We start from the raw sequence: 57671 nt of genomic DNA on the forward strand, positions 1-57671 counted from the left end.
TCATTCAGGGTAAAGGCCCCTGTCTTCTTCTCAACCGTCACCCCTGACCAGTTACCCACCTGCTGATTGGCACCTGTGAGGGCGTTAAAGAGTGTTGACTTGCCCGCATTAGGGTTACCAACGGTCACACAATGAAATTGTTTAGCCATGAGCCAGCTCCACCTCGATTACTTCTGCCAGATCCTTACGCATGCATAACTTACTGCCACGAATGGCCAACTCTAATCCCGAGCCCAATGGTGCACGTCGTAATAGGGTCAGAGAGGTGTTTGGGGTGATCCCCATAGATAAAAGCTTGCGTTTCACTACCGCAGGCAGGCTAATCTGGCCCACCTCGGAGATCACAGCACTATCGCCAGGCTTTAATTCGCTTAATTTCATATTGCAACTCTACCTTTTCAGGTCTCGATAAATCTGAACTACACCAGATTCTAACGGAGCAAGGCTTCCAATAACTTTATCTAGATCAATATTTATGATTGGAAACGATAATAATTTTCAATTGTATTTTATATTATGTGACAGATATCTCAATCAGTAAACGAGATCATTAAATGAGAACCATTTTCATTAGCGGCCAATTTTACGTCCCAGCCCTGGCACTTAGCGTGATCTAGATCACATAAAGTGCTAATTCGCTCAAATACCTCATTTTTAACCGCGATTTATCGGCACAAAATTTACACATTCGTCACAAATCCCACCTATTATTTAGCTTTGGTAAATTAGTAATTCATAAAGATAACAACTAAAAACCTCACTGTGCTTGGATGGATGATGATGAAAAAGGAATCTAATTGGCAGTCAGCCCTCTGGCTAACGGCCCTGCTCGCGCTAACTCCCCTCTTTAGATTATTCGCTCAGGCGACTCCCTGGGACAAGATGCCTGGTGAAGAGGTAGAGAAGATCCTCGATAACAAATTTGCACAGGGGCAATACTCCCCCAAGGGCGCCGATAGCTGCCTCATGTGCCATCGCAAGAACCAAACCGTCATGGCACTATTTGACGGTGTACATGGCAATCCCCAGGTAAAAGGGTCTCCCATGGCCGACCTGCAGTGCGAAGCCTGCCACGGCCCCATGGGGAAACATAACCGCGGGGGTAAGGAACCTATGATCACCTTCGGCGCCAATTCCCCTGTTCCCGCCGAGAAACAAAACAGCGTCTGCACGAGCTGCCACAACGATGACCAGCGCATGGCCTGGAGTGGCAATCATCACGACAATGCCGATGTCGCCTGTAGCGACTGTCATCAGGTGCACACGGATCACGACCCCATTAGCGATAAGAGCCAGGAGGTCGCCGTCTGCACCAGCTGTCATGCCCAGCAAAAGGCCGACTTACATAAACGCAGCAGCCACCCAATGAAGTGGCAGCAGATGGTCTGCAGCGACTGTCACAATCCCCACGGCGGTTTGGGCGAGGCGAGCCTGAAGCAGATGAGCGTCAATGACAACTGTTATGCCTGTCACAGCGAGAAGCGTGGGCCTAAACTGTGGGAGCATGCGCCCGTCACCGACAACTGCGCCAACTGTCATAACCCCCACGGCAGCGTCAACGAGGCGATGTTGATCGCCAAGCCCCCTCAGCTTTGTCAGCAATGCCACGCCAGCGACGGTCACGCCGCCAATCCGGTATTTGCCAACAGCCCTAATGCCTTCAACGGCGGCCAAAGCTGCCTCAACTGCCACAACCAGGTGCATGGCTCTAACCATCCATCGGGCAAACTACTGCAACGTTAATGAGGGAGCATAGCGATGAACAGACTCAAAGGGACTCAAACACGCGCTTGGCCACTCAGCCTGCTGACCCTCTCTATCCTCAGCAGCCTTGCATCGGCTCAGGGGTACGATCTGGCGTCGGCCAACCGCAGTCAGGTGAAGATGGACGCCTGGAAATGCCAGCGCTGTGAGGTCAAAGATGCAACCACAGGTGAGGTAGGCGTCGGCGTCGCCTATAACGACGGCAGTGATAGCCGTTTTGGCAACACCACGGGCTCGGATACCGATGGCGCCGTGGCGAGCCTGGAGGCAGATCTAACCCACAAGAAGGCCTCTGGCTACCAGACCCAATTTAAGGCAGACCGCCTAGGCTATGACGCTGGCTCTGCTAGCTTAACGACCGGCCGCAAGGGCCAATACCAGATAGCCGCCAGCTATCGAGGTTTTGCCCACTTCGATAATAATGATGCGCTCAGCCCCTATCGGCTGAATGACAGCAGTTGGCAACTCCCCAGCCAATGGCAGAGCGCCGCCACAACCGATCAGATGAGCAGCCTAAACGATAGCCTGATGGCGAGTGAGCTTAAGATCACCCGTGACCGCTACCGTCTCGACGCCGCCTATACTGGCAGCTTCTACGAGGCTAGCCTCGGCTACCAACATGAGCAGCGTCAAGGCAATCGCCGTGCCAGCGCCAATCTGCTCACCAACAGCACCATGCTGGCGGAGCGTGTCGACGACAAGAGCGATCGCATCGAAGGCAAACTCTACTTTCGCGGCGATCAATGGCTGACCGGCATAGATGCCGAGCTAAGTCATTACAAGAACGATATCAATGCCCTGCACTGGCAATCGGCGTTCAGCCCCACCTTCGGCGCCGCCTATTATGGCCAGAGCGCTGTAGCGCCCGATAACAAGGCCTATCGCGTCGCGGCTCACAGCCAATTCTCCGCCCCGGGTCAGCAGGTGCTGATGCATCTAGGTTTTAGCCGCATGACCCAAGATCAAACCTATCTACCGGCCACCATCAACGGCCCTTCCCCCATGCTGCCGGCAAGTAATCTCGACGGTCAGGTAGATCTATTGGAGATGAAGCTTAAGTATCTCGGGCGTCTCACCCCAGAGCTCAGCCTCAGGGCCGGCTACGACTATCGCGATCGCGACAACAAGTCTGAGATCTTGAGTTACCCGCAGATCATTACCGACAGCTACTACAGCGGCGATAAGCTTAATCAGGCCTATGACCGAACCCGTCAACAGGCTAATCTGGGGGCCAAGTATCGCTTTACCCGCAGCCTCTATCTGGATCTGCAATACCAGTATGAACACAACAACTACAACGCCCTCGACCGCGACAGCCTGCAGACATCAGATGTTACGGCCAAGCTCCACTATCGGCTCTCCTCCCAATGGCAAGCCTGGCTCAAGGCCGAGTTTGAGGATCGCGGCGGCAGCGAATATCTGGGCTCGAGAGTCAGCAATCGCCCCAACAACCCGCTGTTAAGGCGCAGCTATCTGGCCGATCGTGAGCGCCAGCGTTATGGCCTCTACACCAGTTTTAGCGGCGAGGCACTCAGCGCCACGCTCAACCTGCATCTGATGCAGGATGACTACACAGACACCCAGATAGGCCTGACTCAGGTCGATAGCCAGGGTTATGATCTCTCCGCCAACTATGCCCTGAATGAGCAGATTAACCTGAGCGCCTTCGTCAATCAGGACTGGCGCGACAGCGATCAGGCGGGCAGTAACAACTTCGGTAGTGCCAACTGGTTTGCCACCACCAAGGATAAGGCGACCCTTATCGGTGCCGGGTTCAATTACGACGCCCTGATGGAGAACCGTCTGCGGCTCGGCCTCAACTACAGCTATAACGACGGCCAGAGTGACACAGAGATCAGCCAAGGCCTGCACAGCCCCTATGGCAGCTATTACGCCACCCGGCACAATCTCAACGCCTTCGCCGACTTTAATCTCAGCGAGAGCCTGGGGCTGCGGCTGGATTGGATCTTCGAGCAATACCAAGACGCCGACTGGGCCAACGACAAGCTGATGCCAGACAGCATCCCCAACGTCTTGACCTTCGGTGACCTCAGCCATGATTACAACGCCCACTACTTTGGAGTGACCCTGAGTTACCAGCTGTAACTCAGCCGCCCCCTATGCCAAGGAAGCGATGATGAAGATGAACAAAACTTTCCATTATGCCGCCCTGTTTGGGCTAGTTTCGTTACTCTCCGCCTGTGGCGGCGACGATGGTAAACCCGGTAATCCTGGCGAGCCCGGCGGCCCACCAGCCATGGTGATCGACTCCTTAGTGGTCAGCTTCGATCCCGTGCAGATGCAATCAGGCGTCGCCACGGTGAACTACCGTGTCACCAATCAGGATGACGAACCTGTAGTGGGGATCCCAAGCGCCACCTTTATTGCCGCTCAGCTGCTGCCTCAGGGTTACACCAATGCGGGCAACGCCTCCCAGTGGCAATACTTCACCTCGGAGAGCTGCAACGACAGCTGCCCAGGAGAGTATGTGGATCATAAGAATGGCCGCTACAGCTACACCTTTAGCGCAGGTTTCGATGGCTTAAACGATGTCGGCTATCAGGCCGGCGCCACCCAGCGCATAGTGGTTAAGCTGGGGGGCGACAGCCTGGCCGATGGCACTGCCTTGCCCGTCACCAACCAGCACTTCGACTGGCAGGCCGACAAAGACGGCACCAGCAGCGATCAGGTATACACCCGTAACCTGATCAAGATAGAGACCTGCAACAGCTGTCACAGCGATCTGGCCTTTCATCGCGGCAACTACAACCAAATTGAGACCTGTGTAACCTGTCACAATGCCGATCGCGTCAGCAATCCAGATAACATCTTTCCGCAGATGATCCACGGCAAACACCTGACCGGCTTCCCCGGCTCACTGGCCAACTGCCAGACCTGTCACGCCGAGGATGACACCCTGAGCGAGCAGATGAACTGGGCACGGGTGCCCACCATGGAAGCCTGTGGTGCCTGCCATACCTATATCGACTTCAAGAAGGGTGAAGGCCATCCGGCGCAGCTCAACAACGCCAACTGCGTCGCCTGTCACAACCCAGATTGGACAGCCAGCGTCCACAACGACGGCGGCAACGCCCAGGCATTGGCACAGTTCAAACCTGTGATCACCAAAGCCATGCGCAGCGGCGATACCGTCTCCTTCACCCTAACACTGGAAAATTCCGCGACGGGTCAGCCTTACACGGCCAGCGCCGACCAACTCGATTTCGTCTCGGATCTTCGCGTCTACGCCAACTGGGGCACCAGCTTCGACTACGCCACCCGCTCGGCGCGCTCCATACGAGTGCATGAAACCACGCCCGTCTCTGGCAGCAACGGCAGCTTCGACTATCAGATAGCCGGGCTGACCGTGCCTGCCGGTAGTGAGATGGATAAAGGCACCTTGGCGATTCAGGGCAAAGTCTGCGCCGCCAATGGCGTGCTGGGCGCCTGCAGTGATGAGGCCAACAGCGAAGTGGTGATCAAATCCAGCCATCGTTTCTTCGCCACAGACGCACTGAGCGATAGCGGCCGCCGCGTCGTGGTCAGCAACGACACCTGCGGCAGTTGCCATGGGGATCAGCAGCTGAACTTCCACGGTTCCCGCAACGATCTCGAAGGCCAGTGCCAATTGTGTCACAACCCCAACATGCAGGCCGATGCCGCGGATAACCCGTCCCTCACCACGGCGGACTTCAAGCACCTTATCCACGGCATTCACAGCGGCCAACGCGCCGGGTTCGAAGGGATCAACTACCCGGGCAACATAGGTAACTGCGCCCAGTGTCACGCCGACAGAGATGGCGTACTCTCGGTCGCCCTACCGCTGGATCCCGGCGTGCAACCGCTGACCATCGACGATGGCAGCTACACCAGCCCGACGGCGGCTATCTGTAGCGATTGTCACAGCAGCGAGACCAACAAGAACCATATGATCCAGCAAGGCGCGGTGTTCAGCGGCACGCTGTCCGATGCCACGGCGGGCACTGAAAGCTGCACCACCTGTCACCGACAAGGCGCCGATGCCGATGTGCTGAGCGTGCATCCCATCAAATAAACCGGACAAGGCGCCAGCTCACTGGCGCCGATTCGACAACGCATTGAGAGATTGACTGAAATGGAAGGCACTATGATGGAAATAAAGAAGAAGGTGAATCAATGGAGCCTCATCGCCCTGAGTTGCAGCGCGCTACTACTGGGCTGTGGTAGCGATGGCAAAGATGGTGAAGATGGCCCCGACGGCGTCATAGGCGTTAGCATCGCCGACACACCAACGGTAATGGCCCAGTTTACCCAGGCATCGATAGAAGATGGCGAGGTCAGTGCGACCTTTAAGCTTGAGAATGCCAACGGCGTGGCCGTTCTCGGCCTAACCAAAGACTTTGATCTCAGGTTCGGTATCGCCCAGCTGGCCCAGGTCACAGAGACCATAGATGGCCAACCTTTCGGTCGCGGCTACCAGTGGCAGGCCTACATCAATACCCTCAGGCAACCCGGTTCGCTGCCAGATGGTGCCGAAGGGCTTAACCCCTCCCCCCAATTTCAAGCCGGTGTCGAGGCGGCCAGCGCCTGCACAGACTGCCTGACGGATAATCTCGATGGCAGCTACACCTACAGGTTTCAGCAAAATGTTGCCAATGTCACCGAGCCTTTGGCCATCACCTACAATGGCGAAAACACCCACAGGGTCACCCTGGAATTGAAACTGCCTCAGGCGACCGCCAATGCCCACCATGACTGGCAGCCCTCATCGGGAGCGACAGACGGGATTCAAACCCGCAATGTGGTAAGCAAGCAGACCTGTCTCAACTGTCACCAGGAGGAGAGCCTGGCCCTGCACGGCGGCCGTCGTATCGCCCTGGAAAACTGCGCCAGCTGTCATACCGCGACCTCAGGCGATCCCGAGAGCGGCAACAGCATAGAGTTTCCCTATATGATCCATGCCATCCACAAGGGCCAGGACAGGGTCACCAGCACGCCCGAAGGTTATGTGCCAGCCCCCTATAAGATAGTGGGTTATGGTGGCAGCCTACATGACTATGGCAAGGTGATGTTCCCACAAAAACCGGCGGCCAACTGCGCGGCCTGCCACAAAGAGGGTGACGATGCGCCAAGTGATGCCGCCCTGTTTAAGGCCGATAACTCCAGCGTCGCCTGCATCGGCTGTCATACCGAGAAACCCTCGCAGAACCATTCCAACACCAACTGTATCGCCTGCCACAACGCAACAGGTACCTATCCGGGGACGGGCAACGGCGAGAAACGCCATGGCGACGTGCTTAAGGCCTATTCACTGGCCCAGGCGATGAGCGTCAGCTTTAGCAACATAGGCCTGGATGGCGACGGCAAGCTGAAATTTGATCTTCAGGTAACCGATACCGCCGGCAACCCGGTTGCCAGCGAATTTATCGAACTGAGCACCCGCGTAGTGGTGGCCTGGGATGTGGACAAGGACTACCCTGTCTACGGTGATGCCTCTTATAGCAATCGTCGATTCAGACTGTCACAAGGCAGCTATGACGAGGCCAGCAAGACCTTCACCATAGTGGCCAGCAGCTTCGATATGCCAATGGATGCAGCGGGCAAGACCTTCGAACTCTGGTCGGCCATCGAAGTCTGTTTCAACAACGGCGGCTATGGCGTGGCAGAGGTGGTGATGACCGCCTGTAGCGAGGATACCCGTTCGGTGGCGGTTAAAGAGGCGCCCTATCGCTTCGTCTGGTCCGGCACCGGAGTCGTCGAAGATGGCCAGGTCGCGATGCGCCGCGCCATCGTCGATACCAGCAAGTGTCAGACCTGCCACAATCAAGAAAATCACCATTACAACAATGGCTATAACTGCCAGACCTGTCATACCTCGGATAAGACCACCCGCGGCGATGACAACTACCCTGGCGGGCGGAAACCTACCAGCTTCGCCTTTAAGGCGCACGAGGCCGAGGGGCACTACCTCAAGTATGCCGGCGTACAGTCGGGCACAGTACTTAAGACCGACTGCCTCACCTGTCATACGCAAGACGGCTTTACCCTTGGCCGAGCCAGTGACCGTGTCTGGCGCTATGGTGATACCACCACGGGGGCCGACATCTGGGTCTCATCCGATGCAGGCGCCTGCCTGAGCTGTCACCAGAAGTACCTGAAAGACTCAGGCTCGGCCCATATTCAGGCCAACGGCGGCATTCTGGATGGTATGGACGCGGCAGATGTACGCACGCGGGCGGCAGAGACCTGCGCCACCTGTCATACGCCGGCTCAGCTGTTAGGCATTCATCAGCCCTAACCTGGCTCAGTTGAGCAGCCAACCAGTGACTCCCAAAGTGGAGCGCTAATAAAAAAAGGAGGCCCTGGCCTCCTTTTTTTATCGCGGTAACGTCATTTCACCGTTAGATTCACATTCGGCTAACTTCCCCCGTACATACAAGGGGAGCTAACAGGCGAAATAGTGTACTTCTCCAGCATCGACACTTGCGTTAGATCAAAGCTGAGATAAAAAAACTTAGCCGCCTTAAGCTTTATTTAAGAAATAAAGCATTTTTACGCCCCCCTTTTAAAACCCACACCAGGATTGAGCTTTAACCAATTGAAAATAATATTATTTAACAAGTTTATCAATTTGCTCCAGGCTTAATGGATCCGCTTCACGTTTGCGCCAAACGAGCCAATGCGCCTACCACCTTTTGAATAAGATGACGATTAAGGTGTCGCCAAGTCATTGAGGCAATAGCAATAACGAAGCCCACCTTATTCATACCAAAAAAGAAAAATTGAGATCACTCTCATTCTCATGCAGGGGAAAAATGATGAAACGGTATTCAATCAGTACCGCAGTCAAAGCAGCATTCGGTGTCGGAGCCTTGTCTCTGGCACTGGTCGGCTGTAATGGCAGCGATGGAAAAGATGGTGAAGATGGCAAGCCTGGTGAAATCGCAGTCGATATCAACAGTGCAACTGCGGTCCAAACCAAGATAGAAAGCGCCAGCTATGACGAGGCGGCGAAAACATTAAGCTTCGAGTTTAGCCTGACCAATCCTAATGGCGTCGCCGTCACCGGATTAGCGGCGCTCACCGACCCACTACGCATCGCCTTCGGTCGTATGGGCACACGTAGCGAGGCCTTCACACCCTACACCCTAGAAGATGGCACTCAGGTCACTAATCGCGCCGATGGCGACGAGGAGATCTGGCTCTCTTATCGCAACGCCAGCAAGAATGGCGTACCTATGACAGGCACCAACAACTGGCGCCCTAATCGTGACTGCCCTGAAGGCGAAACCTGCCTTACCTACCTGGGTGAAGGCCGTTACAAGGTGACGGCGCCAGAGATCATCGACACCAATGGCCTGGACTACGACTATGACGCCAATCAGATCAATGGCATCTACCTAATCACCTATGGCGTGGGTCAAAACAAGCTTAAGAATGTCGAAGCCTACTACTGGGATCCTTTGACACTGCAGTCGGTGGCCTCGCCTAAGAAGGTGTTAGAGATGGACACCTGTACCAACTGTCACGTGGGTCAGGATCATATCCGTCACGGCAATTATGGTAACACCGCCGATGGTTGTGGTTTCTGTCACACCGACTACACCCTATACAGCGGCTCGGGCATCGATGGTGAAGGCAATACCGTCGAGTTCCACTTCGACGGCTCCATCAAAGGGCTGGTTCATGGAGTGCATACAGGTATCACCGAAAAGGATCGCCGCGAACTGGCGAAATTCAACTCGGTTATCGCCAACGCCAACAACCCAGCCTTTGTCCATGAATTTGACGGCGCCGCGCTCGATAGCGAAGGCAAGCCAAAAGCCGAGCTTAACTTCCCAGCATCGACTGCCAACTGTCAGAGCTGTCACGTGAGCTATACCACCACAGAAGAGACCCTACCCGAAGGGCTGACGCCCCATGCCCTGGCCTGGTTTGGCGATAAAGACGTGACCAGCTGTCAAAGCTGTCACGGCGAATATCATAAGGGCAGCAGCCTGGTGGCACCGGGGGAAGAAGGCGCGACACTGGTGGGCTGTGTCACCTGTCACACCAGCCAGGACGGTAACACCCGCGGCGGAGCCTTCCGCCACTTCGCAGGCCATGAGCAACAAAGCTATGAAGCGGCATCACAGGCCGGTGTCTTGGTCGATGCCAGCTACAGCCAGATAGCTTGGGATGAAACCAGCGCGACCTTGAGTTTTACCCTAAACCTGACTAAGGGTGAAGAGGCTGTAACGGGCGCCCATGTGCCTCGAGTCAGCGTATATGTTAACGCCGTCGATGCGGTCAAGCCTGACGCCTTCCTGGCGGCGCGCACCAGCGGTAGCGCCAGCGCTAACCCCGATGGCAGCTTTACGGTGACCGTCGATGCCTCAACCCCTAACTATGGCTTACCTGCATTGGCAGAGGTTCTCGCCAATGGCGCCGATCTGGCGATCACCTCAAGCTTTAGCACCTGCTTTGCGAACAAATCATCGACCTTGGTTGAACTTGACGGCGAAGGTAACTGCAGCGGCGTGTTAAGTGCCAACGCGGCCAAGACAGAGTTCGTTAAACTTGACGGCACACCAGGCGCAGTTCGCACCAGCGCCGTGGATTATGACAACTGCGCAAGCTGTCACAACAACGACATGGTGGCCCGTAAAGGCGCGTCTCACTACCGTAACGCCGACCTACACACCTGTGCTCAGTGTCACGAAGCCGGTGACTACAACAGCTTGGTGGTGCGCGTTCACGGCACCTTCGGCAAGGCCCATGGTCGCGCCGATGTGCATCAACTGGTTAGCAGTGCAAACTGCTCGGCCTGTCACAGCGATCTCGACTTCGGCCTGGAGAATGCACGCTCAACCCCGATGCGCTGGAACAGAAAAGATGAGACCTATTCTAGCCCGCAGGCAGGTGTGTGTGCTTCTTGTCACGTCTCATCCAGCTATGAGATCGGCGGCGGAAAAGAGGCGGCTAAATCACACATAGAGAGTATGGGTGGCGTCGTCGCCGGCAGCTATGATGCCGCCATGCTACACAGCGAGTCTTGCCTCACCTGTCACAGCGCAGAGAAGGTGGCCGAGCTGCACAAGCAGAAGTAAAACAGACAAGACTGTTTTAGATATCGACAAGCGTGGCAGGCTAGCCTGCCACGCTATTTCCATCTCACCCCACATGCCAATGGCAAGAAGCGACTGGCAACGCAAGCCCCCGGACACGAGCTAGGTGCTTACCACCAAAGGAGTCGCCATATTCATCTACAACCGATTAACAAGAATCGATTTAACTGGCTGACTTTCTTGAATGAAATAAAAATTTCACCAAAAATGCACTTTTTCAACTACCCCTAAAGAAATAGTCAGATCTCAATCACATAAGCGGACTGAAACACCTGCTAAAAAGTTGCCATTTCGATAGCCTTAGAGTTGGAAATTAATTCCACACACTAAGCGGGTGCTCTCAACGATAAAAACAACTACTGTTCTCAATCTTGGTATTTGTTTCTGTTGAAGAACAATCAATTAGTGATGATTAAAACTATTGCAGGGAATAATCATGATGAAAAAGTTCAATGTTAATGCAGCGACTAAAGCTGTATTAGGTGCAGGGCTTCTCTCACTCGCCTTATCCGGTTGCGGCAGCGACGGTAAAGATGGCGAAGATGGCAAGCCAGGCCCCGTTGGTAACCCCATTGGCGAGGTCTCACACCTAAAATCACATATCCAGTCAGCCAGTGTAGATGACGCGGGTATCCTCACCATCAACTTCAACCTGACCGACGCCAACGGCGTTGCGGTATTCGGTCTTGGTTATGCCGATATCGGTGCCGTGTCTTTCGGGCGTGTGGGCAACGAAGATGAAGTTGGCAGCACAGATCTCGAGGGTAACCCACGTGATATCTGGTTAAGCTACTTTAATAAAGATAAAGGCGATGGCCATTACACAGGCTCTTCTTACTTCAAGGGTAAGGATTGTGAAACTTGCTTGACCGACAACGGCGACGGCAGCTACACCTTAGTACTTGATAAGCCTATCGACACCTTAGGTAAGTATGACTACAAGGCAGACGTCACTAACGGTATCTACCTCGGTGTGAAGGCAAGCAACAGTGTCGGCTCTACCATGGTCGACAACAGCTTCTTCTATTGGCAGCCAAGTTCAGACACAGTTCAAGACAAGCCTAAAGCACTGATTGCTAACGATACTTGTCAAAGCTGCCACCGTCCTGGCCAGGATGGCGCACTTTCCATGCATGGCAGTAAGCATGTCACGCTTGAGTCTTGTACCTTCTGTCATACCGACTACAACTCCTACATGAAGGATGAGAAGGATGACGATGGCAAGGTGGTACGTACCTATGAGTTTGATGGCTCAATCAAGGGTATGGCACACGCGATCCACAGCCACTCAACCTACAATGGCATCTACCCACAAAGCGCGGGTAACTGCCAGACCTGTCACCAGGCAGATGAAAAGCTGGCCATGGCCGACGCCTGGAAGGCAGACTTAGACACCGCAACCTGTATGAACTGTCACAACAGCCCATACGCGGTACCAAGCTGGCACTGGGATAATGACAACAACCAGATTGCCGAGAGCAAGCAAAACTGTGTGAGCTGTCATAACGATCCAAACGGCGGTGTACGCGGTGCCGAATCTGGCCACTACCTGAAGAATGACAACGCGCAATCAGCCGCAGCTAAAGTCACCTTCAATAGCATGAGCTATGACGCTGACACTAAGACGATTACAGCCAACATGACTGTGAGTCTGGGCGACACTAAGGTTACCCTGGCACAGATCGATCCTACGCCATACAAGTACGGCGGTTTCACCAGTGCCATAGTGTTCAACGGCGTGGTCGACGATGACTTCCTACTGAACTACCAGAAGGTAGGTTACGATAACTTCGCAGCCGGTGAAGATGGCTCGATCAATGTCACCATCGCAGATGGCGACTTTAAAGTTGCACAAATCATGGAAACGGCAGATGTCACTGTCGCACTAAGCAGCCAACTACACATCTGTTTCGACGGTAAAGGCGCCTTAGCCGACTGTACTGTTGAAGAAGGTGTAGCAACCAATGCTGGCCCTTACGTGCCTTCTGACACAGCCTATTTCGCCGTCGATGGTACACAGGCAGACAAGTCTCCGCGCGTACAACACGCCGACATGACAGCTTGTCAGCAGTGTCACACCACAGCGATCAAGCACCGTTTCAGCAACGATATGGATGGCTGTGCGAGCTGCCACAACGGTACTCGCGACAAGAAAGGCACAGGTTCTTCTAACCTAGCCTATATCGTTCACAGCAAGCACTATGTGTACGATTCTGAAGGCGGCTTGTTCTTCAAGAAGACTGAGTGTCAAGCCTGTCACGGTGACAACGGATTCTCACTTTCTAAGATAGATCCAACCGCCGCACCAGTGGCCTTCGGCACAACCGATGGACAACGTCTGAGCGACACTAACGAGCAGCTAGTGGTATCACCACAAGCCGCAGCCTGTGTCAGCTGTCACCAGGCACCTTATGGTCTGAGCGAAGCAACTGCTGCGCACATTCAGACTAACGGTGGTCTGCTCAAGCAAGAAGGCGCTCCGCTCACCACCTTAGGTGTACCGGCAAGCGACTATGACAGCCTCAACCCGGCAGAGACCTGCTCGACTTGTCACAAAGACAGCCAGATCCTGGAAGCTCACGCTAACTGGGGCAGCAGTCACTAGTGACTAGGGCTTCACCCTGACCACTTATCGGGGTGAATTCTAATACCCAAAGGGAGGCATTGCCTCCCTTTGTTTTATCTATAGAACAGCGATTACTAAAATAAGAACAAAAATCGCAAAACTGTTTCATTTTGCAACATTTTTTCCCACATTCAGCAGCGTTCCGCCCCCACTTTCATACCCCTTTAGAAATAGAAAGATCTGGGTCACACATTAGACTCAGTCTGGCAGATTTTAGCCGCCTGTTACGTTAGCATTTCCTTGGGGATTTCTATTTCCAGCATTGACTTAGGTCGCACAACTTATAACTGAGAATCGGCACATTCGATGGGCCATGCACTTAAGACGATGCCAAACCTATGCAGGGAAAAAATGATGAACGTACAAAATAATAAATTTAAGCTGCTTCTCGCAGCAGGTGCCGTCTCCATGGCTCTCACAGGTTGTGGTGGCAGCGACGGTAAAGACGGCAATCCGGGCAACCCCGGTGGCCCAGCGGCCGACGCCATCGAAGTACTTCACCTGGATGTCACCAAGGTGGAATACGACAACGGTACACCGACTATCACAGTCTTTGCGACCAACGAGGATGATCTTCCCGTGATCGGCCTGAAAGACCTGGAAGTGAAGAAGGTGGTTCAGCTGTTACCTCAGGGTGCAACCGGTGCTGGTAATGCCGCCGAGTGGCAATATATCGGCTCACAAAAAACCTTCACCGACCACAAGAATGGTAACTACAGCTTCACCATCGAAGTGGAAGGCTACAACCCTGAGCTGACCCAGCGATACAACATCATCGCCAAGGCCTCGACACTACTCGACGGCGTCACACTAGTGCCGCAAACCGAGATCGCCGAAGATTTCTCTGGCGAAGGTTATGCGCCGCTTTACACCAAGGACGTGGTCTCAACCGCCAGCTGTAAAAGCTGTCACGCAGAAGGTCAGAAGATCTACCACGGCTACACCAGCGTTGAGACTTGTGTCTCTTGTCACACCCAAGAGCTGGCAGATAGCAAAGGTAAGCCACAAGTTGCCTTCAACCATCTGATCCACAACGTCCATAACGACGCTAAGATGTATGGCCGCGAAATGGACAAGAGCGCCGAGACGGCACACCACATAGTTCAAGACAACTGTCAGACCTGTCACGTTCAGTCTGACGAACTCACCGAATGGGGCAACTGGTCACGCGTTCCAACCATGGAAACCTGTACCAGCTGTCACGTCAACATAGACTTCGAAGCGGGTAAGGGCCATTCACAGCAAAACGACAACAGCAACTGTGTTGCCTGTCATAACGCGACCTGGACCGCCGAGCTACACAGCCAGGCCAGCAATGACAAGAAAGCCCTTATCGATCAGTACGGCCTCAATGTTGAGTCGACTATCGATGCCGACACCCAGGCTGCCACCATCAGCGTTCAGGTGGTCGATGCCAGCGGCGCCGCCGTCGATCTTGCCACACTGCAGCCAATGATCCAGCGTATCGAGATCGTGACTAACGTAGGTCCGAACAACGTGACCCTAGGTTATCGTGGCAAAGACTCAATCAATGCCATCAAGAATGGCGTGCTCGACGCAGCCGCTAAGATTGAAGAAGGCAAGCTGGTTTACACCACAAGCAAAGATCTTCAACTGGGTGCTGAGGGTGTAGACAACGAAACTGCCTTCACCTTCGTTGGCTGGGCTATGTGCTCAGACAAGGGTGAGTTCGTTAACTGCGACGATCCAGACTTCGACGGTAGCGACACCGACAAGTACACTGGCATGAAAGCCGACCTTGCCTTCGCAACCTTATCAGGCAAGGCGCCAAGCATGCGTCACGTCGACTCAGTGAACTTCACCGCCTGTGCCTCTTGTCACACCACAGAGTTCGAAGTGCACAAGGGTAGTCACCACGCTGGTTTCGTCCTGTCTGAGCAACTCTCTCACACCAAAGATGCCAACGACATGCCTATCATAGGTGTCGATGCTTGTGTGGCTTGTCACACGCCTGACGGCACATACGCTGGCGGCGCGAACAAGGGTGCACTAGAGATGAAACTGCACGTGGTACACGGCAAGCAAGGCATCATCAAAGACTGTGCCCAGTGTCACAACGACTTCAACCTGGACGCCTTCAAGGCTAAAGGTGCCCTGGCAACGGCTGGCGGCCAATACAGCACGCCTATCGCCGCGACATGTACTTCTTGTCACACCAGCGATAGCGTCAAGGCCCACGTCGAGAGCCAAGGTGCCATCATCAATGGCGCTAAAGATGTCGCTAACGACGCGGCGCAGCTAGAAACCTGTTTCTACTGCCACGCACCCGTTATCGAAGATCACACTGCGGTGAAGATGTAATTTGCGCATCTCAAATTGAAAACCGGGGGAGTCTCCTCCCCCACTTTTCACTACTCATTTGTGCAAATTAGGATGCCTATTATGAAAATCACAAATCAATTCAAAAGCCTGATTCCGGCGGTGATGGCAGCGGCCCTGCTGTCGCTGGGCATAAGCCAGGGCGCGGTTGCGTCCAAGTGGGATGCCAACATGACCCCGGACGAGGTGGAAGCCACCCTGGACAAGAAGTTTGCCGAAGGCCAATACTCGCCTAAAGGCGCCGACTCTTGCCTCATGTGTCACGGCAAGTCTGAAAAGGTCATGGACCTGTTTAAGGGCGTACACGGCGCTGCAGACTCCAGCAAGAGCCCGATGGCCGGCCTACAATGTGAAGCCTGCCACGGCCCTATGGGTAAGCATAACCGCGGCGGTAAAGAGCCGATGATCGCCTTCGGTCCCGACTCTAGCCTGTCTGCCGAGAAGCAAAACAGCGTCTGTATGAGCTGTCACAAAGATGACAAGCGTATGGCCTGGAATGGTGGTCACCATGACAACGCCGATGTGGCCTGTGCCTCTTGTCACTCTGTGCACACAGATAAAGATCCAGTGCTCTCTAAGAACACCGAGATGGAAGTCTGTACCAGCTGTCACACCAAGCAAAAAGCCGACATGAACAAACGCTCTTCTCACCCAATGAAGTGGGCGCAGATGGTCTGTAGCGATTGCCACAATCCACACGGTACCCTGTCGGACTCGGACCTGGTCAAGCCCAGCGTTAACGATACCTGCTATTCGTGCCACGCAGAAAAACGCGGCCCAAAGCTATGGGAACATGCTCCCGTAACTGAAAACTGCGTCACCTGCCACAACCCGCACGGCAGTGTTAATGAGGGCATGTTGAAGACCCGCGCCCCACAACTTTGTCAGCAGTGCCACGCTAGCGATGGCCATGCCAGCAATGCTTACCTGGGCAACACTGACCAAGGTTCAAGCGTGGGTGGCAATGCCTTTACCGGTGGCCGCAGCTGCCTGAACTGTCATAACCAGATCCATGGTTCTAACCATCCATCTGGCAAATTGTTCCAGCGCTAAGGAGACGAGAAGATGAAATTCAAACTCAATGTAGTCACCCTCGCCCTTATCGCTAATGTCGGCATCGCAATTCCCGGCATGGCACTGGCCGAAGGCTATGGCATTCAAAACGCCAACACAGAAAAAGTGAAGTTCGACAAGTGGGCCTGTAAGCGCTGTAAGATTGAGACGGGCGTCAATGGCACTATCGGTGCCGGCGTCGGTTACAACGACAGCGATGACATCCGCTCGGCCAACGCCTTTGCCGCCGAAAATGAATTTGTCGGTAAGGTCGACGCCGATGTGAGCTACATCAGCGAATCGGGCTACCGTGCCAGCATAGAGGCGCAAAACCTCGGCATGGAAAACGGCCGCCTAGATCTCGAGTCCGGCAAGGTGGGACAGCACAAGCTAAGCCTCAACTACCGTCAGATAGCCACCTACAAGACAGACAAGGCGATGAGCCCTTATCAAGGCGTAGGCGGCGACCACCTGACCCTGCCCGACAACTGGCAGACGGCGGGTTCGAGCCAGGAGATGAGCGAGCTTTACAGCAGCCTCAACCCACTGGAGCTGTCGCTCAAGCGCAAGCGCGCTGGCATCGGCTTCGAGTATCAGGGTGAAGAGCTGTGGAGCACCTACGTCAACTACCAGCGTGAAGACAAAACCGGCCTCAAGCAGGCATCGGGCAGTTTCTTCAATCAGTCTATGATGCTGGCAGAGCCTGTGGACTACACCACAGACACGGTTGAGGCGGGTATCAAGCTCAAGGGCGACAACTGGTTTACCGCCCTGGCCTACTCAGGCTCGAGTTTTAAGAATGAGTACAGCCAACTCACCTTCGACAACGCCTTTAATCCAACCTTCGGCGCCCAGACTCAGGGCACCATGGCCTTAGACCCTGACAACGAGGCACACACAGTCTCGCTGATGGGCCAATACACGGCAGGCAGCACCATCATGAGCGGCCGCGTGCATTATGGCCAGATGAGCCAGGATCAGGCGCTGGTGACCTCAGGTTATGTTTACACCACGCCAGTCGAGGCTGTGGATGCCAAGGTCGACATGAAGGGCGCTAATCTTAAAGTCGTGTCTCGTCTCAACCGCACGGTTCGCCTTAACGCCAGCTATGACTATAGCGACCGCAATAACAAGACCAATGTGGACGAGTGGACCCAGATCAGCATCAACTCCACCACAGGCAAGGTCGCCTACAACACCCCTTATGACTTCACGTCACAGCGGGCTAAAGTGGGCGCAGACTTCCGCCTGAGTCGGGGCATGAAGCTGGATGCGGGTTATGACTTCCGCCGCGACGAGCGTAGCTATCAAGACCGCGAAACCACAGATGAAAACACGCTATGGGCCAAGTTCCACCTGAGCGCGTTGGACAACTGGGATATGTGGATCAAGGGTAGCTATGGCGAGCGTGATGGCTCTACGTACCAGGCTTCTGAGTGGACCTCGAGCGAGTCTAACAGCCTGCTGCGCAAGTACAATCTGGCAGATCGTCAGCGCACCATGGTCGAGGCACGTATCAGCCACACGCCAATCGATGCACTGACTATCGACTTCGGCGGCCGTTATGCCCTGGACGACTACAACGAGACCCAAATCGGTCTGACCGAGTCGAAAGATGTCAGCTATGACATCAACGCCAGCTACCTGATCAACGACGACATGATGGTGAATGCCTTCTACAATCGTCAAAACATCGACTCAGAGCAGGCAGGCAGCACCAACTTCGGCGCGCCTAACTGGTATGGTCTGGTAGAAGATCAGGTCGATGTGATCGGTGCCGGGTTTAGCTACAACAATCTGTTAGAGAAGAAACTGCGCCTGGGCGTGGACTACACCTACTCAGATTCAAGCAGCAACACCCAGGTACAGCAGGGTCTCACCGGCGACTATGGGGATTACTGCGCCAAGGTCCATAACATCAATGTCTACGGCCAATATCAGGCCAGCGACAAGATGGCACTGCGTCTTGACTACAAGATGGAGAAATATGAGGACAATGACCCAGGTAACAGCATAAACCCAGACGGGATCTGGAACGTGGTCGGCTTTGGTTACAACAGCCATGACTACAATGCCCACCTGATCATGCTGAGCATGAGCTACAAGCTCTAATCGGTAATTATCTAGTCGGTAATAACCCAGCTAAAAACCCGCGCCTGTCGCGGGTTTTTTTATGCTTCATCGTTATACCAATCATAATAAATAATTGATCATGCTAGCTTGTTAAAACGCTCGCCAACTGCATTAGTATTTTCAACTGTAAAATAACGACTTAGCTAAAAATTCTGCTTTGTTCTCAAGCATTTTTCCTACGCTATTTCTGATCACATACTTACTTTGATTGGTATTATTCGCCATCTCGCAAAAGCGTCCTCCAAGACTTTTGCCCATCGGGCTTTTGTCGTAAGCTCAAGCCACAACCCTTTGCCGACCCAGCGCCTTGTACTTTCTCGACAATCAACTCGCCCAGCAGATAGTGGATCGCACCATGGCGATCATCGGCCACAACATCAATGTGATGAACAGCCAGGGGGTGATCCTCGGCTCCGGCGAGCCTCACCGTATCGGCTCCACCCACGAAGGTGCCCTGCTGGCCATCAGCCAGAACCGCACCGTCGCGCTCAACAGCGCCAGTGCAGCCAGCCTGCAGGGGGTCAAGCCCGGCATCAACCTGCCGCTGCACTATCAAGGGGAGATCATCGGCGTCATCGGCATCACGGGTGAGCCTGAACAACTGATGGCCTTCGGTGAGCTGTTGAAGATGACCGCCGAGATGATCGTCGAGCAGGCCAACTCCCTGGATGTAGCTCAGTGGCGTGCCCGTCAGCAGGAGGAGTTTATCCTGCAGCTGATAAAACCCGAGGGACGGGATCTCAACCACCTTAAGATCTGGGCCAAGCGTCTGGATATCGATCTCGAGCTGCCCAGGGTCGCGGCCGTGCTGCGCATCAACGACGATGGAGGTGACGAGCTGGCCAACTCTCAGCTCAAGACTGTGCTGCACCTGCTGGAGACCCCCTCCCGGGGCAACCTGATCGCCATGACTTCGATGACGCAGCTGGTGATCCTCAAACCCGCCTTCCTCGACGGCAAGGCCTGGAGCGCCGAGGCCGAGAGCCTGCGCATCGACCGCCTGCTAAAGCGTCTGCCTAGTGAGCTGAGCGCCCGACTGAAGATCGCCCTGGGGCACTACTTCCCCAACACCATGGACATCAACCGCTCCTATCAGACGGCACTGGAGACCCTGAATTTCGGCCAGCAGCTGCAACCCGAGCGAAGCAAATACCTCTATGAAGACCATGCCCTGTTGGTGATGCTCTCCGGTCTCAAGCATGACTGGCGCGGCGAGCAGCTGCTCAGGCCCTTTCAGCGCCTCATCGACAAGGATAAAAACGCCCTGCTGCGCAGGACACTGGCAAGCTATCTGGGACATTTTGGCGATCAGCAGGCCTGTGCCAAGGCACTGTTTATCCATCGCAATACCCTAAGGTATCGCCTGGATAAGATAGCGCAAATCACTCAAGTGGATATTCACAAACTCGATGGCCTGTTACAGCTCTACCTGGGTCAGGTGCTGCTGAGCCGCGGCCATGACCAAGGCTAAATGATGGCAGTGGCAGACAGGCCTAGAAGTCGGGATCGCAACTAAAGCTCACCCGCTCGCCGCTGATGGGATGGTTAAAGGCCAGATACTGGGCGTGCAGGTGCAGGCGATTCGCCTTAGCCCCGTAGAGATCGTCCCCTATGATGGGCATACCCAAGCCATCCTGATGGGCGCAGTGCACCCTGAGCTGATGGGTACGCCCCGTCTTGGGAAACAGTGACAGCAAGGTGCTGCCCTCGTCTCTGGATTTTACCTCCCAATAGGTATGGGCGTGTTTTCCATGCTCGAAACACACCAGCTGACGCGGCCTGTCATCGAGATCCACCCGCAGCGGCAGCTTGATCTCGCCCTCATCCCCCTGAACCTCACCGACCACCTTAGCAAGATAACGCTTCTCCACCGTGCGGCCGATAAACTGCTGCACCAGTGCGGTGTTGGCCTCACTGCTCAGGGCTATCACCATCAGACCAGAGGTGGACATATCCAGCCGGTGCACAATCAGCGGCCCGGTCGCCTTGGGAAAGGCCTGGCGCATGCGACTATAAACGCTGTCGGTCACATGCTTGCCCGGTACAGAGAGAAACTCCGCCGGCTTGTTGACCACGGCGATCGCCTCATCCTGGTATATGATGGAGAGCGCTTTACCCTCGGCCGGATTGTTAAGCAGTGGGTTGTCATCCAGCGCCATACCACTCAGCATATGGGCCAAAATCGGCTCACACTTGCCATGGCAGGCACCATAGAACTGCTTGTGTTGTTTCACTTCGGACTTGGGCGAGGCTCCCCACCAGAATTCAGCCATGGCAATGGGTTTAAGGCCGTTTTCGAAGGCAAACTGCAGCAGTTTGGGGGCGGCGCACTCCCCGGCTCCGGCAGGTGGAAACCCCTTGGGCGAGGCGCTAAACAGGCTGTTGAGATCCTTAATCTCGCCAGCCTGATTCAAGAACTGATACTGGGCAAACAATCTACGCTGCAACGCGCTCGACTGGCTGGCACGTTGCTGTTTTAGGGCCTCAATCTCATCGCGTAACTCACTCAGGCGGGTCTCGCGCGCGGCGATCTGGTCATCCCACTCAAGATTTAGCTGTCTGAGTCTATGCTTCTCGGCCACGCTCTCCCGGCCAAGCTGTTGCTGCAGGACCTCGAAGGCCTGGGCATCGAGCCCTTGCCCCGCCTGACGTCTGGCCTTGCGCGACTTGCGATTCTCGATGATCTCTGCCCTCAGCGCGGCCACGGCCTGCTCTTTGGCGCCGTTGAGTCCCTTAAGCTCAGCCTCTAGCGTCACCAGCGCTGGGGCATTCTGTAAGGCCTCAAGCTTGTCGGTCAGTCGATTGATGGCCTGCTGCTCGCCATGAAAGAAGCTATCCTGGGTCAGCATGTCGAACACAGGCGGCACGAAGCCCGGCAGTAGATTCTGCTCGGCTAATTTGCCGGAAAAGGCCTTAAGATAGCCAAGCTCGCCTTCGCGGTTTTGCACCACCAACACGCCAAACATCTTACCTATGGCGCCCTCGCGCTGCCCCGTCAGGCCGAAGTTGTGTTGCCACTCCCCTTGATGCTCGAGATGCATTTGCAATTCATTCGCCGCCAACACACACAGCTCGTGGGGCTCATAATAGAAAGGAAAGGTAAACCGCTCAGGCAACGTGATGCCCTCGACCGAGGTGCTAAAGGGGGTGAAACATTGCTGGGCTGAATACATGGTGTCTGACATTTTGAGTAAATACGGCTATCGGCTGGCCCAATGAAGATGGGAGGCCCGTTCTGAAAGCGGGGATTTTACGCGCTCACGGCGGTGAAGTCATGCCGCTAAGCTCTTTTTTTGCCCTATAGGCCAGTTAAGAAGCCTTAGTTTGTATGCTAAGGCGGTGGACAATAGATCAGGCGATGGCGTCCTTGCCGGCAAGGCCGACTCAGTAATATCTATCAGTCATGAGGTGATACTAAGTTAGATGTGAGACCAAGTTAGCCGTGAGACTAAGTCAGGCGTCATACTAAGCTAGCCGTGCCACCGAACCGTATGTGACGCTAAACGGGCTGTGACACTAAACAGGTTGTGACACTAGGCGCGGCTGTATCACCAGGTGATTGATATATTTCAGTGCGACATAAGAAACCACCACAGTCGCGACCATGAGCTCGAGTCCCGCCAGGTTTCGCACCTGCTGTACATAGTGAGACTGCATTCCCTCGAGTGCCATCCAGTTTGCCATCTTAAACAGTGCGGTACTGCCGATCACCATGGGGAAGGTAAAGGCCGCGTAACCAGGGCTAAAGGGCAGTCTCAAGAGTTTATAAAACGCCAGGTAGATAATGACCGTCATCAACACGGCGATACCAAACAGCAGGGCGATGGTCACAGGCGATGGCGTGGCGGTTACCGTTAGGTAGCCTGCCAGCGAGAGACTGGCCGGCGCCGCCAGAATGGCCATGGTGGGTTTTGCCGCATCCGGCACCTCATGGGTAAACATCAAGCGATAGATCATCAAAGGCAGCATCACCGCATAGGCCAGCATACCGAAGATAAGCGCGCCCTGTGCAATGGGAGCCAGTACTGTCGTGCCCGAAAAAGAGACATCCGCAACAATGATGCCAACAGGTGGCACAAACCAGCTGGGTACCATGTGGTGCAGCTCAAAATCCTTAGCCCTGTGATAAATGAAGCTCACCAGGAAGACTATGTGTAATACCACAGCCGCTAACCACAGGCCATCGCCCGCTAGCGGATAAAATTGCCCCAGAGAGTTGGATACCACCATGGTCGCCATCGAAAATGTCGGCACGACACTGCCGACCACGGGATGGGCAAGGTCCTGTCTCAGCAGATGATTATGAAAGAAAAACTTAATCGTCAATATGGCGAGCAGAACGCTGGCAATACCTGCACTAACCCACTGACCATAACCATTGAGTTCGGCGAAGTTTTCCCAGCACCAGCCTAAACTGGCGATGCCCAGCGCCAAGCCCGCCATAGGTGTGGGTACGCCCATTACTGCCTTTTTCGTTCTTTGAATCATAACAATCTCAATCAGGTTCGTTTCTCTACAGCAATAATACGCTTGCCTTTTGTTCCGTTATATCTAATTATTTATAACAAGCGTTCAGAATAACTAAACGCAAAGGCACTTATACCTAAGTGCTAATACCTAAGCGTTAACGCCCAAACATAAGCCCCAAACATAAGCACCCGAGCATCAAGCCATGGCCAGTCACATCTCACTCAAACAGCTGAAGGTGTTTAGCACCCTCACTCAACACAAGACCCTAACCGCGGCGGCGGACAGCCTGTATCTCTCTAAGGCCGCCGTGAGTATGGCGCTGGCTGAGCTGGAGAAGCAGCTCGGCCACCACCTGTTCGATCGGGTCAACAACCGCCTGATCCTCAATCAGGAGGGGCACAAGCTACAGCCCCTGGCCGATGAACTCCTTAACAGGGCCAGCGATATCGAACACCTCTTCAGCGATGTACAAGCACTCTGTGGCCAACTTCGTATCGGCGCCAGCGATACCCTGGGCAATCAGGTGGCCCCCTATCTTCTGAGTGACTTTCGTCGTCACACCGGGCATGAGCGGCAAAGCCTGTTTATCTCCAACTCGGCCGAGATCTGCGACAAGCTTGTCGACTACGAACTGGATATCGCGCTAATCGAAGGAAAGATTCAACACCCGGAACTCGACACAACCCCTTTCAGCGCAGATGAGATGTGTGTGATCTGTCCACCGAATCATCCCCTGCCGGCTAATGTCGAGATCCCGCTAAGGGAACTGGAAGCCAGTCCCTGGATCCTGCGCGAGCCTGGCTCGGGCTCACGGGAATTCTTTCTGCGCCTGATTGCCCCGAGGCTTCAGCAATGGCATGAAGCCTTCCAGCTCAATAACACAGAGGCCCTGATCAACTCGGTCTCGGCCGGCCTCGGCCTGGCTTGCCTGTCACGTCTGTCTGCCGAACCAGCAATTCGTGACGGCCGAGTCAAGGTACTCAAACTGCCACTAAACATGAGCCGCCGCTTCTGGTTGCTGGTCCACAAGGAGAAATACCTCAGCCCGCTGCTGAGAAGCTTTATCGATTTCAGTCATCAATGGGAGCGGGAGCATTAACAGTAGCCTAATGGCTCACGCCAATTTTAAGATTTATTGGGGAGAGTTGTTTTGATCTAAGTCGCTGTCTGGCAGAGTGAGGCCGGGTTTCGCAAGACTAAAGGAATCAGGTCTAGCTAAGTGGCTAGAAAGCCACGCTTTGTGCCCAAACTGCCACAGAGAAGTGCATGACTGAATTAACAGATCTCAAATAATAGCGTCAATGTATAAAAACTATCTAGGCTTATGCACGAGTAAAGGTGCAAAGTATAGGTGCAACAAGTAAAACAAATTCGCGCCTCCGGCGCGCCAATTTAGGCGTTTTACCTAACAAGGAATAAAGGTGAATATCATAAAATCTATAATGCTTGCTGTCGTGAGTGCTTGCATCATGGCCAATTCTGCCTACGGCGAGGTTGGTGCGCGCCTCGAGTACAAGCATCCTGGCGATATCACGCAAAAGACAGTAAGAGACGAACTCATTGCCTCGGGGGCCGTTGACACTGCGGTGCTGTTTATCAATGAACAGTTCAAGCTTAATCAAGCTGTCATCATTTCCTTTGGTGGAAATGATGGTCCACTGTTTGATGCACAGCGCAATAGCATCATGATTCCCTACACATTCATTGATGAGGTTAGGCACAGATTCGAGCAGGCAAACTATGATAAGGCGGGTGTTACTCCTGAGCAGGCCACAGAAGACGCCTTGCTACATACCATATTTCATGAGTTGGCCCATGCCCTGATATACATGTACCAGCTGCCAGTGCTGGGAAAAGAGGAAGATGCCGCCGATGCACTCGCGACTACACTACTGATCGAGTTTTTCGATGATGGTCAGGAAATTGCGCTAAGTTCGGCCGATCTATTTGATCTAGAAAGTGATGACAGAGACGTCCTTGAAGATGAAGACTTTTGGGATGAGCATAGCTTAGACGATCAGAGATATTTCAGCACCCTATGTCACATATACGGCAGTGATCCTGACAAATATACTGTCATAGTGAAAGAAGGATTGCTGGGGGAAGAGAGGGCCGAGTTATGCATCGAGGAGTATGCTGCCATCTCACAGAGCTGGCTCACCATACTAAATACTTATATCTCGGATAACAAAACCGATACGCCCCGACAGTAACAAACGAGCAAGCCTCAAAGAAACAGATCTAAGATAGTTAGCCCGTGGACCTTGGAAGTTAATGGTTGTTTCTTGCGCCTACCCCGATCGCACCAAAAGGTACACAAGCCGATATAAAACAACAACTTACCAAAACAGCAATGGCTGTTCCCTTACAGGAGAACCCACTGGGATGTGTTCGAATAACATCCCAGCTTAACTGACAGTTCTATATCCATGAGTATGGACTGTAGGCCCGAAGCTTTGCTCTACTCGCCGTGCCAAAAAAGTGTTTGCAAAAAATCGCCGCACAGACGAAAAAGCCCACCCCGTTAAACAGACCAGGGCTAGTGATCTAGATACACCACTAGAAGATCGGCCTCGACGGCATTGGCCACCTTGGGCAAAGAGGAAAACAGGTTACTTGAGAACTTATGATGGTGGCCGCAAACCAGCAGATCGATATTGTGTTCCTTGGCAATCCCCGCCAGTTTCATATGCAGGTCGCCTATCACCACTAAGGTTTCAGCGATGGGGTAATCACTTAGGGTTGCTAAAATTTGCAACTTCTCCTGCAGTTCAATTTCTTCCTGTGGGGTGATCGCCACGCTGTCGACATCGACGAAGACAAATGAAACCTTGCTATTACCAGCTTTCGCCAGTGAAACGGCCTTGTCTATCACGGATTGGCTAGACTCAGACAGATCGACCGCAACCAAGATATGCTTGTAACTCATAACGGCTCTCCTTGTTAAAGGATAAATGATTACCTTAAGTCTAGCAGCGTCACACCTAGCCGCTTGAACCACAGGCTAACCCTCTCTGGCCAAGCTCTCACTCAGGCCAAAGTATCACCCACACTCAAGCCTAGGTCCCACTCAAACCTAGGTATCACCCCAGCATACCTATATGGCCCCACTAATTGCGCCAAGCGGTAAAAATTCCAACTCCTCCAACCTCCCTAAAGGTGTAATTAATTACGCCCAAACCGTTTGACATAACGAACACTGATTGGCAGACTGGTGGTCAACAAATGTGCTTTTGCACATTTTGCTATCCTTAAGAAAGGCGATAGCTAGGGCCAGTAGCGGCCACATGAGGCTACACAGACGTCACGCATCGGGTGACAGACAACGCGACCAAACGGGTGATCTATGCCTATAACACAGACAACAAGTGCTAAGAAATCCAAGCCTCTCATCTTGATGACCATGGGCCAGCAAGACAGGAACCAGCATCCCTACCAGGTGATGACCCACAAGTATATGCAGCCCATTGTGGAGATCGCCGGGGCCGTCCCACTGCTGATGCCCACCTGTTTCGGTGTGGAAGATGTGGACCGCTACCTGGACATGGTCGACGGGGTTTATCTCTCGGGCGCGGGTTCCAATATCGAGCCCAGCCTCTATGGTCAGGACAACCTCACTCCGGAAAAGAGTCAGGATGTAAACCGAGACATAGTCGATCTCGCCGTTATCGAGGGTGCCCTCAAGCGCAAGTTACCCATACTGGGTATCTGCCGTGGCATGCAGGAGCTTAACATTGCCCTGGGCGGCACCCTGTATCAGAAGGTCTACAGCGAGCCCGGTTTCGATGATCACCGCGAAGATCCACAAACCCCCAACCATGTTCAATATGGGCCGAGACACGCCATCGAGACGGTACCCGGTAGCTGGCTGGCCAAGCTGATTGGTGACAAGACAATGGTCAACTCCCTCCACGGCCAGGGGATCTGTACCCTTGGCAAGGGGCTAGAGGCCCTCGCCTATGGCGAGGATGGCCTTATCGAGGCGATACATGGCCCAGACTATGGCCAGTTTATCCTCGGCGTACAGTGGCATCCCGAATGGCAAGCCAACGACAACCCAGACTCCATCAAACTATTTCAAGCCTTCGGTAGCGCCTGTCGCGGCGAGGCCTGTTGGCAATCGGCCAACGATGACAAATTAACCGCCTAATCGAACAAGCCCAGTCGGTCATTTTGTGATCTAGACCGACTTTATTCCTACCCCTCAACCGATATTAGTGCAAGCGCACAAATATCGGTTCTGCATAAGCAAAATATTAGGAGGCTAGCACGAAGCCAGATTGTCCTATTCTCCGGATAATAGTGCCAGCCTGAAAACCCTTTGCTCCCGCGCCAGGAGCGAGTTAACGGGTCACCGCTAGATCAAACCAACAACTATAGCCAACAAATATAGCCAACAAATATAACCCAATACAGGGACACCCTATGAGCCTAGTACTGATCTTGATCGCCGTGATAGCCTTCATCGTTATCGCGACATCCAAATTTAAGCTTCACCCCTTCCTAACCCTCATTCTCGCCTCTTTCATCGCCGCCTTTGCCTACGGGCTACCCAGCGCCGATGTGGCCAAAACCATCACCTCCGGATTCGGCGGTATCTTAGGCTATATCGGCCTGGTTATCGTGCTGGGTACCATCATAGGTACCATATTGGAGAAGAGCGGCGCGGCCATCACCATGGCCGATGTGGTGATAAAGCTGCTGGGGAAACGCTTCCCAACCCTGACAATGTCGATCATCGGCTATCTGGTCTCTATCCCGGTATTTTGTGATTCTGGCTTCGTGATCCTCAACTCGCTCAAGCAGTCCATGGCCAATCGCATGAAGGTCTCCAGCGTCTCCATGAGTGTCGCCCTGGCTACTGGCCTTTACGCTACCCACACCTTCGTGCCGCCGACGCCCGGCCCAATTGCCGCCGCCGGTAACCTAGGGCTGGAATCTAACCTCGGGCTGGTCATAGGCGTGGGCATCTTCGTCGCGGCCGTCGCCGCCCTGGCAGGCATGTTATGGGCCAACCGCTTTGCTCATGTCGAGCCCGACGGTGAAGGTGCCGAAGAGCTAAAGAGCAATGTAGAAGATTTTGAAAACCTCAAGGCCGCCTACGGCGAGTTACCCAGCCCGGCCAAGGCGTTTGCTCCTATCTTCGTGCCAATCTTGCTCATCTGCCTGGGCTCCATTGCCAAGTTCCCCTCACAGCCACTGGGTGATGGTGCCCTGTTCGATACCCTGGCCTTCCTGGGTCAACCGGTAAACGCCCTGATGATAGGTCTATTCCTGTCACTGAGCCTGCTCAAGAGTCAGAATAAGATCAAAGAGTTCAGCGAGCGCATCAGCCACGGCCTAGTTGTCGCCGCGCCTATCTTGCTGATCACGGGTGCCGGCGGTGCCTTCGGCGCCGTGCTCAAGGCCACTGAGATTGGCAACTTCCTCGGCAGCTCGCTCTCGGCGCTAGGCATAGGTATCTTCATGCCCTTTATCGTCGCCGCGGCGCTGAAATCGGCCCAGGGCTCATCGACCGTTGCCCTGGTGGCCACCTCCGCTCTGGTCGCCCCCATGTTGGGCGATATCGGCCTTGCCAGCGACATGGGCCGTGTGCTGACCGTGATGGCCATTGGCGCCGGCGCCATGACAGTCTCACACGCCAACGACAGCTTCTTCTGGGTGGTGACTCAGTTTAGCCGCATGAGCGTGAAGCAGGCCTACAAGGCCCAAACCATGGCGACCCTAATCCAAGGTGTGACCGCCATGATCCTTGTCTACCTGCTGAGTCTCGTCCTACTCTAAGCTAATCAGACCGGCGCCAACGGGCAAAGCCTGGGCGCCGGACAACCCAGCTGATTTTTTTCAGATTTTGTAAAACACTATACCAATCACGGTAAGTAAGTGAGCAGAGATAGCGCAGGAAAAACATTCGAGAACAAGACAGGATTTTTCGATAAGTAGCTATTCTACAATCAAAAATAATGACGCCGTTATCGGACGTTTTAACAAGCTAGAATGATCAGTTATTTACTACGATTGGTATTAACCCCTCTTCACACAGGAAGCCTGCATGAAAATAGTCATCGCGCCCGATTCATATAAAGAAAGTTTGAGCGCCATGGAAGTCGCCACCGAGATAGCCCGGGGGTTTTGTGAGGTGCTTCCCGACGCCGAATATATCAAGTTGCCGGTCGCCGACGGCGGCGAAGGCACGGTGCAATCTATGGTGGATGCCACCGGCGGCAAATTAGTCGAGCTTAAGGTCACCGGTCCCCTGGGTAGTCAGGTGGATGCCCACTATGGCCTGCTGGGTCAGGAGGCGCCAGGGCAGCGCACCGCGGTGATTGAGATGGCCTCGGCCTCTGGGCTGCACCATGTGCCGAGTCTCTTACGTGACCCTTTAGTCACCACCAGCTATGGCACGGGCGAGCTTATCTGTCATGCCCTCAACAGTGGCGTCAACCATCTGATCCTCGGCCTTGGCGGCAGCGCCACCAACGACGGCGGCGCCGGCATGCTACAAGCCCTGGGCGCGCACCTACTGGACAATAACGGCAAGCCCCTAAGACCTGGCGGCGCGGCGCTTGAGCACCTCACCAGCGTCGATATCGGCGAGCTGCATCCACGGCTTGCCCAGGTAGCAATTGAGGTCGCCTGCGATGTAGATAATCCACTGTGTGGCGACAAGGGGGCCTCGGCCATCTTCGGGCCACAGAAAGGCGCCGATGAGATCATGGTTGCCAGACTGGATAAGGCGTTGAGTCACTTCGCCGATGTCACCAGCTCTGCTGGCCTAAAGGAGTGCCGCGACATGCCTGGCGCCGGGGCCGCCGGCGGTATGGGCTTTGCGATGCTGACCTATCTGGGCGCCAAGCTCAGGCCCGGCATAGATATCGTCATGGAGACGGTCAGGCTGAGCGAACATCTTAAGGGGGCGGATCTCGTCATCACGGGCGAAGGCCGCCTCGACAGCCAGACCTTGCATGGCAAGACCCCCATGGGCGTTACCCGGGAGGCCAACAAGCAGGGGATACCAGTGATCGCCATCGCCGGCTGCGTCAGCGAGGATGCAAATGTGCTGCTGAACCACGGTATAGACGCCCTGTTTTCCGTGACCCCCAGGGCCTTGCCGCTCGAGGAGGTGCTGGCCAGCGCCAGCCATAACCTCTATAGCTGCGCGGTCAATGTCGCCCGTCTGTATAGACTGGGACGTTAGCCACCTTAATTAAACCCCAAACGCCCTGAGACTCTCTCGACTCAGGGCGGTTTACGCTCTTGTTAAATATCCCATCCGGCTCAAGGCTGTGCCGATTTTGCTCAAGGCCATTTCAAATTTGGCTCAAGGCTGTTTCCAATTAGGCTCAAGGCTGTTTCCGTTCGGGCTGACGGCTTTACGCCCTGCCCGCCAGCCATTTCACTTTTCCCCTTGATGCGGTATAAAGCTTACAGTAAAGTTAGCTCCCTTTTTCGATCGCCTGTTTTTTCTATTTCAAAACAGACACAAGTTAAGCGACGCGCCTCGATGACATCAAAACAGACACGACAAGCGACCGCCTCTGAAGAGGCCTTGATGCGTATTTTCACTCTGCCCGAAGCACCGAATTCGACGCTGGGTAAGATAGAGAAAAACCTGTCGGAAAACCTGATGGGCTTCCTCAAAGAGAATATCGTCGCCGTCGAGAAGCCACTGAGCGAGATCGAAAAAGATTTTCAGGCCTATCAGATCCCAGCGGCTCCCAGCTTCGTCTCCGACTATGCCGAGCAGATGATGCAGACGCTTATCGCCCACAGCGTGCACACCTCTGCGCCCAGCTTTATCGGTCACATGACCTCGGCGCTGCCCTATTTCGTGCTGCCACTGTCGAAGATGATGGTGGGGCTCAACCAGAACCTGGTGAAGATAGAGACCTCCAAGGCCTTCACGCCGCTGGAGCGTCAGGTGCTGGGGATGATGCACCACATGGTCTACGGTCAAAACGAGCCCTTCTATGAAAGCTGGATGCACAGCGCCAGCCACTCCCTGGGCGCCTTCTGTTCCGGCGGCACGGTCGCCAACATCACGGCGCTGTGGATCGCCCGCAACCGTCTATTAAAACCCGATGGCGACTTCAAGGGCGTGGCCCAATCTGGCCTGATGCGCGCACTGCGCCACTATGGCTATGATGATCTGGCTATCTTGGTCTCGACGCGCGGCCACTACTCCCTCGGCAAAGCCGCCGATCTATTAGGCATAGGCCGCGACAACATAGTGAGCGTGCCCTGCGCGGCAGATAACAAGGTGGATGTGGCCAAGATGCGCGAGGCGGCCGAGCGGCTTGAAGCGCAGAACATCAAGGTGATGGCTATAGTCGGTGTCGCCGGGACAACCGAAACCGGTAATATCGACCCACTGAAAGAACTTGCGGATCTCGCCGAGCAACTGGGGTGTCACTTCCATGTGGACGCCGCCTGGGGTGGTGCCAGCCTGCTGTCTAACAAGTATCGCCACCTGTTAGCCGGCATAGAGCGCGCCGATTCGGTCACTATCGATGCCCACAAGCAGATGTATGTGCCCATGGGCGCCGGCATGGTGCTATTTAAAGACCCGGAATTTGCCAACGCCATCAAACACCACGCCGAATATATTCTGCGTAAGGGCTCGAAAGATTTGGGTAGTCAGACGCTGGAGGGATCGCGCCCGGGCATGGCCATGCTGGTACATGCCTGCCTGCAGGTGATTGGCCGCGACGGCTACGAGATCTTAATCAACAACAGCCTGGAGAAGGCGCGCTATTTTGGCGAGCTTATCGCCGCCCAGGACGATTTTCAGCTGGCCTCAAGGCCAGAACTCTGCCTGCTGACCTATCGCTATGTACCGGCCAAGGTACAGTCGCAGCTCAATGAGGCGATAGCGGCGAATGACGCGGCGCGGGTGAGTGAGATCAATACCCTGCTGGATGGCCTGACCAAATTTATCCAGAAGCGGCAACGCGAACAGGGGAAATCCTTCGTCTCTCGTACCCGTATCATTCCGGCAAACAACCTGGAGCAGACCTCTGTGGTATTCAGGGTGGTTCTTGCCAATCCATTGACCAGCAAAGAGATATTGCAGCAGGTGCTGGATGAGCAACGCGAGATCGCCAAGCTGGATACCCGCTTCCTACCTAAGCTGCTGGCCCTCTAGTTTTTCAATAGCTCAATCTAGAAAGTGCACTCGAGAAAGTGCAATCGAGAACGCTCACTCGATAAACCTGTCCCTGTCGATATCCTCTGGCAGGGCGCAGGCTCTTCGGCCAAAGAGGCGATAACGCCGATTGGCAACCTGATTGTAAACCCAGTCTCTTAAGGAGCGGGGCAGCCACCTCAATAGCTTCAACAAGGGCCAGAGGCCATCGAGTCGACTGGCCACCGCTAATGCCGCCTCGCTCTTAGCCGACACGCCTGTCTCATCCAGCAGATAGAAGCTGCTAAGATCCTCAAGATCCACCAAGATACCCTGCGCGGCCAATAGCCGCTGGGCCGTCTCACTCTGAACCGAGGCAAACTTAAATTGCCGGCGTCTGTCACGCCTAATGATAAATCGCACCGCGCCGTGACACAGATTACAGCTACCGTCGAAGATCACCACGGGGGCTTGTCGCGTCATGGGTTGCACTTGTTCTCCACCTCGTATGAAGCTCGACCATAGCATCGGCGATAGCGGATGACAATTTTGTACAAAAGCCGCTGCGAGTTTTAGGCTAAGATGAGCCTATCGACTCGCCAACATCAGACATATATCGCGCTCACAGCAGCAATCCTATGAACAAGCACAGCAGTAAAGAACAGGCACACTTCAGCCTAGCCGATGAGCTGGGCGGCATAGAGCTACTGGATGCAAGTTACCATCAGCAAAACTTCTCGCGCCACTGTCACGAGGGCTATACGGTGGGCGTTATCGAAACCGGCGCCCAGCGTTTCTATCGCAACGGCGGCGATCACACGGCGCCGCAGCACAGCATCATATTGGTGAACGCCGACGAGGTGCATAACGGCCGCTCGGCCACAGATTTTGGCTGGTCCTATCGCGCCATGTATCCCCTGCCGCAGCAATTTGCCAGAGTCCACGATGAGCTAGGCGGTAAGGCTGGCGACGCGCCCTATTTTCCTGAGCCTGTGGTACACGACAAGCCGCTGGCTGAGCTGCTACGCCTCACCTTCGACACATTAAGTCGCTCTGATAATGCCCTGCTACGTGAGAGTCTTATCTACACCAGCCTGGCGCGCCTGATGTCCCGCCATGGCGCCAGCCGCCCGGTCGAGAAGTCGCTGCGGCCAACTGCTCAGCTGGCACTGGTAAAGCAGTTTCTGGATGATATGCCCACCGCCGATGTCTCCCTCGATGCCCTGGCCAAGCTGGCGGGGCTCAGCCCCTTCTATCTGATCAAGCAGTTCCAGCGCCAGTATGGCCTGCCGCCCCACGCCTACCAGATCCAGGGGCGAATTCGATTGGCTAAACAGATGATCCGCCAGGGATGCAAGCTGCTGGAGGTGGCGCTGGCCTGTGGCTTTCACGATCAGAGCCACCTAAATCGCCACTTTAAGCGTGCCCTGGGAGTCACTCCCGGTCAATACGCTAAAGAAGTTGAGCGCAATAATGTACAAGCCAGGCGAACCCATTTCTTGTAAGGTCGAGTTATCTCTCTAGCACCTATAGATAAGCATCAAGACATTAGCACCTAGACACACGCTCATAAAAAAACAGGCACCCAGACACAGGTATATAGACACAGGTATGTAGACACAAGATGACTCAGGAAGCTCAGACTGGCGCCAACGGCCCTACACCTCAAGACACCCAGAGTAGCTCACCAGGCACTGGGCCGATGCGCGCCGCCCTTAAGGGGGCGCTGGCCATATCCCCCTTAACCCTAGCGGTCGTCCCCTGGGGCATACTCGCTGGCTCCTTCGCCATCGATGCTGGGCTCACGCCCCTGGAGAGTCAGGCCATGTCAGCTCTGGTCTTCGCCGGTGCGGCGCAGCTAGTGGCGCTTGGGATGATCAAGGCAGGGATTGGCCTGGTCAGCATCTTAATCACCACCTTACTAATCACCTCACGCCACCTGCTTTACGGCATGGCGATGCGCCCGCAGATCAGTCCGCTGCCACTTAAGTGGCGACTCACCCTGGGCTTTCTGCTCACCGACGAGCTGTTTGCCATCGCCAATCTGGGCAAACAGCGCAGCCTGGATCCCTGGTTCGCCTTCGGCGGCGGCTTTAGCTTCTATCTGGGGTGGAACCTGGCCACGGCTCTGGGGATAACCCTGGGCCATAAGATAGAGAATCTGGACGCCTTGGGGCTGGATTTCGCCATCGCCGCCACCTTCATTGCCATTGTGGTGCCAGCGGTGAAACGCCCCTCTGTCTTGGTATCTGTACTGGTAGCCATAGTGATCAGTGTGGTGTGCGCCCTGATGGAGCTGCAGGCGGGACTGCTTATCGCCTCGCTTACTGCCATGGCCTGTGGCCAATTTTATGCTAAGTTCAGCGACGAAAATGGGAGACAAGTGTGATGATCTGGATAACCCTGCTCGCCATGACGGCGGTGATCTTTCTCAGCCGTTATCTGTTTCTCGAACCCAGACTGCCCCTACGTCTGAGTAAGAATACTCTGCAGTTTCTCGGGTATTCGGCGCCCGCAGTACTAACGGCCATCGCCGCCCCCATCGTCTTCGTGCACGACCAGCAGCTGGCGATAGCTCTCGATAACAGCTACCTCATCTGCGGTTTAGTAGCCGTATTGCTGGCCTACTTTACCCGCAACACACTGCTGACCGTGCTGGTGAGTATGGCACTGTTTTTCGTCATACATTAAGGAGTGATTAAGATGGCGGTAACCTGTCACGTGAAATACATCATCGACCCGGATAAGCTGGATATGTTTGAGCACTATGCCAAACTCTGGCTACCTTTGGTGGCCAAGTTTGGCGGGCAACATCACGGCTACTTCCTACCTAGCGAGGGGGCCAACGATGTCGCGCTGGCGCTATTTAGCTTTCCATTGCTGGCCAGCTACGAGCAATACCGCGAGGCCTCAGTGCATGATAAAGAATGTATCGCGGCCTTCGAGTACGCCAAGCAGCACAAGTTTATCCGCCGCTATGAACGCAGCTTCATGCGCCCGCTGCTGCCGGAATAATTTAAGATACCGATGGAAAGACCGCTAACACTCGCCATGTTGCTCCTGCATCATGGCTATATAGTCGGGCATCTCCTGGCCCGGCGCGTGGGGGAAATGGCTGGCGAGCGGCAGCACGCCCGACATTCGATCGATGCGGAAATTACGAAAATCACCGCGCAGCTCGCACCAAGCAAGTAGTGTCCAGACTCCTTGCCAGTAATAAAGCGCGAGGGGGCGAACCTGGCGCTCGCTAGCGTTCTGCTTCACGTCTTGATAGCTCAATAGAATATATTCTCGCTCCCTGGCCGTCCTGCGCAGCAGGTCGAGAAAGGAGAACAGCTGCCCATCACTGTAAAAGTCGGGGGCAAACATCAAGGATTGATAGGCCTTGAGTCGCTCGGGCAACACGGCCTCGACCTTGATCATCGCCTGCTTGGCAGCGCTGGCCAGCTCGTGGCCACCCTGAGCCTGCACCATACGCATCCCCACCTGTATCGCCTCCAGCTCCTGCTCGTTAAACATCAGCGGCGGTACATTCACCTCCTGGCGCAGCAGATAGCCGACGCCGGCCTCGCCTTCGATGGGGATTCCCGACAGGCAGAGATCCTGAATATCCCGGTAGATGGTGCGGCTAGAGACCTCGAGTCGCTCCGCCAGCTGCTTAGCCGTGGTGAGGCGTCTGTGTCTGAGAATTTGTACGATTTGAAATAGGCGATCGGCGCGGCGCATGACTTACCTGAATTGGCCGCCCCTTGGACGGCCCGTGGTGATTATGACTGGATGTTGCTACATCCAGGCTTAACTAGACTTTGGCTAGACCTCTACCTACCTAAACTTCGACGTGGACGCCGATATAGATATCGACGCTGTCAGGCTGGGCGTAGCACTCAAAATCGGTCAGGTACTGGCGACGATAGGGGCAATCGGGGCGCTGAAAATAGGCCCAGATCTGCTGCCAGAGTGAGATCACCGCCTGGGGCATCTCTCCCGTGGCACTGAAACATAGGTAGTTACCGCCCTCTAAGGTGAGTGGCGTTAACTTGTCGTCATGCTCTATGGTGCCCGCCTCGACCGCCGTCATCAGGCTATAGTCGCCATCCATGTCGCTGGCATAGTCGTAATAGACCCCATACACAGGCAACTTACCGAAGATCTGCTCGCCATACTGCCCCATGAAAGCCTGCCAGAGGGGGGCGATTTTTTGCGTCGCCGCTTCAGTCTCGGCTCCATTGTTGGTACGAACACTCATGCCGACCAGTGACTTGGGGGCGAGGTTTATCGTCTTCATCTCAATTCCTTCTGTTGTTTGCCTTAGCCTATTTAGCTCGCTAGGCATCGGTGCTCAAGCCATCACTGCATACTGCGCCTGAGCATCCAAACTAGTCGTTCAGGCTAGCCGTTCAAATTAGCCGTTCAAATTAGCCGTTCAAATTAGGTGCCCAGAGGCCGACGCGATTGCCTTCACTGTCAACAATGACGCAGCTATAGCCGCACTCCCCCTCCTTGATGGCCATGGCTGGCACAGGGATCTCGACACCGTCTTGCGCTAACTTTGACACCAAAGGCGCGAGATGATCGCTAAGATGAAGGTAAAGAATGCTGCCGGCTCCACTCGGGCGCATCATATCATGTTTCACTAGTGCGATGCTGGCCGCATCCTTAGCCTCTGTCTCTAAGATGGCCATCTGCATGCCAAACATGTTTTCATCACGAAAACTCACCCCAAAATGAGTCTGGTAGAAGGCCTTGGCCCGCGCCATGTCCTCGACGGCGATCTCGCCCCAGACTAAAGGTGCCTGCTGTAAAGGTGCCTGGTGTAACACTTGCTGCTCTTGCATCTTGCTCTCCTTAATTGGCCGAATGCGACGCTCAACCCTGAGCGTCTCCCTCATTCGTCAATAAGAGGAGCTTAACGCCCCCCTACTGACAGCCTAGTGTCAGTAGGGGGGCAAGCCGATAAAAACCATTTGGTAGTTACCAGTGAGCCTAAGTAAAGCACCTCATGCCTTCGGCAAGCCCGCTTGATGACGGCTGACGAAATCTTCCATGGTCGCCTCGGCGCGGCGCTGCACCGCATCCATTCCCTCATCCTCGCCAAAGGGCTCGACCACTTCGTAGTAACACTTCACCTTAGGCTCTGTGCCCGATGGGCGTACGATCACCCTGGCATTGCCCTCGAGGCGATAGATGAGCACGTCGCTGCGAGGCAGGTCGATCGTCTCTTCGCGGCCATCGGCAAAACGGCGCACGCCTAGGCTGATATCATCCACAGACACCAGGGCCCTACCGGCAATCTCACTTGGGTTGAGCGCCCTTAGCTGCTCGCCTATGGTAGGCGCACCTGGCTCACCGCTGAGGGCGATACTCACCTGACGGTTGAGATAATAGCCATATTGACGATAGATGCTCTCTAGCCTGTCCCACAGAGTCTCCCCCTTGGCAGCCAGCTCAGCAGTGAGCTGCACGAAGGCGACCAAGGCTGAGAGGCCATCCTTATCCCATACCATGCTGCCGACCGTGTAGCCGAGCGCCTCTTCGTAGGCGAACAGGAAGCGGTTCTCCTGAGTCTGTTTGCTCATGCCCACATTGGTCAGCCATTTAAAGCCTGTGAGTGTGGTCTCGCACTGGGCGCCACACGCCTCACTGATGCGGGTCAGCAGGCTGGAGGAGACGATAGTGCAGCAGAGCAGTCGCTGATCATCACTGGCGTGGGAGAGCAGGTAGTGGCCCAGCAAGACGCCCACCTGATCACCTGTAAGCATTTGGTAGGCCTCGGTGGAGGGCATCTCTGGCCTAGCGCCGGGTTTACGCACCGCTACCGCAAAACGGTCGGCATCGGGGTCGTTGGCACAGGCCAACATGGCACCGTGCCAATGCGCCTCGGCCATCACCAGATCCATGGCGCCTGCCTCTTCGGGATTAGGGAAGTTCACCGTAGGAAAGTCACCATCAGGCTCACGCTGGGCCGCGACCGAATAGACCTGTGTGACCCCGATATCCTTCAGCAGGGTCTCGGCCATCTCTGCGCCGACCCCATGCATGGCGGTATAGGCCAGGCTCACCAACTCGGGACGGGCGGGGCTTTGCAGCACCTCTGCGTTTAACACGCCCTGACGATAGGCCTGATAGTAATCCTCCTCGAGCATTACCAGCTTACCAGTCTCCAGTGCCGTTTCCAGCGGCAACATATCCACCGGCGAGTTGGCCGCCAGCTCAATACGGGCCGCGATGCCAGTATCATGGGGCGGAATGATCTGCGCGCCATTACCCCAGTAAACCTTATAGCCATTGTACTGCGGCGGGTTGTGACTGGCGGTCACCACTATGCCGGCCGCCGCCCCCAGATGCAGAACGCCGAAGGCCACCAGAGGGGTCGGCGCCACCTTGCTGGTAAGAAACACCTTGAAGCCCGCGGCGGTGAGCACGCTGGCGGCATCTTCGGCAAACTGCTTGGAGTCGTGACGGCCATCGTAGCCGATGACAACGCCGCGACTCACTGCATTTTCCACCTGAGCCTTGAGGTATTCGGCGACCCCCTTGGAGGTCTGCTGCACCACCAGACGGTTCATCCGCATGGGACCTGCGCCCACCACGCCGCGAATGCCCGCAGTGCCGAATGTGAGACGTCCGGCGAACCTCGCCGCCAGCTCCTCCTGCGCACCTTGATCTACCAAGGCCTGGATCTCGTCGCGACTCTTGGCGTCGCTGTCGAGACTCAACCAATGTTTAATCCTTGCCTGTATCTGTGTTTGCATAATGCCTCCGCTGCACCTGTTTCCCTTAACAGTATGGCTGCCTGTCGGGCTAAACAAGTAAATTTGCATTAAAGATTCATTATATAAACTATAGAAGAAACACCCGGATGCCCCAATTGAGGTGACCTGTTTCTAGCGCTAATTAGCTATCAAAGAGGGAGCCTCCCCATAGATGGTCGCCAGCGCCAGAATGAGCGCGTCGATAGAGGAGGTAAAACGCCTTACCGAAAGACTAAGGGATATATCTCAGCTGATTCTTACCCTGGTCTTTAGCCTGATACAGGGCCATATCGGCTCGCCTTAAAGTATCTTGGTAAGAGGTATCGCCCGCCTTGATCCCTGTCATCCCCAGGCTGATGGTGGCCAGTAGCCCATCCTCCGCCAGGGCAGATAAGGCGCGATTGAAGCTCTGATGCAGCGCCTCGACCATGGCCATCGCCTGAGTCGGCAGCAGACCGGGCAAGACCACCACAAATTCATCGCCACCGAATCGATAGGCATAGTCGGTTCGGCGAAACTCACTGCGGCAGATCTCGGCAACCGCCAGGATGTTCTCATCCCCCTTTTGGTGCCCTTTCGTGTCGTTGACCTGTTTGAGATTATCAATATCTAACATCAGGATAGTCGTCGGCATCCCCTGCTCGCTGAAGTTATCGAAATGCAGGGCAAAGTCTCGCTCGAGACGGCGACGATTAAACAACCCGGTGAGCTGATCCGTGTCGCTCAGCTCTCTGAGCTTAAGCTCAAGTTCATGACGTTTGGAGATATTGCTGGCGACCCAGAGCACCACCTCCTCGCCGTCGACGCGAAAGTCCAGCGCCTGGATCCGCCCCTCAAACCAGATGGGCTCCACAGGGCCTTCATCGGGGAGCCCCTTCACATCCTTGTTGCTTAGCTCATACTCTTCAATCAGCAGATGGCGGCTCGAAAGGGCCCTGTCTATAGTTTGCAGAAACCAGGCGGCCTTAGCGGGTTTGATCACTTCATGTAGGTAGCTGCCAATCAGCCCGCGACCATCGTGATAATAGCGGGCATCGCTGCCACCGAAGACGGCCACATACTTGCCGCTACAGGACAGAATAAATGCGGGATCCGGCATTGCCTCAAGCACGGCAACCATCTGCTCATTTGCGATCATACCCCCTCCCCATAGAGGCCGTCAGACTAACGCTATTCTCGGCCTTATTTGACGCCAATTTGGCAACAATTGCCAGACAATTCAACATGCTCAATCGAACCATAATGCCGATTCGCTGAGCAAATTCTTACTTGTCTGTGACAAAAATGGATTATCCAAGCGAAAGACTCGCCGCTCGGCGAGCTTGGCCCGGCCAAGCATACCTTCTGTGATGGCATGATGATAAAAAAGCTCGTCGAAACTGCCATCGAGCAAGGCCGCGCGCAGGCCATATTCGATCCGCTCCGCTAGTGCCGGATTGTCAGGACTGACAAAGAAATAGAGTGGCGCGGGATAGATGACAACGAAGTGGGTATCGACCATGAGCGCAGGCCTATCACTGACCTCATCCCAGGGCTCATGCAGTGCCCGCAGGAAATAATCGAAACGGCGTTTCTCCAGCATGGTCAACAAATTATGGGCCGCGCCGCGAACCAGGGTAAAACCCTGACGCTGCAAAATATCGCTGTCTGGCCAGTCGCTGCCCTGCCCCACAGGGATAGCGCCGAGCTGCTCTATGGTGGTGATGTTGGCAAAACGCGCCGCATCCTCTGTACGTATGATGGCGATACGGTGACCCATTAACCCCTTGAGCAGAGGGAAATAAACCGCGCGCAGCTGGCGCTCACGCTCCATGCTGGTCATGGTCCACACCACATCAAGCTTGGCCTGCTCCACCAGCTTGATGGTGCGCCCCTGGGGCATCTCCATCTCCACCGGCAGCAGGCGGTAGTCACCATATTGATCTTGGCTCTTCTCCATCGCCAGGCGCAGCAGGTCGATATAATAACTCTGTTTGGGATCGACAAAATGGGTCGACAGGTTGTAGCGTATCTCTGTCACCTCGGCCCGTGCAGCCATGCTGATACAAAGGGTAATGCACAGGCTTATGAGCAGTGTCATCCACCTCATCAGGCTAAATTGCTGCATCTTGCTCCTCCCTGATGCCACCTTGCTTGAGTATAGCAGCCAAGGGGCGGTCAACTATGATGAGATTAATTCCCTTGCCGATAAGCAGCTGCCGACGACAAGGAGACAAAATAGTGTAAACTGGCGTGGTTTTTCACCCGAGCGCTCTCCAATGCGCAAATGATGAGTTCAGCATGCCTCTAGACCCCAAACTACACCCAGTCGAACATCACCTCAAGGTCAGCCAGACGCAGAATGACTCCTGCACCCTATTGGCCGAGGCGAGTGCTCTCTCCAAGCAGGAGATCAAGCAGGCGATGGCCAAGGGGGCGGTGTGGCTCACCCGAGGCAAATACACCCAACGACTGCGCCGGGCCAAGAAGCCGTTAAAGATCGGGGATCAACTCCACCTCTACTACAACCCCAAGGTGCTGGCCCAGCAGGTGGAAGATGCCCAGCTTATTCTGGATAAGGGCGAATACAGCATCTGGTATAAGCCCTACGCCATGTTGTGTCAGGGCTCCAAATGGAGCGATCACACCACCATCAACCGCTACGTGGAGACTCACCTCACACCCCAGCGCCCCGCCTTTATCATACATCGACTGGACAGGGCCGCTACCGGCCTGGTGCTCATTGGCCATAGCAAGACCACCACGGCGGCGCTGGCGGCGCAATTTGAGCAGCGCCAGCTGGACAAACAGTACCGGGTGATCGTTAAGGGCAAGTTTCCCAAGCAAACTCAGACCATAGACACCCAGGTGGATGGCAAGGCGGCCCGCTCCCACGCCAGCTTAGTGGCGTATGATGGCGCGCTGGATATGTCCCTGGTCCAGGTCAAGATAGAGACCGGCCGCAAGCATCAGATCCGCATCCATATGGCCAGCATTGGCTTTCCCGTGGTGGGCGACAGACAACATGGCGATGCGCAAGAAAGCGATCCTAACCTGCAGCTCACCGCCTGCTTCCTGGATTTCACCTGCCCCCTAGACAAGCAGCCTGTGCATGTCGAGCTGCCAGAGGCGCTGCAGCCGAGTCTTTCCGCCCTTAAGGCTTAATCTCTTCTTCTGGCGGACGTAACGGCTGCGGCTCCTCGCCATCGAGCAACTCGTCATACCCCTTGGGCGGCGGCGTCCAGCCCCGCTCGCTCATGGCATACTTGTCGTTGCGATCCCGCGCCATGGCGGCCTTGATGGTCTCCTCCAGCTCGATAAACAGCTTGCGATAGTTGTTATCGAACCGCTCGCCACTGCTGTCATCTTTCCAGGCGCCATAGAGCGTGTCGGAGCTGCGCTTCTCTATACGCTTGAAGGTGTTCTTCTGCTGCTCCACATGGAAGGGATGAAATCCCAAACACTTCATGGCATCGGCGCCCAGCTCCAGCGCCGACAACAAGGTCTCCTTCTGGATAAAGTCGGCGCCGGCGTCTCGCAGCAGATAGGCATGACCGCGGTCGAACGCCCGGGCGAGCACCTTCACCTTGGGGTAGGTGTGCTTCACATACTTCACCAGCTCCACCGCGCTGTCTCGGTTATCCATGGCGACCACCAACAAGGCAGCCTCCTCTATCCCCGCCGTATGCAGCAGATCCGGGCGGGTCGCATCGCCAAAATAGCTCTTCACATTGATGCGGCGCAGCATATCCACCTGGCTAATCTGATGGTCCAGCACGACCGTCTTGATACCGTTGGCGCTGAGCAGGCGATTGACCACCTGACCAAAACGGCCGACACCGGCGATGATCACGCTGCCGTGCTCGTCGATGTTATCAGCCTCGCGCTCGGCCTCGCTGGTGCAATATCTCGGCTCTATCACACGTTCAAACAGGATAAATAGGCCGGGAGTCAGCATCATACTCAGGGCGACCACCAGTGAAAGCAGCTGTGCCAGCTCACCAGGCAACACATGGTTTTGCACGGTGAAACTGAGCAGCACGAAACCGAACTCCCCGGCCTGGGCCAGGCTCAGGGCAAACAGCCAGCGGTCACTCTGCCCTATCTTAAACACAGGGGTGAGCAGCAAGAGTACCAGGGCCTTCAGCACTATGATCCCCAGAGTCAGTCCCAGGATGAGGCCGAGATCCTGCCACAGAATGCCAAAGTCGATGCCGGCACCGACGGTGATAAAGAAGAGCCCCAGCAGCAGCCCCTTGAAGGGATCGATATTTGACTCCAGCTCATGGCGAAACTCACTGTTGGCCAGCACCACGCCCGCGAGAAAGGTTCCCAGCGCAGGTGACAGCCCCACCAGGCTCATCAGCGCCGCGATGCCGATCACCAACATCAGGGCGGTGGCGGTAAAGATCTCCCTCACCCCGGATGAGGCCACGAAACGAAACAGGGGGCGGCTAAGGTAGTGACCGCCAACGACTAATATGCCGATGGCCGCCACCATCACCATGGCATAGGCCCAGGGCGGCAGGTCGGCAACTAGGCTCATCTCCTCATGCTGCGCCGCCATCTGGGTGGCCGCCTGCTGCGCCTGTTCCACCAGCTCGGGCAGTGCCAACAGCGGAATAAAGGCCAGCATTGGAATCACAGCGATATCCTGAAACAGCAGCACCGAGAAGGCGTTGCGGCCACCATCGGTGCGACTGAGCCCCTTCTCATTAAAGGTCTGTAGCACGATCGCCGTCGACGACAGAGCGAAGATAAGGCCTATGGTGAAGGCGATACTCGACTGCTGACCGAAATAGAGGGCGATGGCCATCACAGCGCCCGTGGTCAGCAGTAACTGCAGCCCGCCCAGCCCCATCAGGCGGTTCCGCATGGCCCACAGCATCTTAGGTTCGAGCTCGAGTCCCACCACAAACAGCATCATCACCACACCGAACTCGGCAAAGTGCTGAATGACTGAGGTCTCCTCTCCCACCAGGCCGATCACAGGCCCTATCACAACCCCGGCGATCAGATAGCCAAGCACCGAACCCAGGCCAAAACGCCTGGCCAGGGGCACGGCGATCACCGCGGCGACCAGATAGATAAAGGCTTGCAGGAAATAGTTGGTCATGGCGCTTACCCCGTGATGATCTGATCCAGATGGCCGTTTAGCTTCTCAAGCTTGGCAGCCAGACGGCGATTGAGCTTACCCGCAACCAGTGCGGTCAAGAGCTCACGCCACTCCTTGAGGTGCAGCGCCATCAGGCCATCCTCGACGGCGGTGCGGGCACCAAACAGGGCGAACGGCGGCAGATAACGCATACCGGTGAGGCTGGCGGTCTGCTCCAGCGGCGCCAGCAGTTGTCTCAGGGTGAAATGATTATAGCCCTCTGCCTGATAGGCCTCCTCCTTGCCCCCTGCCGTGATGGCGCAGAAGAAGCGCTTACCCTTGAGTGCATTGCCATCCGTGCCATAGGCAAAGCCATATTCCAGCACTAGGTCTTGCCACTCCTTTAGGATGGCGGGCGTGGAATACCAGTAGAGGGGAAACTGAAAGATCACCACATCATGGGCCAGCAGGCGCTGCTGCTCGCGTTCGATATCGATATCAAATTCGGGATACTCGCCATAGAGATCCACAGTGGTGACACCCGGTATCGTCTTGGCCAATTCAAACAGGGGCAGATTAACTTCGGATCTATGTTGGGAAGGATGCGCCAATAACAGGAGTACGGCTTGTTGTTGCTCTGACATGAGGATCCATTCTCTAAGGTGATGCGTCAGGCGAACACCGGGCGCTTGGTTTAGGAGCCGTTGAGCCTCGATGAAGGTATCAACTGTCCTCACTAAAATAGCGCCTAAGACCTTGTTCTTCAAGCGCTGTCACCTAAGGTTCTGGCAATTTACCCTCGATATCAGTTGCGCGCCCAGACTAGGCCGTGCGGTAGAGATGAAGCTCAGCCCCTTGATCCTCATAGCTGTCGATTCGCACCATGCCCGCCTTCTCCAGCACCCGGATGGACGCGACGTTTTCCTTCATCACCTCGGCGTATACGCAGTTTATGCCTAAGGTCTCCCTGGCGTAACGCAAACAGGCGGAAACGGCCTCGGTGGCCAGCCCCTTGCCCCAATACTCGGGCAACATGCGATAGCCTATGTCCACCCCACCCTGACCACGATTGAGCAGCGGCTCATGCTTGATGCCGCAGAAGCCGATAAGCTCATTGCTCTGCTTATGGATAAGCGCGTAGCGGGCAAAGCCTGGGTCACGATAACCCGAGAGCCAATACTTCTCTATGACATGCCTGGCATCGTCCAGGCTCTTGACCGCATCCTCGTCGCCGGTATAGCGCACCACCTCAGGATTTGAGGAGAAACGGTACACGGCCTCGGCATCCTCCATCACAAACTGGCGCATGGTGAGCCTTGGCGTCTCGATAAGCGCGGCAGGCTTAGTCATCGTCTTGCCCATCTTTATACTCATGCTCCCAGGGCGTGATGGCGCTCATATCATGGAGATCATAGGGGGTCAGCTGGTAGACATAGTAATTCAGCCAGTTGCTGACCAGCAGGCTGCCGTGACCATGCCAGCGGGCGACGGGCGCCTGGCTGGGATCATCACAGCGAAAATAGTTCTTAGGTATTGTAGGGTTAAGCCCTTCTGCCAGATCCCGCTGATACTCATCCCCCAGGGTCGATTTTTGATATTCCGGATGGCCCATCACAAACAGGTTGCGGTTATTGCGGCTCAGCACCAGATAGGCGCCGGCCTCATCGGACTCGGCCAAGACCTGCAGCTCCTTGTGGGCCTTGAGATCCTCGACATTCATCTCGGCGAAGCGGGAATGAGGCGCGAAGAACTCATCGTCGAAGCCCCGCAGCAGGGGAAAATGTTTATGAGTGCGCTGGTGATTAAACACCCCGGAGCGCTTGGCCGAGAGCAGCTTTCGCTGCAAACCGTAGAGGTGGTACAGGGCCGCGTGGGCTGCCCAGCAGAGAAACAGCACTGAAGTCACATGTTGTTGGGACCAGTCGATGATCTCGCGTATATGATCCCAATAGGTCACCTCTTCGAACTCTATCTGTCCCAGGGGCGCGCCGGTGATGATCAGACCATCGTAATTCTTATGGCGCACCGCCTCGAAATCACGATAGAAATTGTTCATATGGTCGATAGAGGTGTGCTTGGACGCCTTATCGTGAATGCGCAGCAGATCCACATCCACCTGCAAGGGGGTATTGCCGAGCAGCCTAAGCAGCTGGGTTTCAGTCTCTATCTTGTTTGGCATCAGGTTGAGGATCAGCACCTTCATGGGTCTGATATCCTGATTGGCCGCCCGGGTCTCGGACATGACAAAGATATTTTCTGATTCGAGAATTTCCGCCGCTGGCAGATTATCGGGAATTTTTACCGGCATACCGCGCCTCTTTCGACCTGGTTAACAGAGCCCCACAATAGGCTAGATGTCGCAAGCGGCGCGGTGTATCGCCTTAACCGCCGACGCGCTGTACTAGCACAGAGATAGGCGCACTATCGCCTAAATCTATGGGGTAAGATTGAGTATTGATAAACATCAGTTTGCCATCCAGGCTTATCTTGGCGCCCACGCTATAGGTATGGCCCGCCTCGAACTGATCCCTTGGGATGACAAAGGTAAAGGGCGCCGGCGTGGTCACATCATCACGCTCGAAGGCCGCCAACACCACGGCAGGCGCGTCCATCAATGACACGTCCTGGATCTGCACCGACAGCACAGCCTCTGGTGGTAAGGCGATTCGCTCCTTAAACCAAACCTCCCCCTGGATCTCCACGCTGGCATTTGGGGTTGCACAAGCCGTCATCAGGCCCGCACTCATCGCCACTGCCGCTAGGGGTTTCAACCATCTGTTCATACTCTTGCTCCTAATCATACATCAAGACTTCTGGATGTCCATATGTCTATACTATAAATCTTGTTCTCTATCAGAGATCTTCATATCATAGGCGAACCATTTGTTGAGAAATAGCCTCATGTCTCAAGCTACAGCCATAATTGTGGGCGCCAGCTCACTCGTTAGCCGTGAAATTGCCAAACAACTTGCCCAGCAAGGCGTGGAACTGGCACTTCTAGCACAAGATACCGAATCCCTTACCGAATTTGCCCAGTCTCTGCCCACCCAAGTCAGCCTGCATGAGCTGGCGATCGAGAGCCCGAGGGAAATCATCACCACACTGGAGAGCGTCTGGCAACAACTTGGCGGTGCCCATCTGTTGATCGTCAATACCGGCCTCAATGGCTACGACGCCTCGCTCCCCTGGCCACTGGAACAGGACATCATTACCGTCAATGTGCAGGGCTATAGCGCCATATGCAATACGGCATTCAGACTATTTGTCGATCAGGGCTATGGCCAGCTCGCGGCCATCAACTCCATCGCCGGACTAAGGGGCGGCCCAAGTGTGGCCTATCATGCCTCCAAGGCCTACGCCAGCAGCTACCTCGAAGGACTGAGCATGCATGCCCAGCGCCTCAAGCTGCCGATCACCATTAGCGATCTTCAGCTTGGTCTGCTTGACAAGGCAGCCATGCAGCAGAGTCGCCTCTGGCTGTCTCCTCCCCATGAGGTGGCGCGACAGGCGATCAAGGCGATGCAGAAGGGCAAGCGACGTGCCTATATCACCAAGCGTTGGCGCCTGGTGGCTTGGTTAACCAAGTGTCTACCGGAATTTATCTACAACACACGCCACTGGCGCACCAAGGAAGAGCGCAAGGCGGCAAAAGCTGCCAAGAAAGCGCAGTCGTAAGGCGCACTAGTAAAGCCCTAATCACGAGCGAGGGCGAATAGAAACGCACAAAAAAAGGAGCCAACTGGCTCCTTTTTCTATTCCTAATCCAGAGGATTAGAAGGTGTAGCCAACGCTCACCATGTAAACCCAAGGGTTGATATCTGTTTCGATAGTCACAGGCACAGTTGTCGCAGTACCTGCATTGTCGAAGGTATAGTTAAACTTGGCGTCAGTGCTAATTTGCGCATACCAAACTGAGGCGTTAACCAACCAGTTGTTGTTTACCTGATAGTCGATACCCACTTGCGCCGCCACACCCCAAGAGTTTGACAGACTTAGATCCGATAGGCGTCCGCCTGCATCATTAGTGATCTCATTATCGAAGAAGTTAGTGAAGTTCACACCGGCACCGATATATGGACGTAACTTAGAATCGGCCGAACCGAAGTAGTACTGAGCCACTAAGGTAGGTGGCAGGTGCTTGGTCTCAGCCACTTTACCAACACCTTTTAGCGAAATGTCATGGCTAAAGGGGGTCGCGGCCAACAGTTCAATACCAAAGTTGTCGGTCAGCATGTAACCGAAGTTCAGGCCTAATTGCGTATTACTGCTAACAGAAAACTCACCTAGGTTACCTAGGTCAGGTGTAACGACATCCTGGCTAGATTCATTTGGCGCAACGGTAACAGCACCAGCGCGAACGATGATGTCACCAGCTTGGTGTGCAGAAGCGGCAAATCCAGTAGACAGTAGGGCGGCAGCGATCAGACCTGAAACGATAGTTTTTTTCATCATACTACTCCATTAATACAACAGTTAACGTTGTTTTTATTATCAAAATCCTTACATTTGCGCGTATCCTGCCAGATGAATACCTAAAAGTTCTTGATCCAAATCAATAAGCCAGAGCAATACCTCTTTTTGCGTAGCTATGCGCGACCCAGATCACACAAAATAAACAAATATTGATAATACCCCTTTAATTTCCGTGACGCATATCCGCATCGATCACTTGTTGATCAACCGAGCGGAACTCAGATAAATTCAGAAATTAACAAACAAGCAACATCCCCAAAGACCCTGTAATTCGGCGCGGTTGTTAACCATTCTGATAGATTGAAAACAGCGATGAATGCCCGCTGAGAGAAAGAGATGCCTGGGCGTTTGCTCATCTTTGCAGCAACGCCTAAGCAGATAAATGGGTATGGATGGAGCTATCAGCTAATGTCGGCAACTCACCGCTATCCCCCAAAACAATGCGGGCAAATGGCATGGCAGTGGGCGAGCGGCTGGGGGGAGGAGCTGAGAATATGGCTTTGGCTTTGGTTTTAGTTTTAGCTTTGGCGAGCGTCGTGGTGCTAGCCTGAGGCGGCGAATGCTCCAGCTAGACTCCTGCTATGCCCCTATCGTTAATAGGCCGGACGCGAGACTCAGCATTGCGAGACTAATCAGAGCCAGGCTGGCAACTAGCGGGTCTTGGCCTTCTTGGTGCTGCCAGCTTCTATCCTTAAAGGCATTGTGTGGCTCGTCGCTGCTTCGACAGGCCGAACGCCAGCCATCATGTTCCCTATTGGAATTGTTGGTACTGGTATTGATCTTGTTGGTATTGATATTGGTATTGATATTGTTGCTATTGATCTTGTTAGTGTGGGTATTAAGCTGACGCTTGAACTCAGCTTCTCGATGAGATGAGAACGAGCCAGGGGTGTCGGCACCGGGCAGACTGCCGATGAGATGATGACTGCCGATAAACTGCATCTGTTCTTCCTTGATTTGTTATTATTATCAACCCACCCTATTGGATAAAATATATTAAATCAAGATTCAGGCGATGACACTTGACTGAAATTTACTCAAGTTGCCTATTCTTAAATTGTCTGTTCTTAAATTACTCTTGCTTAAATTACCCTTGTTCAAATTGCCTTTGTTCGAGTTGCCTTGCTCAAATAACCAGGTGTCCAATTGCAAAGGCCTGCACAAAAGTTCATACGCCAAGGCTAACCGCAAGTTTCATCCACAAAGCCTATTCTCAAAAGCCGAGCCTGAAGGCTATCCTCTATGAGCTCCGCTGAAAACGCGCCATAAAAAAGGAGCCCTTGGGCTCCCTTCGCTTCATCAAGTAGGTCTACTTGACCAGTTTCATCACCACTTCCGTGGTGTACTTGCCGTTATTAATCACCGGAAACCTGTCGTAGGTCTGAAAGATCACCTTGCCCTGATACTGGATCATGGCGACCACACCATAGTTGACACTCTTGTCTATGGTCTCGCGGGCGAAGGCAAACTTAAAGGGCACCGGGGCTCTGGCGATATCGAAGCTCTTCTGGGCGATGATGGCGCCCGGGGTGTCGAGATCGATCACGGCTATGGTAATGCTGCAACCTTGGGGCAGATTGATCTTCTCCAGATAACCGGCGGCGCCATTGACGAAAATCGGCGGCTCGGGCTCTACCGTCACACAGCCCGCCAACAAAATAAGCAGCAAAGACGCCAATATGGCTTTCATTTTCATCTTCATCACATTCAACCTTTCACTCACTGTTTCATTTATCCCTGTGTTAATCGAATCAAGCCTTCCTGGGTTGCCGAGGCTACCAGCTCACCACTCTGGGTGTAAAACTCGCCGCGCACGAAGCCACGACCGCCACCGGCATTGGGGCTATCTATGCTATAGAGCAACCACTGGCTGAGATCCAGCGGACGGTGGAACCACATGGCATGATCTATGGTCGCCATACGCATGCCAGGGGTTAAGAAGGAGACGCCGTGGGGCTGAGCCGCCGTCACCAGGAAATTAAAGTCTGAGGCATAGGCCAGCAGATATTCGTGCACCGAGAGATCGTTAGGCACCTTACCATTGGCACGGATCCACACATGTCTGATGGGCTCGCGTTGGTTAGGTGCCATGGGATTACAAGGGTTCACCAGACGCATCTCCAGTGGCGAATCCGCCATAAACTTCTCCAGCACCTTACGCGGCACCTTGTCTCTGAGTGTCGAAGCCAGCTCCTGCTGATTAAGCAAGCCCTCTGGCCCAGGCACATCGGGCATCTGACTCTGGTGATCTAGGCCTTGCTCGGGCTTTTGAAAGGAGCAGGTCATGTAGAAAATGGGTCTGCCCTTCTGAATCGCCTTCACTCGGCGGGCACTAAAGCTGCCACCGTCACGCATATTTTCAACGTCATAGACGATGGGCAGTTTCTCATCACCGGCACGCAAGAAATAGGAGTGGAAGGAGTGCACCTGACGCTCACTGTCGACGGTTTGCGCCGCTGCGCTGAGGGCCTGGCCCATGACCTGTCCGCCAAACACATGGCCGAACCCCAGATCTTGGCTCTGACCGCGATAGAGGCCGACCTCTATCTGTTCGAGCGATAACAGGGATAAGAGATCATCTAATACCTGACTCATGCAACCTCACCGATAACTCATCAATATTGGTCGTCAAGCTTACCTTAGATTCCCCTTATCTTGCTAGGGCCCGTTGACCTTTCCTGGCGCTTCCTGCAGCAATTTGTCACCGCCGGCTATTCGATGTCGACATGATGCTCGGCGGCGCTGCGCCTTGCCCAGGCGGTCACCTGCTCCTCGCCGCTCTCGTGGTAATGGCAAGGCTGCGCCCGATAAAGTTCATCCCAGCGCAGGGCGATCACCTCGGGCTTGCAATCATCTTCGACGATTCGCAGCGGCTGAAACTCGACAAACATTCCATGGCTTACGCTACCGGCGGCGGCAAGCAGGTGTTGGCCACTACAGGCATGAGAGGAACAGAGATAGAGCAGCGTGGCATTGACAGACGAGGTGCTAAACAGTGGCTTCACCAAGGGACTGAGATGATGCTCGGTCATGGCGGTCAGCGCCTGTGGCACTAAGGTATTGACCGAGATATTGTAGTCCCGCCCCTCCTTTGCCAGGCTGTTGACCAGGCCGACCAAGGCCATCTTGCTGGCACTGTAGTGGGTCTCATGCATATCGCCATAGAGGCCGCTGGCCCCTGCCGTCATTACGATGCGGCCATAGTTTTGCCGCTTCATCAAGGGCCACACCAACTTGGTCAGATGGAAGCTGCCGTTGAGATCCACCTCCAGCTGCCGCTGCCATTGGTCGAAACTCAGGGTATCGAAGGAGACAGGCGCATGAATGCCGGCGTTGTTAATGGCGATATCGATGCGCCCCCAGCGCGCCACCACAGTCTCGATCGCTTCGCGAAGCGCCTGACTGTCACACACGTCAATATGGAAACTCAGGCAGTCGGCGCCCAGCTCGGTCAGGGTACGAGCCGTCTTATTGAGGCCGGCACCACTATAGGTCTGACAGCGGCTATCGCCGCATCCCGAATCGATAATGGCCAAGCGCGCACCGCGCTCGGCTAAGGCGATCGCATAGGCTCGTCCTAAGCCTGCCCCAGCTCCTGTGACGACAGCTACCTGTTCATCAAAACGCATCATCCTGATCCTTGTCTCTCGCCGCCAAAAAGCCTTATTCGACCTAAGTATTAAATTTATAAAACCTATATAAATTAATTAGATAAGCTTAAAGCATTCCCGGCTGAATCTCACCGTCAGACAGCTATAACAGCACATGTCAGGCCGGAGATCTTTGAGGCTGGCAACAGATTTGATGGAAAAAGACAGCAAAGGTGTGCGCCGCGTCAAAATTACACAAATTTTTAACAAGGCGTTTAAGGTTTATTAAAGGCTTGGGGGATTATCCTAAAGATCCCGGAAAAATAAAACGAGGCTGTTCACATAATGCTAATGCAAGCGCTTCATCGACTTGGGCTTATTTGCTATGCTTGGGCTATATTTTCGAGCCTGACTCAATCCCTACCTAATAATTACGAACACAGATAATGAATCCCTGGATCCTGGCGACACGCCCACGTACTCTTCCCGCAGCCATTGGCCCTATTTTGGTCGGCAATGCGCTTGCCCTATCACTGACACAATTTAGCTGGTTAATTGCCGCCACCTCCATGTTGTGCGCACTATTGCTGCAGATCGCCGTTAACCTGGCCAACGACTACTTCGATTTTAAGAGTGGCATCGACACCGAGGAGCGACTCGGCCCGGTTCGCGTCACCCAGAGTGGCCTGCTCGACCCGAGCAAGGTGCGCAACGCCATGATCGCCTGCCTGGTGCTGGCGCTATTGGTGGGTTCCTTACTCATCTATCACGGTGGATGGCCCATCGCCATACTCGCCGCCGCCTCGATTTTGGGCGCCCTTGGCTATAGTGGTGGTCCCTACCCGCTGGCCTCTCACGGCCTGGGCGAAGTGGCCGCCTTTGTCTTCTTCGGCCTGGTGGCCGTGGTCGGAAGCTACTACCTGCAGGCCCACGACACCAGTGTCGCCGCCTGGATACTAGGAAGTGCCATCGGCCTGTTTAACGCCGCCGTGATGCTGGTCAACAACACCCGCGACATCCCCACCGATGCCAAGGCGGGCAAGCGCACCCTGGCGGTCAAGATAGGTGAAGGCCAGGCCAGAGTCCTGTATCAGGCCTTAGTCTATCTGCCTTTCGCCCTGATTATTGGCGGTTTCCTACTGGGGCTACTTCCTGGATTGCCCGTCTTGCTAGGCGGCCTTTCGCTCATTCTGGCGCGCAAGCTCAACAGCGAATTTAGTCAAACGACCGGGGCGGCCCTAAACCCATTACTGGGTCGTACCGCCAAGCTGACGGTGATCTTTAGCGCGTTGTTCAGCCTGGGATTGGCGCTGGCCTAAGGCAAAGTGAGTAGCACTATCTAAGCTAAGACAACTATAAAAAATGCCAGTATAAAAAATGCCAGCAATTGCTGGCATTTTTTATAGCGAGTCGTCACACATTTTAGAGGCTGTATTCGTTGCCGTCTTTGGAGGTGAACTCTTTGCAGTGTTGATCCGCCTGTCCAGTCACTAGGCTGGTCCAGGTGCGCTGGCAAGGGCTCTGCTCACTATTGACGATTGTCATCAGCGCCGCCTCGACCTGTACGTCGTCGATACCGGCCAGATCGTGACGTCCCTGCTCGCCGCGGCGATCCAGTGCAATCTCGATATGGAAACCGTTGTTCTTCAGCACCAGTGAGCTTGGCTCACACTTATGACCCGAGAGCGCCACAAATTGCTTGGGCTGTGCCAGGCCACTCTGGCTGCCGTCGGCGAAGAAGGCCAGCAGCTGCTTGTAGTAGATCACATAGCTACACACATCCTGGTGAGAGCCCTGACTCAGCGGAAAGTACTCATCTAATATCTGCTTGGCATAGGTAAGGCCGTCTTGCTGTGTCTGAGTTGCCAGTGCGTTGTTTCCGTTAATCTGTGTCATAGGCATTACCTGCTTGATGAAGTTATAGATACTCTGGTCTAGTTGCTGTGTCTGTATATTCATCGCCTCATCCCTCTCGCTTGTGATCGCTATTCTAGTACTCGCTAATTTTGACTCGCTGACGACAATTGCCCTACAGCGTCATGTGGCTCTCATTAGGGATGAATGATTCCCCCGATTGCTTAATTTGTAGTCTAGCGACTTTTTTATTACAATTTCACAATAAAAATTTCACAGTGTGAATTTTACAAAATGAAAACCAATAGCAGCTTGATGAGAAAGTCACATTTTCTGGGCACCAAGATACGCAACCTCAGGAAACGTAATAATCTAACCATGGAAGACCTATCGGCCCGCTGTGTCAGGGTGGACGCGGATTCGGCGCCTTCGGTGTCCTACCTCTCCATGATAGAACGCGGCAAGCGGGTGCCCAGTGCAGGCATGCTGGCGGTGATCGCCGCCGTGTTCCAAAAAGAGGTCGATTGGTTTCTCGATGATGCCCCCGAGGAGCAGGCTATTACCCCGGTCAAGGGCTCTCGCGGCGGAATAAGCGGTATGGCGCTGGAGCCAAGCTTTCTGTTTTCCAATGAAATTTTACAAATAGCCATCCCTGAGATGCTGTCCCAGACCGGCATCAGTGGTCGGCAGTTCGCCCACCTGCTGATCCGTGCCCATCAGGAGCATCATCAGAATCATTTTCCCGATCTCGAGCGCGCCGCCGAAGAGGTGGGACTGAAACGCATGCCCCTGAGCCTCGAGGATCTGCTTGCCATCGTCCAACGCCTCGGCCTGGTGGTGAAGTGGTTTACCCGAGCCCCCAAGGCGATCCGCGAGGAGGCTGGCGCAGGGAAGCAGCACATCATCACCTCCTACTTTGAGCGTCCCAACAAGATCTGTCTCAACCAGCTGCTTAACCAGCATACCCGGCGTCTCAAGTATGATCTGGCGGTTCATATCGGCCACAGCGTGCTACACAACAAAGATGGCTTGAAGAGCATCATGGTGGCCGGGCGCAGCCACGGCACCAGCCTGGTGGATGAGGCCGACAACCGGTCGCAATCGTCGACCGTGGATGCCCAGGATATCCTCCATGCCTGGCGAGACTTCGAGTCCAGCTTCTTCGCCGGCGCCCTGCTCTGTCCTAAGGTACCCTTCAGACAACTGCTGGACCGCCACGGCTACGAGATAGACGTAGCCAAGTTGGTGGATGTCTCCCCCTCGGTGGCCATGCGCCGCATGACGGCGGTCTCGCCCTACAGTCACTGGCACTACTTCGACGCCTACTCGCCCGGTAAACTCAAGGCGGTGTACCGCGGCAACGGCATCCCCCTGCCCTGGGGCAACATGCGCCAGGTGGACGATCCCTGCCAACACTGGGCGGTATTTAGGATGATCAACGCCTCGACCCAGGGCTCTTCGGCGCAGATCTCCATCTTAGATGTGGGTAACGAGCCTAAGATCTACTGCTGCGAATCGATTAGGGTGAAAGATCTGGCGGGTAACCCCCACGTGCTCTGCGCCGGTATCGACCTCAACCCGGCCATCCAGGCCCAGGGCGGTGACGCCAACCAGGTGGCTCAGCAGCTCAAGGAGGTCTGTGTCGACAAGGGGGGCTCAGCGCCGCTGCCGAGCAATATCAAGACAGATATTAAACGCGTCGCCAAGATCCTCAACATCAACTGGGTCGAGCGGGGCATCGACAGCGAGGCGAGGCTCATCTGCGCCCGCGGCGCCAGCTGCCCCCGCAAGCCAAGCTGCTACGAGAGCGGCGGCTGTCAGGGCTAGGCGGCCACAACGCCGAGATAAAAAAACCGCTAGTCAATCGCTAGCGGTTTTTCTTTTCTATTGAAGCTTAATGAAGCACTAGAGCTTCTCGAGAGTGCGATCGCTCTGGCTCCAGTTGAGGTGATATTTCTCCCCCGCTGGCTTATCGATACGCTCGAAGGTATGGGCACCGAAGAAGTCCCGCTGTCCCTGCAGCAGGTTAGCCGGCAGTGTCTCGCTACGGTAGCTGTCGTAATAGGCCAACGCCGAGCCGATACAAGGCACGGGGACACCGCTCATGATGGCTCTTGCCACCGCGCGGCGCCAATCTTGCTGCTTGGCCGACAGGGCCAGGCTAAAGGTCTCCGCCATCAGGAGATTATCCAGGGGTTGACCCACCCGCTGCGCCTGTTGGTAAGCCTGGGTGATGGACTGTAGGAAGGTCGCGCGAATAATACAGCCGGCGCGCCAGATCTTGGCAATTTCGGCAAAATCCAGCTGCCAGCCACGCTCCTGAGCGTTCATCGCCATCAGCTGAAAACCCTGGGCATAGCAGGCGATCTTGGCGCAGTAGAGGGCGTTTTCGAGCTCGTCGATAAAGGCGCCACGCTCATCCTCGCCGAGTTCAAGCGGCTGCGGGCCTGCGAGCAGCAGACTCAGCTGCTGACGCTGATGTTTCTGGGTGCTGACCGCCCTGGCATAGACGGCCTCGGCGATGGTCGGTGCCGGGCAGCCGATCTGTAGGCTGCTGACCGCGGTCCACAGGCCTGTGCCTTTCTGACCCGCCTTATCCAAGATCATCTCAACCAGGGGCTTGCCCGTAAGCGGGTCGGCCTGAGAAAGCACCTCGGCGCTGATCTCCATCAGGTAGCTGTTGAGGCTACCCTGATTCCAGCGGGCGAAGATCTCCCCCACCTCACCGGCGCTAAGCCCCAGGCCATCGCTGAGCAGCTGATAGGCCTCGCAGATCAGCTGCATATCGGCGTATTCGATGCCGTTATGCACCATCTTCACGTAGTGACCGGCGCCTGCAGGACCTATGTAGGTGGTGCATGGCTCGCCCTCGGTCACTGGGTTTCCTGGCTCCTGACGCTCTATGGGCAGGCCGGTGTCGGGGTCGACCTTGGCGGCGATCGCCTCCCAGATGGGCTTGATGCGATCCCAGGCCTTGATGTCGCCGCTTGGCATCAAAGAGGGGCCAAAGCGAGCCCCCATCTCACCACCAGAGATGGCGCAGCTGAAGAAGATAAACTTGCCTTGATATTGGGCTTCACGCTCAACCGTATCTGTCCACAGGCTGTTGCCTGTATCCACCACGATATCATCCTGCTCAATACCGGCCTGCAGCAGGGCATTACAGACACCATCCACAGGCGCGCCGGCTGGTACCGACAAGACTAAGACACGCGGCTTTGCGAGACTAGATAACATTTCTGAAAGATTGCTACAGCCTTCGATACGCTGTGTATGATTGGCAGGACGCTCTTTCTGCTCCTGTTCCAGTAAGGCATCTATCTTGGCACTAT

General features: G+C 54.8%; 48 protein-coding genes (2 of these 48 running past the window's edge). 24 read left to right on the plus strand and 24 right to left on the minus strand.

What is annotated here, in order from left to right; all coding sequences use genetic code 11:
- Positions 1-149: the 5' end (the start) of a Fe(2+) transporter permease subunit FeoB gene (feoB, locus tag L2731_RS00940; RefSeq protein ID WP_249251434.1), read on the minus strand. Its footprint begins 2146 nt before the window's first position; the window shows 149 of its 2295 coding nt (coding positions 1-149); the start codon lies at positions 147-149; the stop codon falls past the left edge of the window.
- Positions 142-381 carry a FeoA family protein gene (locus L2731_RS00945; protein WP_011866315.1) on the minus strand — a complete coding sequence of 80 codons (240 nt, stop codon included), beginning with the start codon at positions 379-381 and terminating at the stop codon, positions 142-144. The genes feoB and L2731_RS00945 overlap by 8 nt, the downstream gene beginning before the upstream one ends.
- A 399-nt stretch (positions 382-780) precedes the next feature.
- Here L2731_RS00945 and L2731_RS00950 point away from each other — a divergent pair, with 399 nt between their 5' ends.
- The 10 genes from L2731_RS00950 (at position 781) to L2731_RS00995 (ending at position 20473) form a co-directional block, all read left to right on the plus strand.
- Complete coding sequence (locus tag L2731_RS00950; protein WP_415836993.1) at positions 781-1743, plus strand: DmsE family decaheme c-type cytochrome; 963 nt, start codon at positions 781-783, stop codon at positions 1741-1743.
- 15 nt (positions 1744-1758) lie between these two features.
- On the plus strand, positions 1759-3870 hold the full coding sequence (locus tag L2731_RS00955) for an MtrB/PioB family decaheme-associated outer membrane protein (protein WP_249251437.1): 2112 nt from the start codon (positions 1759-1761) through the stop codon (positions 3868-3870).
- Between the two features lie 37 nt (positions 3871-3907).
- Complete coding sequence (locus tag L2731_RS00960) at positions 3908-5818, plus strand: OmcA/MtrC family decaheme c-type cytochrome (protein ID WP_249251635.1); 1911 nt, start codon at positions 3908-3910, stop codon at positions 5816-5818.
- Between the two features lie 75 nt (positions 5819-5893).
- Positions 5894-8041, plus strand: coding sequence for an OmcA/MtrC family decaheme c-type cytochrome (locus tag L2731_RS00965; protein WP_249251636.1), 2148 nt, complete (start codon positions 5894-5896; stop codon positions 8039-8041).
- Positions 8042-8561: 520 nt separating this feature from the next.
- Positions 8562-10832, plus strand: coding sequence for a multiheme c-type cytochrome (locus L2731_RS00970; RefSeq protein WP_249251438.1), 2271 nt, complete (start codon positions 8562-8564; stop codon positions 10830-10832).
- Positions 10833-11286: 454 nt separating this feature from the next.
- On the plus strand, positions 11287-13455 hold the full coding sequence (locus tag L2731_RS00975; RefSeq protein ID WP_249251440.1) for an OmcA/MtrC family decaheme c-type cytochrome: 2169 nt from the start codon (positions 11287-11289) through the stop codon (positions 13453-13455).
- A 372-nt stretch (positions 13456-13827) separates the two neighbouring features.
- Positions 13828-15798 (plus strand): OmcA/MtrC family decaheme c-type cytochrome, encoded by a 1971-nt coding sequence (locus L2731_RS00980; RefSeq protein ID WP_249251443.1) that lies wholly within the window; start codon positions 13828-13830, stop codon positions 15796-15798.
- Between the two features lie 81 nt (positions 15799-15879).
- Positions 15880-16869, plus strand: a complete 990-nt coding sequence (locus L2731_RS00985) for a DmsE family decaheme c-type cytochrome (RefSeq protein WP_041509369.1) — start codon at positions 15880-15882, stop codon at positions 16867-16869.
- 12 nt (positions 16870-16881) lie between these two features.
- Positions 16882-18981 (plus strand): MtrB/PioB family decaheme-associated outer membrane protein, encoded by a 2100-nt coding sequence (locus L2731_RS00990; protein WP_249251444.1) that lies wholly within the window; start codon positions 16882-16884, stop codon positions 18979-18981.
- 328 nt (positions 18982-19309) lie between these two features.
- Positions 19310-20473 (plus strand): sugar diacid recognition domain-containing protein, encoded by a 1164-nt coding sequence (locus L2731_RS00995; RefSeq protein ID WP_249251445.1) that lies wholly within the window; start codon positions 19310-19312, stop codon positions 20471-20473.
- 22 nt (positions 20474-20495) lie between these two features.
- On the opposite strand, the gene L2731_RS01000 is transcribed toward L2731_RS00995, so the two are convergent.
- Together L2731_RS01000 and L2731_RS01005 are read right to left on the minus strand one after the other, a co-directional pair.
- A complete protein-coding gene (locus L2731_RS01000) occupies positions 20496-22175 on the minus strand; it encodes an RluA family pseudouridine synthase (RefSeq protein WP_249251447.1) in 1680 nt (559 codons plus the stop codon).
- Between the two features lie 343 nt (positions 22176-22518).
- Complete coding sequence (locus L2731_RS01005; RefSeq protein WP_249251448.1) at positions 22519-23490, minus strand: TDT family transporter; 972 nt, start codon at positions 23488-23490, stop codon at positions 22519-22521.
- A 184-nt stretch (positions 23491-23674) separates the two neighbouring features.
- Here L2731_RS01005 and L2731_RS01010 point away from each other — a divergent pair, with 184 nt between their 5' ends.
- The gene (locus tag L2731_RS01010) at positions 23675-24571 is read left to right on the plus strand and encodes a LysR family transcriptional regulator (RefSeq protein ID WP_249251449.1); all 897 of its coding nucleotides are present in this window, start codon (positions 23675-23677) and stop codon (positions 24569-24571) included.
- Between the two features lie 322 nt (positions 24572-24893).
- Positions 24894-25685: a DUF4344 domain-containing metallopeptidase gene (locus L2731_RS01015; RefSeq protein ID WP_249251451.1), complete on the plus strand. Its 792-nt coding sequence runs from the start codon at positions 24894-24896 to the stop codon at positions 25683-25685.
- 326 nt (positions 25686-26011) lie between these two features.
- Here the strand turns inward: L2731_RS01015 and L2731_RS01020 are convergent, their stop codons facing one another.
- Positions 26012-26401, minus strand: coding sequence for a universal stress protein (locus L2731_RS01020; RefSeq protein WP_249251454.1), 390 nt, complete (start codon positions 26399-26401; stop codon positions 26012-26014).
- A gap of 417 nt (positions 26402-26818) precedes the next feature.
- Between L2731_RS01020 and L2731_RS01025 the strand changes: the two genes are divergently transcribed.
- From L2731_RS01025 to panP, 4 genes are all read left to right on the plus strand, one after another.
- Entirely contained in the window at positions 26819-27622 is an 804-nt protein-coding gene (locus L2731_RS01025; RefSeq protein WP_249251455.1) for a gamma-glutamyl-gamma-aminobutyrate hydrolase family protein, read from the plus strand.
- A 275-nt stretch (positions 27623-27897) separates the two neighbouring features.
- Positions 27898-29256 carry a GntP family permease gene (locus L2731_RS01030; RefSeq protein WP_249251456.1) on the plus strand — a complete coding sequence of 453 codons (1359 nt, stop codon included), beginning with the start codon at positions 27898-27900 and terminating at the stop codon, positions 29254-29256.
- 268 nt (positions 29257-29524) lie between these two features.
- Positions 29525-30670 carry a glycerate kinase gene (locus tag L2731_RS01035; protein WP_249251461.1) on the plus strand — a complete coding sequence of 382 codons (1146 nt, stop codon included), beginning with the start codon at positions 29525-29527 and terminating at the stop codon, positions 30668-30670.
- Between the two features lie 306 nt (positions 30671-30976).
- Positions 30977-32617, plus strand: coding sequence for a pyridoxal-dependent aspartate 1-decarboxylase PanP (panP, locus tag L2731_RS01040; protein WP_249251463.1), 1641 nt, complete (start codon positions 30977-30979; stop codon positions 32615-32617).
- Positions 32618-32671: 54 nt separating this feature from the next.
- On the opposite strand, the gene L2731_RS01045 is transcribed toward panP, so the two are convergent.
- Positions 32672-33079 (minus strand): thiol-disulfide oxidoreductase DCC family protein, encoded by a 408-nt coding sequence (locus L2731_RS01045; protein WP_249251465.1) that lies wholly within the window; start codon positions 33077-33079, stop codon positions 32672-32674.
- A gap of 155 nt (positions 33080-33234) precedes the next feature.
- Here L2731_RS01045 and L2731_RS01050 point away from each other — a divergent pair, with 155 nt between their 5' ends.
- From L2731_RS01050 to L2731_RS01065, 4 genes are all read left to right on the plus strand, one after another.
- The gene (locus L2731_RS01050; protein WP_249251467.1) at positions 33235-34101 is read left to right on the plus strand and encodes an AraC family transcriptional regulator; all 867 of its coding nucleotides are present in this window, start codon (positions 33235-33237) and stop codon (positions 34099-34101) included.
- Between the two features lie 197 nt (positions 34102-34298).
- Positions 34299-34985, plus strand: coding sequence for an AzlC family ABC transporter permease (locus tag L2731_RS01055; protein WP_249251637.1), 687 nt, complete (start codon positions 34299-34301; stop codon positions 34983-34985).
- Complete coding sequence (locus L2731_RS01060) at positions 34985-35287, plus strand: AzlD domain-containing protein (protein WP_249251638.1); 303 nt, start codon at positions 34985-34987, stop codon at positions 35285-35287. Before L2731_RS01055 ends, L2731_RS01060 begins: the two co-directional genes overlap by 1 nt.
- A gap of 12 nt (positions 35288-35299) precedes the next feature.
- Complete coding sequence (locus tag L2731_RS01065) at positions 35300-35611, plus strand: NIPSNAP family protein (RefSeq protein ID WP_249251469.1); 312 nt, start codon at positions 35300-35302, stop codon at positions 35609-35611.
- A gap of 24 nt (positions 35612-35635) precedes the next feature.
- Here the strand turns inward: L2731_RS01065 and L2731_RS01070 are convergent, their stop codons facing one another.
- The 6 genes from L2731_RS01070 to L2731_RS01095 all read right to left on the minus strand — a co-directional run bounded on the left by L2731_RS01070 (position 35636) and on the right by L2731_RS01095 (position 41455).
- On the minus strand, positions 35636-36322 hold the full coding sequence (locus L2731_RS01070) for a helix-turn-helix transcriptional regulator (protein WP_249251470.1): 687 nt from the start codon (positions 36320-36322) through the stop codon (positions 35636-35638).
- A gap of 100 nt (positions 36323-36422) precedes the next feature.
- Entirely contained in the window at positions 36423-36881 is a 459-nt protein-coding gene (locus L2731_RS01075; protein ID WP_249251471.1) for a GyrI-like domain-containing protein, read from the minus strand.
- Between the two features lie 130 nt (positions 36882-37011).
- Positions 37012-37431 (minus strand): VOC family protein, encoded by a 420-nt coding sequence (locus L2731_RS01080; protein ID WP_249251473.1) that lies wholly within the window; start codon positions 37429-37431, stop codon positions 37012-37014.
- Between the two features lie 162 nt (positions 37432-37593).
- Positions 37594-39348, minus strand: a complete 1755-nt coding sequence (locus L2731_RS01085) for a phospho-sugar mutase (protein ID WP_239851438.1) — start codon at positions 39346-39348, stop codon at positions 37594-37596.
- 232 nt (positions 39349-39580) lie between these two features.
- Positions 39581-40486: a GGDEF domain-containing protein gene (locus L2731_RS01090; protein WP_239851439.1), complete on the minus strand. Its 906-nt coding sequence runs from the start codon at positions 40484-40486 to the stop codon at positions 39581-39583.
- A gap of 90 nt (positions 40487-40576) precedes the next feature.
- A complete protein-coding gene (locus tag L2731_RS01095) occupies positions 40577-41455 on the minus strand; it encodes a type 2 periplasmic-binding domain-containing protein (protein ID WP_249251475.1) in 879 nt (292 codons plus the stop codon).
- Between the two features lie 173 nt (positions 41456-41628).
- On the opposite strand from L2731_RS01095, the gene L2731_RS01100 reads away from it, so the two are divergent.
- Positions 41629-42492, plus strand: a complete 864-nt coding sequence (locus tag L2731_RS01100; protein WP_249251477.1) for an RluA family pseudouridine synthase — start codon at positions 41629-41631, stop codon at positions 42490-42492.
- Here L2731_RS01100 and L2731_RS01105 read toward each other — a convergent pair.
- The 5 genes from L2731_RS01105 to L2731_RS01125 form a co-directional block, all read right to left on the minus strand.
- Positions 42482-44443 carry a monovalent cation:proton antiporter-2 (CPA2) family protein gene (locus L2731_RS01105; protein WP_249251479.1) on the minus strand — a complete coding sequence of 654 codons (1962 nt, stop codon included), beginning with the start codon at positions 44441-44443 and terminating at the stop codon, positions 42482-42484. The genes L2731_RS01100 and L2731_RS01105 overlap by 11 nt on opposite strands.
- Before the next feature lie 5 nt (positions 44444-44448).
- Positions 44449-45066, minus strand: coding sequence for an NAD(P)H-dependent oxidoreductase (locus L2731_RS01110; RefSeq protein WP_249251481.1), 618 nt, complete (start codon positions 45064-45066; stop codon positions 44449-44451).
- Between the two features lie 178 nt (positions 45067-45244).
- A complete protein-coding gene (locus L2731_RS01115; RefSeq protein WP_249251482.1) occupies positions 45245-45784 on the minus strand; it encodes a GNAT family N-acetyltransferase in 540 nt (179 codons plus the stop codon).
- Positions 45765-46730 carry a homoserine O-acetyltransferase MetA gene (gene metA, locus L2731_RS01120; RefSeq protein WP_239851448.1) on the minus strand — a complete coding sequence of 322 codons (966 nt, stop codon included), beginning with the start codon at positions 46728-46730 and terminating at the stop codon, positions 45765-45767. The genes L2731_RS01115 and metA overlap by 20 nt, the downstream gene beginning before the upstream one ends.
- A 73-nt stretch (positions 46731-46803) precedes the next feature.
- Positions 46804-47205: a YbaY family lipoprotein gene (locus L2731_RS01125; RefSeq protein ID WP_041509346.1), complete on the minus strand. Its 402-nt coding sequence runs from the start codon at positions 47203-47205 to the stop codon at positions 46804-46806.
- A gap of 118 nt (positions 47206-47323) precedes the next feature.
- Here L2731_RS01125 and L2731_RS01130 point away from each other — a divergent pair, with 118 nt between their 5' ends.
- Entirely contained in the window at positions 47324-48097 is a 774-nt protein-coding gene (locus tag L2731_RS01130) for an SDR family NAD(P)-dependent oxidoreductase (protein WP_249251485.1), read from the plus strand.
- A 96-nt stretch (positions 48098-48193) separates the two neighbouring features.
- Here the strand turns inward: L2731_RS01130 and ompW are convergent, their stop codons facing one another.
- The 5 genes from ompW to L2731_RS01155 all read right to left on the minus strand — a co-directional run bounded on the left by ompW (position 48194) and on the right by L2731_RS01155 (position 52524).
- Positions 48194-48874 carry an outer membrane protein OmpW gene (gene ompW / locus L2731_RS01135; RefSeq protein ID WP_249251487.1) on the minus strand — a complete coding sequence of 227 codons (681 nt, stop codon included), beginning with the start codon at positions 48872-48874 and terminating at the stop codon, positions 48194-48196.
- A gap of 600 nt (positions 48875-49474) precedes the next feature.
- Positions 49475-49837: a hypothetical protein gene (locus tag L2731_RS01140; RefSeq protein ID WP_239851450.1), complete on the minus strand. Its 363-nt coding sequence runs from the start codon at positions 49835-49837 to the stop codon at positions 49475-49477.
- A 367-nt stretch (positions 49838-50204) separates the two neighbouring features.
- Positions 50205-50597, minus strand: a complete 393-nt coding sequence (locus L2731_RS01145) for a YbaY family lipoprotein (RefSeq protein WP_041509552.1) — start codon at positions 50595-50597, stop codon at positions 50205-50207.
- 29 nt (positions 50598-50626) lie between these two features.
- Complete coding sequence (gene tesB / locus L2731_RS01150) at positions 50627-51490, minus strand: acyl-CoA thioesterase II (protein ID WP_160794570.1); 864 nt, start codon at positions 51488-51490, stop codon at positions 50627-50629.
- Between the two features lie 116 nt (positions 51491-51606).
- Positions 51607-52524, minus strand: a complete 918-nt coding sequence (locus L2731_RS01155; protein WP_239851985.1) for an SDR family NAD(P)-dependent oxidoreductase — start codon at positions 52522-52524, stop codon at positions 51607-51609.
- Positions 52525-52931: 407 nt separating this feature from the next.
- Between L2731_RS01155 and L2731_RS01160 the strand changes: the two genes are divergently transcribed.
- Positions 52932-53804, plus strand: coding sequence for a 1,4-dihydroxy-2-naphthoate polyprenyltransferase (locus L2731_RS01160; RefSeq protein ID WP_041509341.1), 873 nt, complete (start codon positions 52932-52934; stop codon positions 53802-53804).
- Between the two features lie 103 nt (positions 53805-53907).
- Here the strand turns inward: L2731_RS01160 and L2731_RS01165 are convergent, their stop codons facing one another.
- On the minus strand, positions 53908-54444 hold the full coding sequence (locus L2731_RS01165; RefSeq protein ID WP_239851451.1) for an aldolase/citrate lyase/malate synthase family protein: 537 nt from the start codon (positions 54442-54444) through the stop codon (positions 53908-53910).
- 189 nt (positions 54445-54633) lie between these two features.
- On the opposite strand from L2731_RS01165, the gene L2731_RS01170 reads away from it, so the two are divergent.
- The gene (locus tag L2731_RS01170) at positions 54634-56166 is read left to right on the plus strand and encodes a DUF3612 domain-containing protein (protein ID WP_249251489.1); all 1533 of its coding nucleotides are present in this window, start codon (positions 54634-54636) and stop codon (positions 56164-56166) included.
- Between the two features lie 78 nt (positions 56167-56244).
- On the opposite strand, the gene gndA is transcribed toward L2731_RS01170, so the two are convergent.
- Positions 56245-57671, minus strand: partial view of an NADP-dependent phosphogluconate dehydrogenase gene (gndA, locus tag L2731_RS01175; RefSeq protein ID WP_249251492.1) — the 3' portion only. The gene runs 115 nt beyond the window's last position; only the last 1427 of its 1542 coding nucleotides appear in the window; its start codon lies off the right edge, out of view — the gene reads right to left on this strand; its stop codon occupies positions 56245-56247.

Origin of the sequence: Shewanella aquimarina, from assembly GCF_023349185.1 — a bacterium.
Classification (GTDB): Bacteria; Pseudomonadota; Gammaproteobacteria; order Enterobacterales; family Shewanellaceae; genus Shewanella; species Shewanella aquimarina.

What these genes read in the sequence shown, in the direction of transcription:
- L2731_RS00945 (WP_011866315.1), bottom strand. Translation starts at nt 381, where the DNA reads ATGAAATTAAGCGAATTAAAGCCTGGCGATAGTGCTGTGATCTCCGAG.
- L2731_RS00950 (WP_415836993.1), top strand. Translation starts at nt 781, where the DNA reads ATGAAAAAGGAATCTAATTGGCAGTCAGCCCTCTGGCTAACGGCCCTG.
- L2731_RS00955 (WP_249251437.1), top strand. Translation starts at nt 1,759, where the DNA reads ATGAACAGACTCAAAGGGACTCAAACACGCGCTTGGCCACTCAGCCTG.
- L2731_RS00960 (WP_249251635.1), top strand. Translation starts at nt 3,908, where the DNA reads ATGAACAAAACTTTCCATTATGCCGCCCTGTTTGGGCTAGTTTCGTTA.
- L2731_RS00965 (WP_249251636.1), top strand. Translation starts at nt 5,894, where the DNA reads ATGGAAATAAAGAAGAAGGTGAATCAATGGAGCCTCATCGCCCTGAGT.
- L2731_RS00970 (WP_249251438.1), top strand. Translation starts at nt 8,562, where the DNA reads ATGAAACGGTATTCAATCAGTACCGCAGTCAAAGCAGCATTCGGTGTC.
- L2731_RS00975 (WP_249251440.1), top strand. Translation starts at nt 11,287, where the DNA reads ATGATGAAAAAGTTCAATGTTAATGCAGCGACTAAAGCTGTATTAGGT.
- L2731_RS00980 (WP_249251443.1), top strand. Translation starts at nt 13,828, where the DNA reads ATGATGAACGTACAAAATAATAAATTTAAGCTGCTTCTCGCAGCAGGT.
- L2731_RS00985 (WP_041509369.1), top strand. Translation starts at nt 15,880, where the DNA reads ATGAAAATCACAAATCAATTCAAAAGCCTGATTCCGGCGGTGATGGCA.
- L2731_RS00990 (WP_249251444.1), top strand. Translation starts at nt 16,882, where the DNA reads ATGAAATTCAAACTCAATGTAGTCACCCTCGCCCTTATCGCTAATGTC.
- L2731_RS01000 (WP_249251447.1), bottom strand. Translation starts at nt 22,175, where the DNA reads ATGTATTCAGCCCAGCAATGTTTCACCCCCTTTAGCACCTCGGTCGAG.
- L2731_RS01005 (WP_249251448.1), bottom strand. Translation starts at nt 23,490, where the DNA reads ATGATTCAAAGAACGAAAAAGGCAGTAATGGGCGTACCCACACCTATG.
- L2731_RS01010 (WP_249251449.1), top strand. Translation starts at nt 23,675, where the DNA reads ATGGCCAGTCACATCTCACTCAAACAGCTGAAGGTGTTTAGCACCCTC.
- L2731_RS01020 (WP_249251454.1), bottom strand. Translation starts at nt 26,401, where the DNA reads ATGAGTTACAAGCATATCTTGGTTGCGGTCGATCTGTCTGAGTCTAGC.
- L2731_RS01025 (WP_249251455.1), top strand. Translation starts at nt 26,819, where the DNA reads ATGCCTATAACACAGACAACAAGTGCTAAGAAATCCAAGCCTCTCATC.
- L2731_RS01030 (WP_249251456.1), top strand. Translation starts at nt 27,898, where the DNA reads ATGAGCCTAGTACTGATCTTGATCGCCGTGATAGCCTTCATCGTTATC.
- L2731_RS01035 (WP_249251461.1), top strand. Translation starts at nt 29,525, where the DNA reads ATGAAAATAGTCATCGCGCCCGATTCATATAAAGAAAGTTTGAGCGCC.
- panP (WP_249251463.1), top strand. Translation starts at nt 30,977, where the DNA reads ATGACATCAAAACAGACACGACAAGCGACCGCCTCTGAAGAGGCCTTG.
- L2731_RS01045 (WP_249251465.1), bottom strand. Translation starts at nt 33,079, where the DNA reads ATGACGCGACAAGCCCCCGTGGTGATCTTCGACGGTAGCTGTAATCTG.
- L2731_RS01050 (WP_249251467.1), top strand. Translation starts at nt 33,235, where the DNA reads ATGAACAAGCACAGCAGTAAAGAACAGGCACACTTCAGCCTAGCCGAT.
- L2731_RS01055 (WP_249251637.1), top strand. Translation starts at nt 34,299, where the DNA reads ATGCGCGCCGCCCTTAAGGGGGCGCTGGCCATATCCCCCTTAACCCTA.
- L2731_RS01060 (WP_249251638.1), top strand. Translation starts at nt 34,985, where the DNA reads ATGATCTGGATAACCCTGCTCGCCATGACGGCGGTGATCTTTCTCAGC.
- L2731_RS01065 (WP_249251469.1), top strand. Translation starts at nt 35,300, where the DNA reads ATGGCGGTAACCTGTCACGTGAAATACATCATCGACCCGGATAAGCTG.
- L2731_RS01070 (WP_249251470.1), bottom strand. Translation starts at nt 36,322, where the DNA reads ATGCGCCGCGCCGATCGCCTATTTCAAATCGTACAAATTCTCAGACAC.
- L2731_RS01075 (WP_249251471.1), bottom strand. Translation starts at nt 36,881, where the DNA reads ATGAAGACGATAAACCTCGCCCCCAAGTCACTGGTCGGCATGAGTGTT.
- L2731_RS01080 (WP_249251473.1), bottom strand. Translation starts at nt 37,431, where the DNA reads ATGCAAGAGCAGCAAGTGTTACACCAGGCACCTTTACAGCAGGCACCT.
- L2731_RS01085 (WP_239851438.1), bottom strand. Translation starts at nt 39,348, where the DNA reads ATGCAAACACAGATACAGGCAAGGATTAAACATTGGTTGAGTCTCGAC.
- L2731_RS01090 (WP_239851439.1), bottom strand. Translation starts at nt 40,486, where the DNA reads ATGATCGCAAATGAGCAGATGGTTGCCGTGCTTGAGGCAATGCCGGAT.
- L2731_RS01095 (WP_249251475.1), bottom strand. Translation starts at nt 41,455, where the DNA reads ATGCAGCAATTTAGCCTGATGAGGTGGATGACACTGCTCATAAGCCTG.
- L2731_RS01100 (WP_249251477.1), top strand. Translation starts at nt 41,629, where the DNA reads ATGCCTCTAGACCCCAAACTACACCCAGTCGAACATCACCTCAAGGTC.
- L2731_RS01105 (WP_249251479.1), bottom strand. Translation starts at nt 44,443, where the DNA reads ATGACCAACTATTTCCTGCAAGCCTTTATCTATCTGGTCGCCGCGGTG.
- L2731_RS01110 (WP_249251481.1), bottom strand. Translation starts at nt 45,066, where the DNA reads ATGTCAGAGCAACAACAAGCCGTACTCCTGTTATTGGCGCATCCTTCC.
- L2731_RS01115 (WP_249251482.1), bottom strand. Translation starts at nt 45,784, where the DNA reads ATGGGCAAGACGATGACTAAGCCTGCCGCGCTTATCGAGACGCCAAGG.
- metA (WP_239851448.1), bottom strand. Translation starts at nt 46,730, where the DNA reads ATGCCGGTAAAAATTCCCGATAATCTGCCAGCGGCGGAAATTCTCGAA.
- L2731_RS01125 (WP_041509346.1), bottom strand. Translation starts at nt 47,205, where the DNA reads ATGAACAGATGGTTGAAACCCCTAGCGGCAGTGGCGATGAGTGCGGGC.
- L2731_RS01130 (WP_249251485.1), top strand. Translation starts at nt 47,324, where the DNA reads ATGTCTCAAGCTACAGCCATAATTGTGGGCGCCAGCTCACTCGTTAGC.
- ompW (WP_249251487.1), bottom strand. Translation starts at nt 48,874, where the DNA reads ATGATGAAAAAAACTATCGTTTCAGGTCTGATCGCTGCCGCCCTACTG.
- L2731_RS01140 (WP_239851450.1), bottom strand. Translation starts at nt 49,837, where the DNA reads ATGCAGTTTATCGGCAGTCATCATCTCATCGGCAGTCTGCCCGGTGCC.
- L2731_RS01145 (WP_041509552.1), bottom strand. Translation starts at nt 50,597, where the DNA reads ATGAAGATGAAAATGAAAGCCATATTGGCGTCTTTGCTGCTTATTTTG.
- tesB (WP_160794570.1), bottom strand. Translation starts at nt 51,490, where the DNA reads ATGAGTCAGGTATTAGATGATCTCTTATCCCTGTTATCGCTCGAACAG.
- L2731_RS01155 (WP_239851985.1), bottom strand. Translation starts at nt 52,524, where the DNA reads ATGCGTTTTGATGAACAGGTAGCTGTCGTCACAGGAGCTGGGGCAGGC.
- L2731_RS01160 (WP_041509341.1), top strand. Translation starts at nt 52,932, where the DNA reads ATGAATCCCTGGATCCTGGCGACACGCCCACGTACTCTTCCCGCAGCC.
- L2731_RS01165 (WP_239851451.1), bottom strand. Translation starts at nt 54,444, where the DNA reads ATGAATATACAGACACAGCAACTAGACCAGAGTATCTATAACTTCATC.
- L2731_RS01170 (WP_249251489.1), top strand. Translation starts at nt 54,634, where the DNA reads ATGAAAACCAATAGCAGCTTGATGAGAAAGTCACATTTTCTGGGCACC.